This is a genomic window from Flavobacterium sp. GSP6 (genome assembly GCF_003984855.1).
Classification (GTDB): Bacteria; Bacteroidota; Bacteroidia; order Flavobacteriales; family Flavobacteriaceae; genus Flavobacterium.
The window spans coordinates 115,344-173,014 of the sequence record NZ_RYDO01000005.1 but is presented as its reverse complement, the minus strand read 5'-3'; the positions used below and the strand labels follow the sequence as shown (position 1 = coordinate 173,014).

Genomic DNA, 57,671 nt, shown 5'->3' with positions numbered 1-57,671 from the left:
ACCCAATTTTTTCATTATAATTGGGATGGATAAAATCAGCTACTTTTTCTACAGCCGTATTCAATCCCTCAATGCTAAGAATTAATCCTATTGCCAGAGTTTGAAACAGCCATTCTGTTTTAGTAATACTAAAATAAAATCCAGCAATAGTCAACAGTATGGCTATTGAAACCTGAACCATTATACTGTGTTCTGTGCGGATCAATTTTAAAGCGCCCTTAAATGCATAAGTGACGCTTTTTAATCTTCCCGTAATGAAAGTGGTATCTTTTTGAAACTCCATTAAGATGAAATTAAAGTACAGCTAAAGCCGCTTCATAATTTGGCTCGTCTGCAATTTCAGCCACTTGTTCCGTATGGGTAACTATTCCGTTTTGATCAACAACAATGATTACTCTGGAATGCAATCCGGCCAGAGGGCCATCAGTGATTTCTAAACCATTTACTTTGCCAAATTCACCACCTTGAAAATCAGATAAATTAATGACATTTTCAAGTCCTTCAGCACCACAAAAACGTTTTTGGGCAAAAGGCAAATCTCTAGAAACACATAATACAGTTGTATTTTCTAAAGTACTGGCACTTTCGTTAAATTTTCTCACGGAGGCTGCACACGTTCCTGTATCTATACTTGGAAAAATATTTAAAACTAGTTTTTTACCTTGAAAATCACTAAGCGAAGCTACAGAAAGATCTGTTTTAACTAATTTAAAATCAGCTAATTTAGTCCCTATTTTTGGTAATTCTCCTGAAGTGTGTATTGGATTTCCTCCTAATGTTATTAATGCCATAATTTTGTTTTTTTAATAAGGTTCAAAAGTATGAAAATTATTTAAGAATAAGACCTCAAACAGGTGTTTAAAGTTTCCATTTTTACCTCTTATGATAAACCCGCAGGTACTGCTGTATTCTCTTTTATTGAATAAAACACACACACATTGTTAAGTACGTTTTTAAAATATTGAATATGATTTATTTTATTTGTCGATAGAATCTAGTACTCGTTTCATGAAAGTATTTAAAGCTTCTTTTTTATCAGTTCCGGTTTTTACCAGTTTGCTCATCTCTAAAGCACCTTACATAGTAGAAATTAATTCGCCTATCACATCTAGTTCTTTGTATTTCAAGAATGAAATTTCAGTCATTGCCTCAAGAACTTCTATAGTTTCAATGATATAATCTTCATCATTTTCTGAAGCTAATTTTTTAAATTTTGGTAATTAAATCCTGTAATGTATCTTCGGTTAATTCGATTAAAATAAGTTTGTTTTTTAAGGTTGAAAGAGGCAAAGGTTCAAAGCGACAATGCATGAATTTGTGCAACAAAAAACCTTTGTTGCTCTGAATCTCTGAACCTTTATATCTTTATTTGAATTAATTTAGTACACAACAAAAACATATATTATTGAAATTCAACCAAATAAAGGTCCTGTAATTTGCTGAAAATACTGATATTTCGTACGTTATAGAATTATCACCACATAATTTTTATAGTGAAGAATACCAGTCTTGAGGGTAAAGACACAGAGCTTATTTCAGTTTTACAAGATCATTTCAAAGGAGAGCTCAATTTAGCAAGGGTCAAGCTCATTTGTTTATTTATTACGGCTTTATGCAAAATAAAGACAATCAATTATGATAAGTTAGCATCTGGATTTGCGACAATTGCTACTAAAAATAGCTCTTATAGAAGAGTGCAATGATTCCTGAAGGAATTTGTCTTTTCCATGAAAATAGTTTCTTCTTTGATATTCAATTTATTACCAGCTAAATCCGATTTGGTATTGGTGCTAGATAGAACCAATTGGAAGTTCGGATTTTTGATTAATGATTCTTGATTTCAGATGTGGTAGAACCCTTAAGATCAAATTTATCTCTTTTATTTACTTTATAAATAATACCATTTGCTAAACTGTTTTTATTTTCTCCTATTTGAATCATTCAGAGCGCTACCTACATAGAAAACAAGAAAAAAATTGCTCAAGAATAAAGACAGCTATGCTTTTATTTCGTCTGTAGCCTGTTGATACTCTCCCGTTCCGGAACTGTAAACAATCCATAAGAAATTGTCATTATAATTACCCTAAAGGAATTTGAATTTTAGAAAAAATTTTTTTATATGTGATAAATGTTACTGAATGCAAAAATTTAACAGACAATCTTTGCAATCATAAATTTTACAATTATGGAATATATTGGTTATTTTTCGTCAATACTCATTGGAGTTGCATTAGGGCTCATTGGCGGTGGAGGCAGCATTCTTACCGTACCTGTTTTAGTCTATTTATTTACAGTTGAACCCGTGATTGCAACTGCATATTCATTATTTATTGTTGGCTTGACAAGTGCGGTAGGAAGTGTTGGCTATTTCAAAAAAGGTTTGGTTAGCATAAAAACAGCTATTGTTTTTGGTATCCCATCAATTATCTCCGTTTTTACAACAAGAGCAATAATAGTTCCTGCAATTCCTAAAGAGCTGTTTTCTGTGGGAAATTTTATCTTGACTAAAGACCTTTTTTTAATGCTGTTTTTCGCTGTTATAATGATTATTGCTTCTTATAGCATGATTAAAAAAGACAAAAAACTCGCTTCTGAAGAACCACACGAACAAAAATTCAATTATCCACTTATACTTATAGAAGGAACACTTATAGGAATAATTACCGGACTTGTAGGAGCTGGCGGTGGTTTTTTAATTATACCGGCTTTGGTTATTTTGAGTAAACTTCCTATGAAAGAAGCGGTTGGGACTTCATTAGTAATCATTGCTGCAAAATCTTTAATCGGTTTTTTCGGAGAAGGTGGAGAAAACGTTATTGATTGGCAATTCTTATTTACCATTTCAGCATTTGCAATTGTTGGAATTTCTATTGGCACAGCATTATCCAAAAAAATTAATGGCAACAAACTGAAACCCGCTTTTGGCTGGTTTGTTTTAGTGATGGGGATTTATATTATTACTAAGGAGTTATTTCTAAAATAAAATTATTGTATAACAAAAGTCACGTTGATACAGAAGCAATTTAAATAAATTTATCTTCTTATTACTAAAACAAATCCAAAAACAAATGGCTAATCAATATCAAATATTAATAATCAAAGGTCGAGGTAATTCAGTACTTTTTGTTACTCCACAATTGCTTATTAAAAAAATTTAATCAACCAAAATCAAATTGTACAAGAGAAGCGGCAAAAATTGTATCTACGCGCCACGACATTCATATTAATAAAATACTACAATTACAGTTATAAAATACTTGTGTAACATATGTCACCATTTTTAATAAATGTAATCTGTAATTTTGGTTTCAAATGAATAATAAACTTAAAAATAAACGATATGTATTTTCAACACATTTACGACAAGAGTCTTGCTCAGGCAAGTTATTTTATTGGCTGTCAAAAAGCAGGTGTAGCCGCAGTTATCGATCCTAAAAGGGATGTTGACACCTACCTTGAAATTGCCAAGCAGAACAATATGAAAATTACTCATGTTTTAGAAACACACATTCATGCTGATTTCCTCGCTGGTACCAGAGAATTAGCCGCTTTGACGGGAGCAGAAATGTACCTTTCAGCGGAAGGCGGGCCCGATTGGAAATATGAATTCCCTCATGTTGACATTAAAAATGGTGATGTTCTGAAAGTAGGAAACTTAAAAATAGAAGTAGTTCATACACCAGGACATACTCCGGAAAGCATCAGTTTTCTGCTAACCGATACGCCTGCCAGCGATGAGCCTGTCATGTTGTTCACCGGTGACTTTGTATTTGTGGGAGATGTAGGAAGACCTGATTTGCTTGAAAAAGCAGCAGGAATGAAAGGAACACAGGACATTGGTGCTAAACAAATGTATCAATCCATTACTAAATTTGATGCATTACCTGATTATATTCAAGTATGGCCAGGTCATGGAGCAGGTTCTGCTTGTGGAAAAGCACTAGGAGCCGTTCCAAGCACCACTGTAGGATATGAAAAAATAAGAAACTGGGCTTTTCAGCATAAAAATGATGAAACTGGATTTGTAAAATATTTATTGGAAGACCAACCGGAACCGCCAAAATATTTCGCGATGATGAAAAAACTAAATAAAGTAGATCGTCCGCTTCTTACAACTGTTCCAAAATTAAAACAACTGGATTATAGCGAGTTAACAGCAGCTTTAGAAAAAGGAATCAAATTGATTGATGCAAGAGATAAAACGGAATTTTCTACAGGATTTATTCCGGGAAGCATCAACATTCAAGGGAATAATTCATTTGCCACTTGGGCAGGATGGTTTCTTACGTATGAAGAACCTTTTATGTTGCTTGCCGATGAATCACAATTAGATGATTTGACTAGAAAACTAATGCGAATTGGATTAGACAACATTCACGGGTACATTCCTTCTACGAAAATATGGGAAGAAAATGGCGGTTCTTTGGAGAAAGTAAATCAAATTACAATAGAAGAATTTAAAGCCTTACAACAAGAAAAAGATGTTCAAGTTGTTGACCTTCGTGGTGTTGCAGAATACAATGCAGGTCATATCAAAGAAGCTGATAATGTATTTGTAGGTACTTTAGTAAATAATCTGGACAAAATAAGTAAGGATAAAAAAGTATTAATCCATTGCCAAGGTGGTGACAGGGCAGCAATTGCCTATTCATTATTAGCGCGAAATGGGTATAAAAATGTGCTCAACTATTCTCCTGGAATGAATGAGTGGATGAGCCAAAATAATCCTATTGAATACTAAAAACCTCAATTATGTTCGGAATTTTTAAAAATCTGTTTTCAAAAAAAGACACCACACAAATGGAAAAATTAATAAACGAAGGTGCTTTCTTAGTAGATGTTCGCACACAGTCAGAATTCGCAGAAGGTCACGTAAAAGGTTCAACAAATATTCCTTTGGATCAAGTGGCGAGCCAATTAGAAAAATTCAAAGAAAGAGAGCATATTATTGTTTTCTGCCGAAGCGGTAATCGCAGCGGTCAAGCCAAAATGATTTTGGAACAAAATGGTTTCAAAAACGTTACAAATGGCGGTACTTGGCAAGATGTAAACGAAGCGATAAGCAAATAAACAGCTGTTGTTTTAAAAATAGTGTATGCAGTTTAAAACAAGAAAAGTAGTTGTTTTAAACTGCATATTTATTTATTCAGCAATGAAAATTAGAGGACAATAAAAACACTTTGATTTTATTCTACTTATAAAATACTGAAAAAACATTTGATTTTTCAAATTCATTTAAATAAAGAAGTAAATTTGATAGTGCTTTTAGAAAAAATTTTCATTTTTACTCTTCTACGAAACAAATACAACTAAACTACTTTTTGCACTTAATTATAAAATAATATGGAAACAAAAAAAGCAGCAAACAAAGACTTAATTTTAAGAGAAAAATTAGCATTGCAACGGACTGTATTGGCCAATCAATCTACTTTTCTTGCCTTTTTGAGAACGTCAATGTATTTTTTGATTGCAGGTTTAAGTTTGAGAAATCTGCTCAAAATTGAAAATAGTTTACTGATTGAAATCGCACTTTTTATCACTTCATTTATCATTTTTGTTTTTGGGACAATCAACTATTTCAAGCATAAAAAATCCATCCTAGAAAATAAAAAACACATAGGTGACTACCAATTAGAATATTACAAATTATAAGAACTTATACTTTTTTATTCCTAACTTCTTTTTCAAACGAAGATTTTAAATTCATAAATTACATCAATTGAAAACAAATACAACCAAACTTGGACTGAAAGAAAATTGGAAACAATTTACTATTTTGGTTATTGTCAATGCCTTTGTCGGCGGGATGATAGGAATGGAACGAACCATTATTCCAAAATTTGCTGAGATTGAATTTGGCATTGCTTCAAAAACGGCTATTCTCTCTTTCATCATTGCCTTTGGAATTACAAAAGCCATTACCAATTATTTTACGGGCAAACTGGCGAACCGTTTCGGAAGAAAAAATTTGCTTTTATTCGGTTGGATTCTAGCCATTCCAATTCCTTTTATTTTAATTTATGCAGAATCTTGGAACTGGGTGATTTTTGCCAATATTTTATTGGGAATTAGTCAAGGACTTACCTGGAGCAGTACAGTGGTGATGAAAATTGATTTGGTTGGAGAAAAAGATCGTGGACTTGCGATGGGACTCAACGAGTTTGCCGGTTATTTTGCCGTTGGATTAGTTGCTTTTCTGTCAGGCTATATTGCACAAAAATATGGCATTACGCCCTACCCTTTTTACTTGGGAATTGGGATTTCGATAATTGGTTTTTTATTGACTTTGTTTTTTGTGAAAGACACCAGAGTATTTGTTCAAAAAGAAAACACAACGAATAAAACTGAAAAATTAGATAATATTTTTCTCGAAACCACTTTCAAAAACAAAACATTAAGCACCATAACACAAGCAGGATTAGTCAATAACCTGAATGACGGCATGATTTGGGGACTTTTACCTATTGTGTTGCTTTCTTTGAATTATGATTCACAGAATATTGGAATTATAACCGCCATTTATCCTACTGTTTGGGGTTTTGGACAATTGGTAACCGGAAAAATGTCTGATGTTTATTCGAAAAAAAAGATGTTGTTTTGGGGAATGTTACTTCAGGGAATAGCGATACTTTTTATTCCTTTTGCTGCAGCATTCTATCAGTTGGCCGCAATTTCAGCATTTTTGGGTTTAGGAACGGCGTTAGTCTACCCCACCTTTTTATCTGCCATCGCACAAGCTACAACTCCACATCAAAGAGCAGAAAGTATTGGTACATTCAGGCTTTGGAGGGATTTAGGATATGCGATAGGCGCGATTATTTCAGGAATAACAGCTGATTTATTTGGTGTAAATTATGCCATTGTTCTAATCGGTGTCATCACCATTGTATCATCACTAATTATTGAAATCCGAATGCCGAAAGACTCTTTATAAAAAACAACCCGCTAATTTTAATCTAAAATCGTTTCTTTTTAGAGAATAATAATAATAATTTAAAAAAATGGAGCCAAAAAAATCAAAAAAATCGACTGTTCAAAATATTGTTTTTATCGTATTAATAGCACTGCTTCTGTTCAGTCCGTTGGGCACTTTTGTAAAAGTACAACTGAATCGATTAATTGCTTTTTCGCCTAAAACAATTGCCGTTATGGATCAAAAAGAACTGTCAACTTATCAATGGCAATTAAAAGACGCCACCGGAAAGACGGTGTCATTGGACGCATACAAAGGTAAAATAGTATTCATTAATTTCTGGGCCACCTGGTGTCCACCTTGTATTGCCGAAATGCCAAGCATTCAAAAATTATATGTTGATTATCAAGACAAAATAGTCTTTTTGTTTGTGACAACGGATTCCTTCGAAAAGGCAAATGCTTTTAAGATTAAAGAAAATCTGACGCTTCCTGTGTATCAATCGGTAACCAATCCTCCATTAGAAATGGAATCGGCGACAATTCCGGCAACCTATATTATTAATCAATCAGGAAATGTAATCGTAGCCAAAATTGGAACAGCAAATTGGAATAGTGATTCGTTCCGAGAAATGCTAGACGAGTTATTAAAAAAATAAAATTATTGTCATTTTTTACTTTTTTTTTCTTGTGTGACAAAAGTAACACAACTACTCATTTATAAATATAACCTTTGTTGTAATAAAAAAATAAATATGGAAATTTTAGAATTAATCAAAGAACCTTGGCCTTGGTACATTGCAGGTCCATTAGTTGGACTTACGGTTCCGGCTTTGTTAATCATTGGAAACAAATCATTTGGTATTAGCGCCTCTCTACGCCACACTTGCGCCATGTGCTTACCGGCAAATATTACGTTTTTCAAATATGACTGGAAAAAAGAAATTTGGAATATGTTTTTCGTTTTCGGTATTATATTAGGTGGTGTGATCGCGTACAGCTTTTTGTCAAATCCAAATCCAATTACTATTGATGGAAATCTAAAAACCGAATTGGCAGGCTACGGTATAACTGAAATTTATGGAATGTTGCCGGAACAATTGTTCTCGTGGGAAAGTTTATTTACACTCAAAGGCTTTTTTATGATGGTTATTGGTGGCTTTTTTATTGGTTTTGGTTCTCGCTATGCGGGAGGTTGCACCAGCGGTCACTCTATTTCCGGTTTGTCTAATTTACAAATGCCATCGCTTATAGCAACATGTTGTTTCTTCATTGGCGGATTGATTATGGCAAATGTTATTTTACCATTTATTCTTTCACTTTAAATTACAAATTATGAACATTAAAGATCAAAATACAGATTTCGAAACGCGTTCTTTAGATACGGTTTGTATCAACGAGAGCCAATTAGAACACAAATGGTATCACAATTTGAAATACTTAATCATAGGTGTTTTGTTTGGTATTGTATTTATAAAATCCGAGGTAATCAGCTGGTATCGCATCCAGGAAATGTTTCGTTTCCAATCTTTTCACATGTATGGCATCATAGGAAGTGCTGTAGTGGTGGGGATAATTTCCGTTTTCATGATAAAAAAATTCAATATTAAAACCATTCATGGCGAAAAAATTGAATTTCATGACAAAACTTTCAACAAGGGCCAAATTTATGGTGGCCTTATCTTTGGATTGGGTTGGGCAGTAACAGGAGCTTGTCCTGGACCATTATTTGCACAAATTGGAACGGGTGCCACAGTGATGATTGTTACTCTGTTTTTTGCAATAGTGGGAACTTGGGTATATGGTTATTTTAGAGACAAACTGCCTCATTAATACCCTATGAATCCAGAAAAACAAAATATCATTCCATTTAAATCGCTCGTAAAAAGGCTAATCTATCTGTTTATAACCATTATCTTCCTGGTAATGGTTTTCTTCGTCGGTTTGTTTTTCAATACCACAATTACCGCTTCGTTTCAAAATAATGATTCAAATCTCGATTCTCTTTATATCGATGCAAAGAAAAAAGTGATTTTGCAAAATGAAACGGCAAAATTCTGGAAACCGGCTGACATTGCTCTGATTAAAGATTCAACTTTAAAACAGGAAGTAGAATATGGCAAAGATCTAATTGCGCATACGGCAAAATATTTGGGTCCAAATGGCAGTGTCAAACCAATTACTAATGGAATGAATTGCAACAATTGCCATCTGGATGCCGGTACAAAGCCTTGGGGAAACAATTATGGTTCCGTATATTCGATGTATCCAAAAATGAGAGCCCGAAGCGGGCAAGTAGAAGATCTTTATAAAAGAGTCAACGATTGCATCGAGAGAAGTTTGAATGGTCAGCCTCTGGAAAGAGATGAAAAGGAAATGAAAGCCATGATCGCGTACATTGAATATATTGGCAGTAATGTACCTAAAGGGAAAGAATCGAATGCCTCGGGAATTTATGATCTGGAATATTTAAATCGTGCTGCCGATCCCCTAAAAGGAAGCGCATTGTATAATAAAAAATGTGCCAGTTGCCATCAAATGAATGGTCAGGGAATTTTGGCCGAAGATAAAAAGGAATACACCTATCCGCCACTTTGGGGCAAAAATTCATATAATAGCGGCGCAGGATTGTTTAGAATCAGTCGGTTTGCCGGCTATATAAAATACAATATGCCATTGGGTGCATCTTATGAAAGCCCTCAATTATCCGATGAAGAATCTTGGGATATTGCTGCTTATGTAGAAAATCTGGAAAGACCGTCGAAAGATTTAAGTCAAGACTGGCCCAATATTTCCAAAAAACCGGTGGATCATCCTTTTGGTCCATTTTCAGATTCATTTACGGAAACCCAACATAAATTTGGACCTTTCAAACCAATAAAAGCCGAAAAAACGAAAAACAAAAAAAACAATCTTAAAACTCTATTATGAAAAACCTAACGCTTTCATTTATCCTGGTATTTATCATGATTTCCATTGGCACATTGGCACAAAAAAAAGCGCAAAACCACAAAATCGTTTTTCAGTTTACCAATGCTACTGATACTTTGCAACAAAAAGCAATTGTAAACCAACTAAAAAATCTAACGACATATTGGCCAAATGCCAAATACGAAGTAGTAATTCACAGTATGGGTTTACCATTTGTAATGACTGCAAAATCAAAACAATTAGAATCCATAAAAGCGCTACGGGCAAAAGGAGTTCGTTTTTTAGTATGCGAAAACACCATGAAAAGTCAGAAAGTAACCAAAGACCAATTAATCTCCGAAGTAGAATATGTGCCGGTTGGAATTGCTGAAATTGTAGAAAAACAAGAGCAAGGCTGGAGCTATATAAAGGGAGGATTTTAAATACCAGTACCGATTATTTTTAGCAAAATAAAATGAACTACCGTATCAAAATCTGTTAAAAAACAAACCTAAAAACCTAAAAAAGATGAGCAATAACCGAAGAAATTTCCTGAAATCAGTAGGAACTTTAAGTCTAGGCACAGTGATTATTTCACCTATTTCCGTTATTGCAAATACAACTGAGCCCACAGAAAAAAACTTGAATATAGCAATCGATGGTACTAAACCACAAACAATTACTATTCTTCAAACCACTGATGTGCATTGTCAGATTCATCCGCATGATGAGTTATTTTGGAAAAATGGGAAAGCTGTTTTTAGAAAAACGGGCGGTTATGCCTACATGGCAACTTTACTGAAACAACTCAAAAAGAAAAACCCAAATACGTATACCATTGACACCGGCGACATGTTTCAAGGTAGCGAATTAAGCGTAGAAACTACCGGTGAAGCTTTTGTTCCCATTTTAAATGCATTGAATTACGACTTATATCTTCCCGGAAATTGGGAGGTGATTTATGGAAAAAGAAAGATGCAAACGTTATTAGGTTCCCTTGATGCACCAAAAATTTGTACCAATATGTATCATGACCTGGGCAATGGAAAACGTGGGGAACTTATTTTTCAACCGTATACTATTTGGCATGTTGCCGGAGCAAAAATTGGTTTTTTAGGATATACCGATCCATTAGTACCGCTAAGACAAAGTCCCAATTACAGCAAAGGTATTATCTATACTGATCCTGAAGAAAATCTGGCGCATTATGTGGATGTCCTTAGAAATCAGGAACAATGTAGCTATGTACTTATAATTGCACATTTAGGTTTATCGCAGCAAATAGCATTGGCAAACCGACCGGAATGTGAGGGTGTAAACTACATTTTGGGTGGCGACACACATGAAAGAGTGCGCAAACCAATTGTTTGTAAGTATTCAAAAGTGGTTGAACCGGGAGCTTTTGGTTCGTTTATTGGAAAATTAGATTTAACCATTCTCAACGGAAAAGTCATTGAGGACAATTATGAACTACTGGAAGTTGACTCTCCAAAAATAAAACCGGATGCAACAATAGAAAAATTATTAATAGAAAAAGAATTCGTTTATCAGGAACAAATTAATACCATTATTGGATACAGCACGATTCCTTTGTACCGCTATTTTGTAGTAGAAAATCCAATTGACACAATGATCCTGAATGCCTTACACTGGAAATTTCCAGATATTGATATTAATCTTTCGAATGGATTTCGCTTTTGTCCACCAAAAACAACACCGGATCAAACCGGAAACATTCCTATTACAAACGGATTTATCTTTGATATGTTACCAGTTGACAGCACAGTAAGAACAGCCAAAGTTACCGGAAAGCAATTGAAAAACTGGCTGGAAAAAGAATTAAACAATGTTTTTGCTGATGACGCTTCTAAACGCTTTGGTGGATGGGTAGTTAAGTTCAAAGGAATGGAAGTCCGCTTTAATGCTTTTGCCGAAATGGACAAAAGAGTTCAAAGTATTACGATGAAAAATACGCCATTAGATCCTGATAAATTGTATTCAATCATGGCCTGTGAGCGTGACGGAGATCCTGTGGACATGCTTTGCAGGATGAAAGGCGTCATGGATGCTAAAAACACTAATGAAACCTTGCATTCGGTGATGAGAGATTATTTAAAACAAAATTCTCCTGTTACACCTACACCGCAAAAAAACGCAATAATTCTTGATGCTCCTGAAACACTCTTAACTCAAGTTACCGGTGTTGATTATACTTTCAGATAATAATTAAGTCGTAAAGTCAAAAGTCATAAAGTCGAATGTTTAAACATTCGGCTTTATTTTTTGGGCCAATGTGATAAAAGTTACCTCCCATTTATAGGACTCCGATTATTTTTGTAAAAAAATTAAAGACTTACAAATGAAATCTTTTTTCGCTATATTAATCTCAACTTTTTTACTTTTAATTAGTTTCCATTCCTCGGCACAATATCAGGAAGTTTCGAATAAGCCAGCCGTTTGGAAAGAGAAAAATAATAAAAAAATTGATTCCACCTCGATTTTAAATGCTTTCAAAAACGGAAACTTCATCGGCCATTTTCGCTATTTTTTTATGAGTACCAACAATGAAAGTGGCTTATCTGATTATTATGCCAATGCTGTTGGTGGCGGTGTAAAGTTTGAAACGGCTAAATTTCATAATTTTCAATTTGGGGTCAGTGGCTATTACATTTATGATATCGGTTCTTCTGATTTTTCTAAAAAAGATCCGGTAACAAATTTATCCAATAGATATGAAGTAGCGCTTTTTGATTTTCAAAACGTATCAAGTAAAGGCAATTTAAGCCGGTTAGAAGAATTATTTTTAAAATACAACTACAAAAATTCTAATGTAACCCTTGGAAAACAACTACTGAATACGTCGTTCATAAATCTGCAGGACGGCAGAATGCGGCCTACTGAAGTCGATGGAATATGGATCGATTTTAATGAACTCAAAAAAACTAAAATAAATGTAGGGTACCTATACGGAATTTCGCCACGAAGTACCATGAAATATTTCAGAATTGCAGAATCCATAGGGATTTACCCAACTGGCGTGAATCCCGATGGAACAAAATCCGATTATGCAGGGAATTTATATTGTAGGCATACAAAATGAATCGATAAAGAATTTAAAAACACTTATATGGAACCAATATGCTGAGAATATATTCAATTCGACGCTATTGCAAATGGACTACAAATACAATTTAAATCCAAACTCGAAACTGCTTTTTGGTTTTCAGACGATTTACCAAAATGCCTTGAATTTCGGCGGAAATAAAAATCCACGCAAAACCTATTTTGAAAAAAATGGCAATTCACAAACTTTTGGTGGAAGATTAGGCTGGCAGAATAAAAAAATAGAAATTACTTTAAATTACAATCGAATAACTGCTAAAGGAAGGTATTTAATGCCACGAGAATGGGGACGAGACCCGTTTTACACCTTTATGGCCAGAGAACGGAATGAAGGTTTTGGAGATGTGCATGCGGTAATGACCAAAATACAATATACGAATCCTAAAAAAATATTCAAATCGCATTTGGCTGTAGGTTATTTTGATTTGCCAGACGTGAAAAACATTTCCTTAAATAAATACGAATTGCCTTCTTATGTGCAGACCAATGCTGATGTTCGCTACCAATTTCAGGGGATGTTAAAAGGGTTTGATGCGCAATTATTGTATGTACACAAGTTCAATGCGGGTGAAACCTATGCTAACAAAAATTATATTATAAATAAAACGAATATGAGCAATATTAGTTTTATACTCAATTTCAATTTTTAAAATATGGCTTTTTTTTTTAATCCAAATAATAAAATTTCATGATCAGATAGTGCAGCACTAAATACAGTAAAGTTCCCACTATGATTAATGTAACTAGACAACTGATCAAATTGAGTACAACATTAGGGATAAACTTCAGTCTGGGATGCGTGATTATGGGTTCCCTATGAAGTTTTTTGTGAATACTTTCCTTTGCTATTTTGATTTTCTTTTTGATGGTCAATAGTTTTTTTTAAAACAACAGTCGCGAATAATTCTTGTTGTTTTTGGTTCCGTAATTACAGTATTCTAAAGTACATAATAAATTCAACATAAATAACGCATCAAACCAAAAATGAGTATTGCAATTCAAAATACTCTTCTAATTGTTCAGTCTTACAAAATCAGTGTAGATCAAACCTCTTTTATATTATGACACGGTTTACATTGGCCTGTTTATATCTCTTTGTTGTTTCCTTTATTTTTCAAGAATATCACTTCAATTATTTTACTGGTCATTGATGCCTTTATTTGGAGTCGATTAGACAATACTTCAATTATGTTTTTTTCTTCCTTCTCCAATTTTCCATCCGCAAGTAGTACTTCTAATGCAAGTGCAAAAACGGTTTCTTTATCTTCTTTCTGGATCCATTCACAACAGGCAGAAAGATATTTTAATTGCCCCATTTCAATTCTTAAAGTATAGGATTTTGCATAAAGAGGCGCAATATCGATTCCTATAAATTGTTCTTTAGAATGCAATACTCTTGATAATGCTGCTGTTTCCGAATCAGTAATTTGATTGTCCGCAGAAATGCAAGAATATAAAATTCCAACCCAAGCTTCATGAGCTGATACTATCGGATTTTGATCCTTACTTTTTTTATCGTCAAATAAACTCATTTTTTTGTTTTTTGGATTAAAGTTACAGCTAACAGCACCAAGGATGGCTTAGTTTGGGATTAAATTATCATTTATTTTTTAGTTCGCACTAAATTTATCAGTATAAGAAGTATTATGTCAATGCTGAGATATTCCATAACCACTTTTGCTATTCCATTTCCTTTATTTAAACATAAATCAGAACTAAAAAAAAGTGGAGCCCAATTCTAGTAAACTAGTGCACTTAAAACCAAAAGAATACCAATACACAAATGCAGATGACTTTTTAATTGATTATTCTTAATAAATTGATAAATTCAGAATTAATGACAACCACTATAGTTTTTATCTATTAAAAATTAATTTAGGAAAAGTAATTTGTATGTAACTTTGCTTTAAAGAAAATAAAAAACAAATCATACTATGGAAAATAACACAAACCCGAGCTCCACATCTTACGATGTCAACGGAGAAAACAAATGTCCATTTAATCATGGTGCGAGTGCTGGTACTCCTGCAAAGCATGGTGCTGGTTCAGCTTCCTCAAATCGGGACTGGTGGCCAAATCAGTTAAAATTAAACATTTTACGCCAACACTCTGAACTGTCAAACCCAATGGGGGATTCGTTCAATTATGCGGAAGAGTTCAAGTCTTTAGATTATGCTGCCTTAAAGCAAGATATTATGGATTTATTGAATACTTCACAAGATTGGTGGCCGGCAGATTATGGTTTTTACGGAGGATTCTTTATTAGAATGGCATGGCATAGTGCAGGAACTTATCGTATTGCTGATGGACGCGGTGGTTCTGGAGCTGGTACACAACGATTTGCACCACTAAACAGTTGGCCTGATAATGCGAATCTAGACAAGGCTCGTTTGTTACTATGGCCCATCAAACAAAAATATGGCAGAAAAATTTCTTGGGCTGATTTATTAATTTTAAGTGGTAACTGTGCATTTGAATCCGCAGGATTTAAAACTTTCGGTTTTGCTGGAGGTCGTGAGGATGTTTGGGAACCAAATGAAGATATTTATTGGGGTTCAGAACGGGAATGGTTAGGTGACAATCGTTACAATGAAGAACGCGAATTAGAACAACCGCTAGCCGCAGTTCAAATGGGATTAATCTATGTAAATCCAGAAGGGCCTAATGGAAATCCAGATCCAGTATTGGCCGCTCATGATATTCGTGAAACGTTTGCTCGTATGGCAATGAATGATGAAGAAACCGTAGCGTTAAGTGCAGGTGGACATACATTAGGTAAAACCCACGGTGCTGCAGATCCAAATAAATATGTAGGACGAGAACCGGCTTCAGCCCCTATTGAGGAGCAAAGTAAAGGCTGGAAAAACAACTTCGGTACCGGAAATGCAGGAGATACAATAACCAGCGGTCTTGAAGGAGCATGGACAACAACACCTGCAAAATGGAGTAATAACTATTTTGAAAATCTCTTTGGATACGAATGGGAATTGACCAAAAGTCCAGCTGGTGCCCATCAGTGGAAACCAAAAGGGGATGCAGGCGCTGGCACGGTGCCAGATGCTCATGATCCTTCCAAAAGTCATCAACCGTTTATGCTGACTACAGATCTTTCATTACGTTTTGATCCTGCTTATGAAAAAATATCAAGACGCTTTCTAGAAAATCCGGCAGAATTTAATGATGTATTTGCCAGAGCATGGTTCAAGCTTACTCACAGAGATATGGGACCAAAAGTACGCTATCTGGGACCAGAAGTTCCTGCTGAAGAACTAATTTGGCAAGATCCAATTCCTGCGGTTACACATCCATTGGTTAATGATCAAGATATAGTTAACCTTAAAACTATTATTCTTGCTTCAGGATTGTCTGTTTCAGAATTAGTTTCAACTGCGTGGGCATCTGCCTCTACTTTCCGTGGTTCTGACAAACGTGGGGGAGCTAATGGGGGTCGCATTCGTCTTGCTCCACAAAAAGACTGGAAAGTGAACAACCCAGCACAACTGGAAAAAGTGCTTAACAAACTTGAGAATATCAAAAAAGAGTTCAATAGTGCTCAATCTGATAGTAAACAAGTTTCAATTGCTGATTTAATTGTTTTAGGTGGTAGTGCAGCGATAGAGAAAGCGACATCAATAGCAGGTCAAACTATCTCAGTACCATTTACACCTGGACGTACAGATGCATCACAAGAACAAACAGATATAGAATCATTTGACGTTCTTGAGCCTCAAGCAGATGGTTTCCGTAACTATGTTAAAACAAAATATACGATATCAGCAGAAGAAATGCTGATTGACAAAGCGCAATTATTGACCTTAACAGCTCCAGAAATGACTGTTCTTGTAGGCGGTATGCGTGCATTGAATTCAAACTTCGATCAGTCTCAAAATGGTGTTTTCACGAAACATCCAGAAACCCTTACAAACGATTTCTTTGTAAACCTACTTGATTTAAGTACCACCTGGAAAGCAGTTTCTGAGTCAGATGACGCATTCGTAGGAAGTGATCGTACAACAGGCGGATTGAAGTGGATAGGAACTCGTGTAGATCTTATTTTTGGTTCTAATACGGAACTAAGAGCCATAGCTGAAGTTTACGGGTATAAAAACGGTCAAGAAAAATTTGTAAAGGACTTTGTAGCAGCATGGACTAAGGTGATGAACCTAGACCGTTTTGACTTACTTTAATTTAGATTTTATAATTTGTTTAAAAAGGTGGTCTGGCAACAGACCATCTTTTTTTATTTGTAATTCGATTTACAAGTTCATTCATTCTTCATCAAAGCTTTATCCAAAGACCAAAATCCACTCCCTTTTATTAGTAAATAAAAACTACCTAAAAGCATTGCCCAATCAGTTCTGCTACCATGAAGCAGTTCCCAAAATCCGTTTTCTAAATAAACATCTGATTTTGTTGTTGCAAATGCTACTAGCATAACTATAAGTAAAGGAATACTTGCTAAGCGCGAACACAACCCAATTAAAAGTAAGACGCCACAAATAATTTCAAATGCACCAACAAAACTTCCTAATAAATCAGGTGAAGGCAAACCTATTTTTTCAAATCTCCCAGCTCCGCGAATTGCTGGAAACAAAAACTTTTGAATACCTTCCGATAAAAACACTGCTCCTACTATGAAACGAATGATTATTGTGGTTTTTGAATTGTCTGTATTAATGATTTTTTCTAACATATTATTTTCTTATTGGTGATTCTGTCTGTGGGTGTCTTGATCGTAAAAAAAGGTGCGTTTTCCATTGCATGACATCGGTTACAGTTGATTGTTATATTCTCAAATTCTTTATTAAAGATCAAGGTGTCTTTACTTTGAATACTTTTTTTCATTTCGGGTAAAATAACCGTCAAAAAATGGTCGGCTGATTCTGCTCTTTTGGGACTCCGCTCAAGTCCATTTTTTATGGTGGTGTACTGTCATCTGCTTTTATAACTCCGGAAGTATACGCACTCTTCCTAACTTCTCCTGCTGTTGTTCAATAAGCAATTTTTGGTGATTATAGCTTTTTTTCCATTCTGTAGTCTTCCATTTTATACCCGTGCTTTAGTTCAATATCCTCTTCGGAAACAATTTCAAACCCTATTTTTTTATAAAAAGACAATGCGTTGTTGAATTTATTTACGTTCAAAGAGACCGCAACCGAATTATTTTCTCTAGCCAAATTTTCAATTGTATCAATCAATAGCTTCCCTGCTCCTTTTCCTTGTGCTTCTGGAAGCAAATAAATCTTGTGCAGCCGCGTTAGGTTTTGCGCTAAATAATTATGTGAATAAGAGGCAAAACCAAGGCAAAATTCATCCTGATGTACCAAAAGAAAACGATGTCCTTTTTGGATCAAATTTTCAAGTAATGCGTGTTCTGAATAAAAGAGTTCAAGCATATAGTCAATTTGTTCTTTTGACAATATGGCTCCATAGGTTTGAGGCCAAGTTTTATAGGCAATCTCCTGAATGGTTTTTAAATCTTTCGTAGTAGCTTCTGATATTGTTACCATTCTATTTTTTTGTAATTTAATTAAATCACTTCCCCTTTTGGAATAAAAATATAAAATTTAGCCCCTACATTTGGCTTCCCTTTTACTTGTATAAAACCATTGTGGTTGTCTACAATTCTACTGCAAATAGCCAATCCCAACCCGGTTCCTGAATATTTAGAATCAGTTTCCAAACGCTTGAACAAAAGAAATATTTTTTCGGCATATTCCTGTTTGAAACCTATTCCGTTATCAGCAACAACAATCTTATAATACTCGTCTTTGTTGCTTATTTTATACTCACGGACTTCTTTATCCGTAATGTTTTTAGAGGTGATACTGATTTCAGGAGCAGTATCTTCCTTGCTGTATTTAAGTGAATTGGAAATCAAATTAATAAAGAGCTGTTTAATTTGAAAAGGTATTGCAGTAATGGTTGGTAATTTACCTATTTGAATTTCGGCTTTTTTCTCTTCAATATTTGATGATAAATCCTGGAGTATTTCGCCCAAAACTACATTCAAATCCGTTGTTAGAAAAACTTTATCGCCTTTTATAGTTCTGGAATAATTGACTAAATCAATTAATAACGTTTGCATTCTGTTAGCTGCCACGCGTACTTTAGAAAAATATTCCTTCCCTTGTCGTGAAATCAAGTCCAATTCTTTTTCTTCCAGTCTGGAAATGAACATTTGAATCTTACGAAGCGGTTCTTGCAAATCATGGCTTACAATGTCATTAAAAGCTTCCAGTTCTGTATTAATATATTTTAGTTCTTTGTTACTTTCTTCTAATTCAAGTGTTTTTTTATATTGATTAGTGATATCATAATTTACCCCAATTTTTATTAAATCTCCTTTTCCATTAGTAGTAAAACTTCCAACACCCATAATATATTTGATATCGCCGTTTGGTGTTAAAAACCGAAATATCATGGAAGTCGACTGGTGATTTATCAAAGAATCCAGGTGTACTTTAGTTACATATTCTAAATCATCGGGATGTATGTACGGAATCGAATTTTCAATATTAGGTTCAAAAGCTTTAGGCTCAACTCCCATTAAACGGAATAAATTATCTGAAAAAGTATACTTTTTTGTTTCTATATTAACCATCCAATGTCCAAAACCTGCTGTTTTTTCTGCAGCGTTGTAGGATTCGTTTAGTAAATTTAATGCGTCATTTGCTTTTTTGAGTTCGTCAATATCAACATTCATTTTTTGAAAGGAAAGCAATAAAATCAAAAGCGAGAGGATGACTAATAAAAAAGCCGTAATTAAGGAGTCCTGCAATTCAAATTGATGGTTGTCATTTTGAAATTTTGTTTTTCTACTTTCCGAAAATATAATTTCGGTCACAAAGGATTTCATTTCTTCAGTGACTTTACTACTTTCGAGTAACTTTGCATTTAAATCAATCGGGCCGGAATTTTTACTTTTAGCAATAATGTAGGTTTGTCTGAATAACTTAAAGCGGTAATCGATGATTTTTTCGAGCTGTTCAATATCTTTATTTCTCAAAGCGTTATTAGCGGTCAACTCTTTTAACTTTTTGATGCTTTCTTCTATTTTTCCTCTGCTCAAAAACCGATTTTCAATATAGCTATCTTCTTTTGTTATGATGAAACTCCGCAAACTCGTTTCGTAAATACTAATAATCGACAAAAGTTTCTCTAATTCGATTTGGGTTTCATTTGAATTTGCAATTAATTCAACTGTTGAATCCAGTTTTTCCATTTGAGAATAAAACATTGAAGCAATATAACAAACCACAACAATTGCAATGGCCAATGCTATTTTAAAGACTTGAGAATTTTTATATAGTCCTAAAATTTTCATTTATTCTTTTTTATATGCTAAAGAAAAAAGTTTCTATGTTTAGTCCTGAAGAATGAAATTGCCAATTCATGTGTACAACTTCCTTGATTACTTTTTTCAACATTATAAAGTCATTTGGCTTTTTAATATAAATATTGGCTCCTTTAATAAAAGTATCTTCAATATCTTTCTCTGAGGAAGAAGTAGAATATATTGCAATTGAAACCTCTTTAAATCGGCTGTTGGCTCTAATCTCATTCAAACAATCCAGTCCTGTTTTTCCGGGCATATTCAAATCCAAGAATAAAACATGAGGCAACTTACTTAATGGATTTTCTAAATAATCCATCAGATCTTTACCATCTTTAAACAGCGTTAAATCATTGTTCATTTTGAGTTCTTGCAAAGCTTCACTAAAAAAAGTGCGATCATCTTCGTCATCATCAGCCAGAAGAATATGCATTGAATCTTGGTGTGCAATCATAAAATAGGGAATTATTTTTTAAATTTTATTTATTCTTTGTTTGATAATTTCCTTCTTTTACCTACAATTCTTTTAAACAAGGAAGGAGTTAATCCGGTTACTTTTTTAAATTGCGTAGACAAATAGGCTACACTGCTATAGTTTAACTCATACGAAATCTCCGTTAAAGTCAGTTTCTCTTCAATTATTAATTTTTTTGCTCTTTCAATCTTTTGAATAATAATGAAATTCTCAATAGAGGTATGGGTATATTCTGAAAAAACATTAGTGATATACCCATATCTGAAGTTCAGTTTGTCTGCTAAATATTGAGATATCGTTACGTCCGGAAATTTATCTTTATCGTACACTATTTCTATAATAGCATCTTTAATTTTTTGGATTAATTGTGCTTTTGGATTATTGATAATTTGAATCCCATATTTTTTTAAAACATCCTGAAGTGCGTTCAAACTCTCTTCTGAAATAGCATCCACAATTTCAATTTGCCCTAAGTCTAAAAGTTGATAATTAATCTCTAATTTTTCTAATTGCTCTTGCAATATAGCCCTGCAAGCTATGTTTCCATCATAATTAAAATTGAGCTTCATAGCAATAGATAATTGTTAGAATTAAATTTAAAAACATAAATATAAATCAAAAAATATAAATTTACAGCAAAAAAAAATAGTTTAGAATTAAAACAGCATTCTTTAAAAAGAAATAAAACACAAATTACTGATTACTAGTATAATTACGCAAATATAAATTTATTTAAAATAAAAACACAAACACAGAAAATAGATTTTATCCATGAATTGTTTCTTTATTTCCATAATTTGTTATAACATTCTCCTCAAATTCCAGCCATTCTCTCCATCGTTTTTCAACATCGATTCCTACCCCATATTTACGTGCATAGGTTATAAAAGTGGTATAATGTCCTGCTTCGCTTTCCATTAAATTCCTATAAAAAATAGCTAATTCTTCATCGTTGATATTCTCTGAAAGCACCTTGAAACGCTCACAGCTTCTGGCCTCTATCATAGCTGAAAACAATAACCGTTCCACTAAAGCAGAAATCCTGTTTCCGGTAGCGTTTTTTTTCATGTACAGATACAGTTCATTGACATAATCATCCTTACGCTCGCGTCCCAGCTTTAGGCCGCGTTTAATGATAATATCATGTACTTGCTCAAAATGATCAAGTTCTTCTTTGGCCAAAGCCAATAAATCCTTCACTAGATCCTGATGCTCGGAGTTATTGGTGATTATTGTGATCGCATTTGTGGCTGCTTTCTGTTCGCACCAAGCGTGATCTGTGAGGATTTCCTCAATATTTTTTTCTACAATATTGACCCATCTGGGATCTGTTGGTAATTTTAATCGTAGTACGGACATTTTTTTAGTCTTAAAGTTAGAAAGTCATAAAGTCATAAAGTCGAAAGCCAAAAACTAAGACAGAATATTAAATTCTAATCAAAGACTTTCGACTTTCGACTTTAAAACCTTTAAGACGTATTTTTTAGTATACGAAGATAGCTCTTTCGCTCATCATTTCGTTTACTTTATTGGCTACTTCTTCGATAATATCTTCATCCGTATGGTTCATTAATACCCGGTCTATTAATGCCACAATGGTTTCCATATCTTCCTCAACCAGACCACGAGTGGTAATAGCTGGAGTTCCTACACGAATACCTGAGGTTACAAATGGTGATTTATCATCAAAAGGTACCATGTTTTTATTCACAGTAATTTCTGCTTTTACCAATGCATTTTCAGCATCTTTTCCAGAAATATTTTTATTTCTTAAATCAATTAGCATCATGTGATTGTCCGTGCCGCCAGAAATGATTTCGTACCCTCTTTTTACAAAAGCATCTGCCATTGCATTTGCGTTTTTTTGCAATTGTAACGCATAGGTAAAAAATTCATCTTTCAAAGCTTCGCCAAACGCGACTGCTTTTGCAGCAATAATATGCATTAACGGACCACCTTGATTTCCTGGGAAAACGGCCAAGTCTAATAAGGAAGACATCATTCTGATTTCTCCTTTTGGAGTGGTTAAACCAAATGGATTTTCGAAATCTTTACCCATCAAAATTAATCCTCCACGAGGGCCACGCAATGTTTTGTGAGTTGTAGTAGTTACAATATGGCAATGGGGCAATGGATCATTCATCAAGCCTTTGGCGATAAGCCCGGCAGGGTGAGAAATATCTGCTAATAAAATAGCGCCAACACTATCAGCAATTACTCTGAATCGCTCAAAATCCATATCACGAGAATAAGCCGAAGCGCCTGCGATGATTAGTTTTGGTTGCTCTTTAGTGGCTATTTCTTGAATTTTATCGTAATTTAACCGTCCAGTTTCTTTGTCAACACCATAAAAAGACGGAGTATACAAACGTCCCGAGAAATTTACAGGAGAACCATGCGTTAAGTGCCCACCATGAGACAAGTCAAAACCTAAAATTTTATCTCCTGGTTTGATACAAGCGTGGTAAACCGCTGTATTGGCTTGAGAACCAGAATGTGGCTGTACATTTGCATATGCAGCACCAAATAATTCTTTAGCTCGATCAATAGCAATTTGTTCCACAACATCAACTACTTCACAACCGCCGTAGTATCTTTTGCCAGGATACCCTTCAGCATATTTGTTAGTTAAAACAGACCCAGCTGCTTCCATTACTTCATCACTTACGAAGTTTTCCGAAGCGATAAGTTCTAATCCGTGAATTTGTCTTTCTTGTTCTTCCAGAATAAGGTCGAAAATTTGTTCGTCGCGTTGCATTTCTTTGATTTTCGTTAATTTTGATGCAAAAATACAAAAAAACGTTTGGTTAATAGTTAGATTATAATATATTTGATGAGTAATTTTTTAACAAAATAATTAACAAAATATGCCGATAACAGCTAACGATACCAATAGAAAGTCCTGGCTAGAAGTACCATTCAATAGTGATTTTCCCATTCAAAATATTCCTTTTGGTGTTTTTTTAACCAAAGAAAACATCGTAACAGTTGGAACTAGAATTGGAGATTTCGCAATCGATTTGGGTGCTTTACAACAATTAAATTATTTTGAAGGTATAGAACTGACCGATGATATGTTCATGCAGGACACTTTAAATGATTTTATTTCAGACGGCCAAAAAACCTGGCGTTTGGTTCGAAACCGAATTGCTGAAATTTTTGACGAAAAAAATCTGAAATTACAAGATAATACCAAAGACAGAGATATAATCATCTTTGAAATGGAAGATATAGAAATGCAGTTACCCGTATTAATTGGCGATTATACGGATTTTTATTCAAGCAAGGAACACGCTACAAATGTAGGAAAAATGTTTCGCGATCCTGAAAACGCATTATTGCCCAACTGGCTTCACATTCCTGTAGGATATCATGGGCGAAGTTCTACCATTATTCCTTCCGGAATTCCTGTACACAGACCTATGGGACAAACCTTACCTAATGGTGAAACCACACCTGTTTTTGGGCCTTCCCGTTCTGTTGATTTTGAACTGGAAACCGCTTTTATCACTACGGATGTCAATATCATGGGAGAAAATATTGCAGTATCCGAAGCCGAAGATTATATTTTCGGAATGGTTTTATTGAATGACTGGAGTGCTCGCGATATTCAAAAATGGGAATACGTGCCGCTAGGCCCCTTCTTAGCAAAAAACTTTGCCACTTCTATTTCACCCTGGATTGTTACTATGGATGCTTTGGATCCCTTTAGAACAAGAGGACCCAAACAAGAACCGACGCCACTTCCCTATTTGCAACAAAAAGGAAAACATTCTTTTGACATTAATTTAGAAGTAGCCATACAACCTGAAAAATCAGAAGCAACTGTGATTTCACGTTCGAATTTCAAATATATGTATTGGACCATGAGCCAGCAATTAGCACACCATACCTCTAATGGTTGCCGTGTAAATTCTGGCGATATGATGGGCTCTGGCACCATTTCAGGCCCTACACCGGACAGTTACGGTTCCATGTTAGAATTATCATGGGGCGGGAAAAATCCTATAAAACTAAAGGATGGAACTGAACGTAAATTCATCAATGATAATGATACTGTTATTATGAAAGGATATTGTCTAAACGGACAAGTACGCATTGGCTTTGGTGAAGTTTCCAGCAAACTGCTCCCTCCTTTTGTTCGCAAATAAAAAATAAAATACTCCTTCAAAAACCTAACAATTGTACTCTTTTTGTTGGGTTTTTTTATGGCTTTTTTTAAGCATTAAACTAAAAACAAAAAAAAATCCACTTAAAATAAACTGCCGGAACAACACCATTATTTAATACTAAACCACAGGGAAAAAATCACCTTTTTATTCTCCTTTTTTGTACTACTCTCCTCATGTGGCGTAAAGCAAACCCAAAACTTGTTAAGCTCCGGAAATTACGATCAGACAATTGATAATGCGATTTCGAATTTGAATATCAATAAAGACAAAAAAAGCAAGCAGGAATATGTTTATTTGCTGGATGAGGCTGAATTTAAAGGTTCTGATTATGTTTCGGTTTTCACTAAAAACGAAACGAACATGATTATTCCGGTTCGTCTTCAAAATGATTTGTTGGACTTCTGCACATTGGGATTAAACGATAAATGGACTGTTTACCTCAGCAACAAACAAAAAGGAATTGGGTATGATTATGGAATGGCAATCCATTTTAGATAAATTTATATTTCGCCAGAGCAAATTAAAGAAAGATAATTTGTAAAAGAACGCATCATCAAAGACAGTGTCAAAAAACTGATTGATACTAATGGGAAAGAAGTTTTAGACGAAAAAGGAAAGTTGTTATGGTGGATAACCTCAAAACTATAAATGCCACTTACAAAGGAGACCGACTCGCCACTGATGATAATTATTCTTATTTTGACAGAAGTCCAATTCCTTTTCCTAGTAGCGAACAAATGGTTTATGACACTGGAGAAGATTTAAAATCTAAAATTAAAGAAATTATCAACCAAAACAAGTTTAGAAACTGATGTTTTAAAGACTTTACTATTCGATAAACGCCTTGATACTTATGCCTGTAAATGCGTTTTTCTTGGATTAAAAAAAACAACAATCTATTAAAACTTTGTTACAAAAGATAAAAGTAGCGTTGTGTTATAAAAATATGTGTACTTTTGTATCAATGAATACAATAAGTGTACATATAACTTCTTTGTCACGGAAAAACAGACCTTCTACTTCTCCCGAAGTACGGATGCTATCGATATAGTACCCAAAAGCTGTTTCGTATCTTTATTCATTTTATTTTTTTGTTTTGAAATTACCGCTATTTTTCACTGGATCAATCTATCCACAAATTAAAACTAAGGCATCATTAGTGCACTTTAATTCATTTTATTGTACTGCCCTGACCCGTTTTGAAAAAACAATAGATTTTAGAAAAAATGCACTTCAAAAAAGACCCCTAAATCATTTTATAACTCAAAAATCCAGCTTTTGACATGAACATTTCTATCATAACAACTCAGGAAGAACATTATAAATATTCGCAGGAAATATGCGAAACCATAGAATTATCCGCACTATTGAGAGGTACGGGAATTGCTAAAAGAACTCCTGAATACATCCAGAAAAAAATGGAAAACAAAGACGCCATTATCGCATTAGACAACGGGAAATTTGCCGGTTTTTGCTATATCGAAAGTTGGCAACACGGAAAATTTGTAGCACATTCCGGGTTGATTGTACATCCGGATTACAGAAATCTAGGCTTAGCAAAAAAAATTAAATCATTTGTTTTTGACTATTCGTTAAAAAAATATCCAGAGGCTAAAGTTTTTGGAATCACCACTGGTTTAGCGGTAATGAAAATCAATTCCGATTTGGGGTATAAACCTGTTCCTTTTTCAGAATTGACGAGCGATCAAAGTTTTTGGAAAGGATGTCAAACCTGTACCAATTATGAAATTCTAAAAAGTAAAGACAACAAAATGTGTTTATGCACCGGAATGCTTTATGACCCAAAAGAAAAGCCTAAAGATCCGCCTAAGCACCCCTTTAATGTCAAAATATCAAACCGATTAAAATCAATTAAAGAAGCGCTTTTCTTAAAAAAATAACCCCCTCCCCAGCCCTCCCCGAAGGGGAGGGAGCCAAAGAGAAAAATAAAATAATCATAACAAAAAATTCCCCTTTGCCAGTTTCGGCTCCCCCTCCTTCGGAGGGGCTGGGGGGAAGAAAAAACAATAATTATGAAAAAAGTTGTATTAGCTTATAGCGGAGGATTAGATACCTCATATTGCCTAAAATATTTAAAAAACGAAAAAGGATATGAAGTTCATACCGTTCTTATAAATACAGGCGGATTTGATGATGCCGAACTAGCCGCTATTGAAGCAAGAGCTTACGAATTAGGAAGTGCGCAGCATACAAATCTTACCATCGTTGATAAATATTATGACAAATCCATTAAATATTTGATTTATGGAAATGTATTAAAAAATAATACCTATCCATTATCAGTAAGTGCCGAACGTGTTTTTCAAGCTATCGAAGCGATTAAATATGCAAAATCTGTTGGTGCCGAAGCGATTGCTCACGGAAGCACTGGCGCAGGAAATGACCAAATTCGTTTTGATTTAATTTTCCAAACCATCGCTCCCGAAATTGAAATAATCACTCCTATTCGTGATTTAAAATTATCAAGACAGGAAGAAGTGGATTATTTATCTAAAAATGGAGTTCATTATTCTTGGGAAAAAGCACAATATTCCATCAATAAAGGATTGTGGGGAACAAGCGTAGGCGGTAAAGAAACATTGACGTCAAATCAAACTTTACCAAGTGAAGCGTACCCTTCTCAATTGCAAAAAACGGGTGAAGAAAAAGTGACTCTACAATTTGAAAAAGGACAATTAGTAGGCATCAACGGAACATTGGATACCCCAACAAAAAACATCGTTACCTTAGAAAAACTAGCAAACGCTTACGCTATAGGTAGAGACACGCACGTAGGCGACACCATTATTGGAATTAAAGGAAGAGTTGGTTTTGAAGCCGCTGCACCTTTAATCATCATCAAAGCACACCATTTGTTAGAGAAACATACGCTAGGTAAATGGCAACAATACTGGAAAGAACAACTGGGAAACTGGTACGGAATGTTGTTTCATGAAGGACAATTCTTGGACCCTGTAATGAGAAACATCGAGGCTTTCCTAGAAGACACTCAAACGACTGTAAATGGAACGGTTATCGTTTCTCTAAAACCATATCACTTTACATTGGACGGAATTGAATCTGAAAATGATTTAATGAATACTACGTTTGGTCAATACGGTGAAATGAACAACGCTTGGACATCTGACGATGCCAAAGGATTTATCAAAATTCTGGGGAATGCCCAAAACATATTTTCATCTGTAAATAAACTGACCCATGATTAATTGAAATTCTGAATTAATCAACAAATATAAAATTTAACCACATAGAAACATAGAAAAAAGAACTTATACAGACCAATTCTTGGTTACACAAAGCTATATTTTACTCCAATAAGTGAAACGCTATATAAAATTAATAAAATCTATGTATCTATGTGGTTAAAAAATAATACAAATCGAATTACTCCAATAAGGATTAATTCTAGTACGTTTAAAAAATAAGATTATGATTAATATTGGAATAATTGGCGGTTCAGGTTATACTGCGGGTGAACTCATCAGAATATTGATGTTTCATCCCAATGCTACACTTGATTTTGTGTACAGCACGACAAACGCCGGAAAACCACTTCATGTCGCGCATCACGATTTGATGGGTGATATCGAAATGAACTTTACCGATACTGTAAATCCAAATGTGAATGTAGTTTTCTTGTGTTTAGGTCATGGTAAATCAAAATCGTTTTTAGAGCAAAATCAATTTGCGAGTCACACCAAAATCATCGATTTAGGAAATGATTTCAGATTAACAAAAGACAAAAATTTCAACGGAAAATCTTTCGTTTACGGTTTGCCAGAATTAAACAAAGCGAATATAAAAAACGCCCAATTTATAGCTAATCCAGGTTGTTTTGCGACAGCAATTCAACTAGCATTACTACCATTGGTTAAAAACGAAATGCTTACGACTGATGTTCACATCAATGCCACAACCGGAAGTACGGGAGCCGGAGTTTCACCTTCGGAAACAACACATTTCAGTTGGAGATCAAATAACATGTCGCATTATAAAGCTTTTGAACACCAACATTTAGGCGAAATAAACCAAAGTGTCAATCAATTGCAGGCGGATTATACCAGTGAATTGATTTTTGTTCCCAACAGAGGGGATTTTGCCAGAGGGATTTTCGCAACATTATACACAACAATCGAAGAAAACCTGGAAGATGTAGTGGCTAAATATGAGGCTTTTTACAAGGACCAGCCTTTCGTAACTATTACCACCACTGGAATCAACATGAAACAAGTGGTTCAAACGAATAAATGTATTATTAGTTTAATGAAAAAAGGAAACCGGTTATTGATAACATCAATAATTGATAACTTAACAAAAGGAGCCTCAGGACAAGCCATTCAAAACATGAATCTACTGTTTGGACTGGATGAAACCACAGGATTACATTTGAAACCAAGCGGATTTTAATCCCCTCCCCAACCCTCCCCGAAGGGGAGGGAGACGAAATGCAAAAAATAGTATAAATATAAAAACAACACCCCCCGTTGCAAGTTTTTATTCCCCCTCCTTCGGAGGGGGTTAGGGGGAGGATTATTATGAACTTATTTGACGTTTACCCATTATACAATATCACACCTGTTAAAGCACTAGATTGTACTATTACAGATGAAAAAGGTGTGGAATATTTAGATTTATATGGCGGTCATGGTGTAATTTCCATTGGACACACCCAACCGGATTATGTTTCCAAATTAAAAAATCAATTGAATAATATTGGTTTTTATTCCAATGCGATTCAGAATCCATTGCAAATAGAATTAGCAGAGAAATTAGGGAAACTTTCAGGATTGGAAGACTACACTTTATTCTTGTGCAGTTCTGGAGCTGAAGCCAATGAAAACGCCTTGAAATTAGCCTCTTTTCACAACAATAAATCTCGTGTGATTACTTTTGATAATTCCTTTCATGGAAGAACTTCGGCGGCAGTTGCGGTAACAGATAACAAAAAAATTATTGCTCCAATCAATGCACAACAAATCGTTACTTTTTTGCCCTTGAATAATATTGAGTTGGTAGAAAACGAACTAAAAAAAGGAGATGTTTCTTCTGTTATAATCGAAGGAATTCAAGGAGTGGGCGGTTTAGACCAAGGTACAACTGAATTTTTTCAGGCATTAGAAAAACTGTGCGAGACTTACGACTCCGTTTTGATTTTGGACGAAGTGCAATCAGGATACGGAAGAAGCGGAAAGTTTTTTGCACACCAACATCATGACATCAAAGCCGATATTATTTGTCTGGCGAAAGGAATGGGCAACGGATTTCCTATTGGCGGAATCTTGATTTCTCCAAAATTCACAGCGAGTTATGGATTATTAGGAACTACTTTTGGTGGAAACCATTTGGCTTGTGCTGCTGGAATAGCAGTTTTGGATGTGATTGAAAGCCAAAATTTAATGGATAACGTAAATGACGTTTACGCTTATTTTTTAGAGGCAATCAAACAAGTTCCTGAAGTTATTAAAGTAAAAGGAAAAGGATTAATGCTAGGTGTAGAATTTGATTTTGACGTAAGTACACTTCGTAAAAAAATGATTATGGACAAACATATTTTTACGGGAAATGCTAATAATAAAAACTTATTAAGAATCCTTCCTCCATTGACAATCAAGAAGGAAGCAATTGATACCTTTATTATAGCTTTAAAAGAAACATTGGCAGAATTGAAATGATTTTTTAAACATATAAGTCATCTAAGCTCCTAAACTTATGTGACTTATATGCTTAGATTTTTTTCTAAAATAGTAAACCAAAAACTAATGAACCACATATTACCAATAGAAAAACGAAATTCAGTTTTAAGCCTCATGGCCGAACTTCTTGAACAAGAAAGAGCCAATCTTAAGACTATAAATCAACAGGATATCAATAATTATTCTGGAGACGATTTGGCAATGGAAAAACGTTTATTGGTTGATGACGCCAAAATTGACGGTATGATTTTGTCCCTGCAACAATTAGCAAGTCAGGAAGATCCTATTGGCGTAGAACGTTTTAATTTCGACCATGAAAACGGAATGAAAATCATTAATAAAACAGCGGCTTTTGGAACCATAATGATTATTTATGAATCCAGACCCGATGTTACTGTTGAAGCTGGCGGAATCGCTTTTAAATCCGGAAATAAAATTCTATTGAAAGGCGGAAAAGAATCTTTGAAATCCAACTTGAAAATTGTGGAATTATGGCATCAGGCTTTAATAACAAACAATGTATCAAAGGAATGGGTGGAATACTTGAATTACAATCGGGAAGAAACACAAACGTTTTTAGAAAAACCCACACAAAAAGTGGACTTAATCGTTCCTCGTGGTGGCGAGAACTTAATCGCTTTTGTAAAAAAACACGCTACTTGTCCCGTAATAATTAGTGGTCGAGGTAATAATTTTGTGTATGTAAATAAAGAAGCCGATTTAAAAAAAGCGCTAGACATTATTATTAACGGAAAAATCTCTAACATATCTGTTTGCAATGCTTTAGATAAAGTTTTAATTGATACTAATCTTGAAAACTGGGAAGCTTTTGCAAAAAAAATAACTACCGAATTACAACAAAGAAACGTTACGATTTTGGGAGATGAAAGCATTTCCAGAGCAACAGCTGTTCCTCAGATTGAATCGGATTTAATTTGGTACGAAGAGTTTTTGGATTATAAAATTGTTATTGGAACAACCAATTCGGATCAGGAAGCAATTGACAAAATAAATAAATATTGTGGAGGTCATTCGGCTTCTATAATCACAAAAAATGATGCAATTGCCCAGAAATTCATGGAAAATGTAGATACTGCAGCCGTATATCAAAACGCCTCTACCCGATTCACGGATGGAGGACAGTTTGGTTTAGGTGGCGAATTGGCGATAAGCACGGACAAATTACACCAACGTGGGCCAATCGGCTTGCAACATCTAGTTACTAATAAGTGGTATATTTACGGAAATGGACAAATCAGGTAAAAATTAGTAGAGACAAGTTGCGACTTGTCTAAACAAAAAATAAAAATGGCCAAAAAAAGAATTTTATTAAAGTTAGGAAGCAATACATTAACCAAAGAAACCAATCACATTTCGAGAGGAAAGATTGAAGATATTGGAATGCAAATAGCGGCTTTACAAAACGAGTACGAGTTTATCATTGTGAGTTCGGGCGCGATTGCTGCGGCCAAACAATTTGTAAAACTGGACAACCACGACAAAGATGTTTTTGTAAAACAAGCACTAGCTTCGATTGGTCAGCCACATTTAATGCGGATTTATCATGAAAATTTCCGTGATTTAGGATTGCTGATTTCGCAATGTTTACTTTCTTATTCTGATTTTGAAAAAGAACAATCTAAAGTAAATATCGTAAACACCATCAATGTGTTAGTCAAAAATAATTATATCCCAATTATCAATGAAAATGATACCGTAGCAACGGATGAGATCCAGTTTGGTGATAATGATAAATTAGCTGCGCTGACAGCCGTTTTATTAAATGTTGACCTTCTGATTATCGCCACCAATACGAATGGGATTTATACCAAAGCATCCATCCATGATGCCGTTCCTGAAACCATTTCTTTGGTAACTGATTTAAAAGTATTGGAAAAAGAAATCGGCGATTCAAAATCCTCACATGGAACTGGCGGAATGCAGTCTAAAATTGAAGCATCGGCAATCGCCAAAGCCGCTACTATCGAAACCTGGATTGTAAATGGCTTGGAAGACAATTTTATTTTAAAAGCTTTAAAAAACGAAATACCATTTACTAAAATTGTATAAATGTTGATGCGGTTAATCGTTAATTCGGTTAATTGATTAAACACACGAGCAAAGCGAACTGACGAAGTAAATAACCGATTAAACAAATTAAGATAATGAACTACATATCCATACAAAACATAGATTCGCTCGACGAATGGGTGAAACAAGCATTAAAAATCAAGAAAAAACCACTTAAAAATAAAAAACTGGGTAAGAACAAAACCTTAGGAATGTTGTTTTTTAATTCCAGTTTAAGAACACGTTTGAGTACACAAAAAGCAGCTTTGAATTTGGGAATGAACGTCATGGTAATGAATTTCACCAGCGAAGGTTGGACATTAGAATTTGAAGATGGAGCCATCATGAACTCCGGTGCTTCGGAACATATTAAAGAAGCGGCTGCAGTAGTTTCTCAATATTGCGATATTATTGCCATCAGGGCTTTTGCCGGATTGGTAGACAAAGAAAAAGACAATGCCGAAACCGTTCTTATGGGTTTCTTAAAATACGCCACGGTACCGGTTGTCAATATGGAAAGTGCTACAGGACATCCATTACAATCACTAGCCGATGCAATTACAATGGCTGAACACAAAACGGAACACCGTCCAAAAGTAGTTTTGACTTGGGCACCACATCCTAAAGCTTTACCTCAAGCGGTACCCAATTCCTTTGTGGAAATGATGCAATTACAAGAGGCTGATTTTGTAATTACGCATCCTGAAGGCTACGAATTGAATCCTGAAATCACGAAAGACTCCAAGATTGAATACGACCAAGACAAAGCTTTCGAAAACGCCGATTTTATCTATGCCAAAAACTGGAGCAATTATAACGAGTATGGTCAGATTACAAATTCCGACCCAAACTGGACCGTAACTGCCGATAAAATGAAGCTGACCAATAATGCTAAATTCATGCACTGTTTGCCAGTAAGACGTAACGTAATTGTAACGGATGATGTGATTGACAGTGAAAATTCAATTGTTATCGAACAAGCCAATAATAGAACCTATGCCGCGCAATTAGTGTTGCAGAAGATTTTAGAAAGTGGAAAATAGAGAAAAGATTTTTAAAATATTAAAAATGAGTCCAAAACCCAAAACCCAGAACCTAAAATCCCTTTCAATCATAAAAATTGGTGGAAACATCATTGATAACCCAACGGAATTGTCACAATTTTTATCCGATTTTTCTAAGATTGAAGGCTACAAAATACTCGTTCATGGCGGAGGAAAATCAGCTACCAAAATGGCCGAAAGCATTGGTTTAATTCCACAAATGATTGATGGAAGACGCATCACCGATGCCGCTATGCTTGATGTAGTTGTGATGATTTATGCAGGTCAAATCAACAAAAATATTGTTACCCAATTACAATCAAAATCAACTAATGCGATGGGGTTCTCTGGTGCTGATGGAAATTTAATTCTATCGGATAAAAGAAACCATCCTACAATCAATTATGGTTTTGTGGGCGATGTAAAAAAAGTGAATACGGAATTGTTAGAAACATTACTTTCAACTGGAATAGTTCCTGTATTTTGCGCAATAACACACGATGGAAAAGGACAATTATTAAACACGAATGCCGATACCATTGCTAGCGAATTGGCAATTGCTTTATCAGAATTTTTTGATGTAACTTTGAATTATTGCTTCGAAAAACCCGGCGTTTTACATGATGCCGAAGATGATTCTTCCGTAATTGAGAACATAAATCAAGAATTATATTCTAAATTAAAAGTCGAAGGCGCCATACATTCTGGCATGATCCCTAAATTAGACAACTGTTTCAACAGTTTATCCAAGGGAGTTCAAAAAATAAAAATTGGTCATCACCGAATGTTGAAAGATTCAAAGGCAATTTGCACACGCATCAAATTATAAAAAAAGTTGAACACAAATTTCACAGATTTGCACAAAATTTTTTATTTCAATTAAAAAAAAATCTGTGAATCCGTGGCTAAAATAAGTATGAAAAATATAGAAATCCTTACACAAGAAGCCATTTCGCTATTAAAAGCACTGATTGAAACGCCTTCATTTTCAAGTGAAGAAGACCAAACTGCACTTTTAATCGAAAATTGGTTTACACAAAATAGTATTCCTTTCGAAAGAGAGAATAACAATATTTGGGCTTTCAATAAACATTTTGATACCACCAAACCTACGCTATTACTCAATTCGCACCACGATACTGTAAAACCAAACCAAGGTTATACTAATGATCCATTTGAAGCTATCGTAAAAGACGGCAAATTATTTGGACTGGGAAGCAATGATGCGGGAGGTTGTCTGGTTTCACTTTTAGCCACTTTTGTACATTTTTATTCGAATGAGAATCTGCCTTACAATATTGTGATGGTAGCTTCAGCCGAAGAAGAAAGCAGCGGGAAAAATGGATTAAACAGCGTATTGAAACATTTACCGAAACTTGAATGTGCGATTGTGGGAGAACCTACATTGATGCAATTGGCCGTAGCCGAAAAAGGATTATTGGTACTCGATGTCATCGTAAAAGGTACTGCAAGTCACGCTGCACACAACAATCCTGACAATCCTATTTACAATGCGATACCCGTTATCGAATGGTTTAACAGCTATCAATTCGAAAAAATATCGGAGGTTTTAGGTCCTGTAAAAATGACCGTAACACAAGTCACTGCAGGTAAACAACACAACGTAGTTCCCGCCGAATGTCATTTGGTTGTCGATATCAGAGTGAATGATCGTTATAATAATCAAGAAATATTAGATATTGTAAAAAAACATTTGACTGCCGAAGTCAATCCACGTTCGATGCATTTAAATGCGTCATCAATTCCTGTTGCACACGAATTAGTACAAGCAGGAATAACATTGGGAAGAACCACGTATGGATCGCCTACCCTTTCGGATCAATCGGTTTTGAGTTGTCAATCCTTGAAATTAGGACCTGGTGAAACCCTGCGGTCACACTCGGCAGACGAATTTATATTTATAAACGAAATAGAAGAAGGAATTCAATTGTATATCAAAATACTAACTGATTTTTTTAAATAATAATAATCTGTAGGGACAAGTCGCGACTTGTCCCTACGAAAAAAAAATAAAAATCATGAAACTTTGGGAAAAAGGAATACCAACAGATAAACAAATAGAACATTTCACCGTTGGTAACGACAGAGAACTGGATTTAGTGCTGGCAAAATACGATGCTTTAGGTTCTATAGCACATGCAAAAATGCTTGGACAAATTGGTCTTCTAACAGACTCCGAAACCGTTTCTCTGGTTTTGGCTTTGGAAGAAATTATAAGAGACGTTGAAAACGGTAAATTCGAAATCGAAGACAGTTTCGAGGACGTACATTCTAAAATCGAGTATCTATTAACGGTAAAATTAGGCGATGCCGGAAAAAAAATTCATACTGCTCGTTCTCGTAACGATCAAGTATTGGTAGACGTTAATTTGTATCTAAAAGACGTGGTTAAAGAACTAAAGCAACAAGTAAAAAGTCTTTTTGATTTGCTAATGGAGTCGGCCGAAAAACATCAAAATATTTTATTGCCAGGATATACTCACCTTCAAATTGCGATGCCTTCTTCTTTTGGAATGTGGTTTTCTGCCTATGCCGAAACCTTAATTGATGATGTAACGATGCTGAATGCCGCTTTGAAAATTGTAGACCAAAATCCATTAGGTTCGGCCGCAGGTTACGGAAGTTCTTTTCCTATCGATAGAACATTTACGACTAAAGAATTAGGGTTTGAAACCTTAAAATTCAATTCTGTAGCGGCACAAATGAGCCGTGGAAAATCAGAAAAAACGGTTGCTTTTGCCATGAGTAGTGTTGCTGCAACTTTGGCAAAATTTTCTATGGATGTTTGTTTGTATATGAGTCAGAATTTTGATTTCATCACTTTGCCTGCCCATCTTACAACAGGCTCGAGTATCATGCCGCATAAGAAAAATCCGGATGTTTTTGAATTGATTCGTGGAAAATGCAACAAGATTCAAGCATTGCCATACGAAATTACTTTAATTACCAACAACCTTCCTAGTGGTTATCACAGAGATTTACAATTATTGAAAGAAGGTTTATTTCCAGCAATTCAAAACCTGAAAGCATGTTTAGATATCGCTATTTTTGCGATTAAAGACATTAAAGTGAAAAAACACATTTTAGACGATAAAAAATACGATTATTTGTTTACGGTAGATTCCTTAAACGAAATGGTTGTTGCAGGAATGCCTTTTAGAGATGCGTATAAAGCCGTTGCTGAGCAATTAGAAAATGGTACTTTCCAATCTCCAAAAGAAACCAAACATACACACGAAGGAAGTATTAATAATTTGTGTTTAGATCAAATTAAGAAAAAAATGGACGATTCCTACTAATTATTTTTACCGGTTTGTCTAAAAAATAAAACCGCAAATTCGCTAATTTAATACAGTGATTAATTAGCGAATTTGCGGTAAACTATTTAAAACAATCCTATTTACTATACTTTTCTTCCTAACTCCTCCGCATCAATATCACTGTGCGAAACATTATAAATGGCTTTTCCGTCTTTAATTAAAATCAATTGTGGAGATTGATGGGTCACTACAAAACGATTTACAATTTCATTAGAAATATCGCGATGCGCTATTAAATCTAAAAAATAAGGTGTAACTTTATCTGAACTATTGAACTCATTTTCAAACTGTTTTAGCGCCATTCTACTTATACTGCATCGAGTACTGTGTTTGAAAATGGCTACCGGTTTTTCATTTGAAATAGCGATAATTTCATCCAGTTGTACCAAATCAGTTAATTCATTCCAGTTGATTTTGTTTTCTTTAAAATCCTTGTCGTCTGAACTACTAAAAATATTTTTGAAAAAACTCATAATTGTCTTTTTTTAAGACATTTTGACTTTAAAGTATGATACCAATCATAAATTTTCCGTCAATTTGTCTGTATTATTGTATTGGAATATATATTGAATATAATTCGTAAAGTTAAGTAAAAGCTACAAAACAATGTACCATCATGAACATAAATAAATTTACAATCAAATCCCAGGAAGCCATTCAGCTTTCGCAACAATTGGCACAAAGCTATGGGCAACAACAAATAGAAAATGAACATATTTTTAAAGCTATTTTTGAAGTCGACGAAAATGTGGCACCTTTTATTTTAAAAAAACTGAATGTAAATGTGCCCTTGTTTCTTCAAATATTAAACAGTACAATCCAGAGTTTTCCAAAAGTTTCTGGTGGCGAAATTATGCTTTCCAGAACTGCAAACACCACGCTGAACGAAGCTGAAATTATTGCAAAAAAAATGAATGATGAATTCGTTTCTGTGGAGCATTTAATTTTATCAATTTTTGATTCTAAAAGTAAAGTATCCCAAATATTAAAAGATCAGGGCGTTACCGGAAAAGGGCTAAAAGCTGCTATCGATGAATTGCGAAAAGGAGAACGGGTAACTTCGGCATCTGCTGAAGAAACCTATAATTCCTTAAATAAATATGCCAAAAATCTTAACGAATTAGCTCGAGCAGGGAAACTCGATCCAGTAATTGGTCGTGACGAGGAAATACGCAGGGTATTACAAATTCTAACCCGAAGAACTAAAAACAACCCAATGCTCGTGGGAGAACCAGGAGTGGGAAAAACCGCCATTGCTGAAGGATTGGCACACCGAATTGTAGATGGAGATGTTCCAGATAATTTGAAAGATAAAATCGTTTATTCGCTTGATATGGGAGCTTTGATTGCTGGCGCCAAATACAAAGGAGAATTTGAAGAACGATTAAAATCCGTGGTGAAAGAAGTGACTTCTGCCGAAGGCGATATAGTTTTATTCATTGACGAAATCCATACCCTTGTGGGAGCTGGTGGTGGCGAAGGCGCTATGGATGCGGCTAATATTCTGAAACCGGCTTTGGCTCGTGGAGAACTTCGCGCCATTGGAGCCACAACATTGGACGAATATCAAAAATATTTTGAAAAAGACAAAGCACTCGAAAGACGTTTCCAAAAAATTGTGGTCGAAGAACCGGATACCGAAAGTGCTATTTCTATTTTGCGCGGAATTAAAGAAAAATACGAAACGCATCATAAAGTCCAAATCAAAGACGATGCTATTATTGCCGCTGTCGAACTATCGCAACGGTATATTACCAACCGGTTTCTTCCAGATAAAGCTATTGATTTAATGGATGAAGCCGCTTCAAAACTGCGTATGGAAATCAATTCGAAACCCGAAGAACTGGATGTTTTGGATCGAAAAATCATGCAATTGGAAATTGAAATTGAAGCCATTAAACGAGAAAAAGACGAAAGCAAACTTAAAATTTTGGGAATGGATTTGGCCAATCTCAAAGAAGATCGCAACGAAATCTACGCCAAATGGAAATCAGAGAAAGACGTTGTCGATAATATTCAAGCCGTAAAAACGGAGATTGAAGACTTTAAATACGAAGCTGAACGTGCAGAACGTGAAGGCGATTATGGAAAAGTAGCTGAAATTCGGTATGGTAAAATCAAGGAAGCGCAAGAACGTTTAGCTATTTTACTCAAGGAATTACAAGAAAACCAATCCGGAACTTCGTTGATAAAAGAAGAAGTTACCCGCGAAGACATTGCCGAAGTAGTGGCTAAATGGACCGGAATTCCAGTAATGAAAATGCTTCAAGGCGAACGAGAAAAACTACTGAAACTGGAAGATGAATTGCATCACAGAGTCGTAGGACAGGAAGAAGCCATTGAAGCCGTAAGTGATGCCGTGCGCAGAAGCCGTGCGGGATTGCAGGACATGAAAAAACCGGTGGGAACCTTTCTTTTCCTTGGAACTACGGGAGTTGGTAAAACCGAATTGGCAAAAGCCTTGGCCGAATACCTGTTCGACGATGAAAATGCGATGACCCGTATTGACATGAGTGAATATCAAGAACGCCACAGCGTAAGTCGTTTGATGGGTGCGCCTCCGGGATATGTAGGTTATGATGAAGGCGGACAATTGACCGAAGCCGTACGTAGAAAACCGTATTCTGTGATTTTGTTGGATGAGATTGAAAAAGCCCATCCGGACACGTTTAATATCTTGCTACAAGTCTTGGATGAAGGACGTTTGACAGATAACAAAGGGCGTTTAGCCGATTTTAAAAACACGATTATCATCATGACTTCAAACATGGGAAGCCAGATTATTCAGGAGAAATTCGAAAATCTAAAAGGAAGTGTGGAAGCGGCAACAGAATTGGCCAAGATAGAAGTTCTAGGGTTGCTAAAACAAACGGTGCGTCCTGAATTTATCAATCGTATTGATGAAATCGTAATGTTCACGCCATTGACTACTAAAAATATAGCTCAAATTGTAGGTTTACAACTAAAAAGCGTAAGCAAAATGTTGGCACAACAAGGCATCACGATGGACGCGACTCCGGAAGCTATTGCCTACTTATCAGAGAAAGGATACGATCCACAATTTGGAGCCAGACCCGTGAAAAGAGTGATTCAAAGAGACGTGCTCAATGAATTATCCAAAGAAATTCTATCCGGAAAAATAACAACCGACAGCATTGTGTTGATAGATGCTTTTGATGGAAAACTGGTTTTTAGAAATCAAAGTGAGTGAGTTTCTCAAGTTTCTAGAAACATTTAAACTTATGAAAACACTGGTCGAAAGGCTAGTGTTTTTTTATACTTTACAGTTTTTTTGAAGTAAACCAGCTGATTTGCTTGCCATTTTATAATTAAAATCCACAAAAAAGTAAAAACGACATTCCAACTTTAATTTATACCTGCAACTTCACAAGTTGGAAAGTGTACAATTGGAAAATTACACGAATTGGCTATAAAACAGAGTTTGTTTGCTTTTTTATGCAAGCTAAGTGCCTCTTCTACTTTTTCTTTGTTAGTAATCCGAACTTTTGGATTCAGTTTAATCACAATAAAGCGCCCGCTACCGTCGTCCGAAATTTCCAGAGTTGCCTCTGCCTCGTCCGTATAGGTTATCACGTCGATACCATTTTGTTTACAAACATACAAGTAAGACATCATGTGACAGGATACCACGCTACTCAATAACAGGTCTTCAGGATTGTACAAAGCAGGATCTCCTTTGAAAGCTTTAGCAGCCGAAACATTTAAAACAGTCTTACCATCAATAGTTATGGTATGACTTTTAGTATACGTCGCCGCTTCCTTCTTGGAAAAAAGCCAATCTAATTTAGCTTTAAATACATGTTTAAATTGCATACTTATTTTTATTTCAAATGTAATTAAAAACAGTATCGCTACTACAGAAAGATTTTGGGTGAATATTAACTAAAAATTTACCTGTTTTATAAATAGAGTAAATCAAAAAGTAGTAGCTTCGCATCACTAAACAATCAATATGCGTAGATTAGATTTGGGTACAACAATACCAAAATCCGCGCTGTAAAAAACAATCAAAATGGCATCAGGTTTTTTCGCACTATTAGATGATATCGCAGCAATCATGGATGATGTTGCAGTAATGAGTAAAATTGCAGCCAAAAAAACGGCTGGTATTTTAGGTGATGATTTAGCCGTAAATGCCGAGAAAGCTTCCGGATTTATTTCGTCAAGAGAACTCCCCGTATTATGGGCAATTACAAAAGGTTCTTTCCTAAATAAAGTAATCATTTTACCCATCGCCTTTCTACTGAGTGCATTTTTACCGGTAGCTGTTATCATAATTTTAGTACTTGGCGGACTTTATTTAGCTTACGAAGGCGCCGAAAAAATATACGAATACTTCTTCCCCCACGAACATGCAAAACACGAAATTTTAATGGAACTGTTGACCGAGGAACAAATTTTAGCTTTCGAAAAAGAAAAAATCAAATCAGCTATAGTAACCGATTTTATTTTATCAGTAGAAATCGTAATTATTGCATTGGGAACTGTAATTGGCAAACCCATTTCATCACAAATAATGGTAGTTTCTATCATTGCAATCATAGCAACCGTTGGTGTTTACGGCATTGTGGCCCTAATTATCCGAATGGATGAAGCAGGTTTAAAACTGATGCAACTGAGTTCCAAAGAGAAAAGTTTTTCAAAAACGTTAGGAAATATTCTGGTACAAGCCTTGCCAAAAGTCATCAAAAGTTTATCCGTAATAGGTACAATCGCTTTATTATTAGTGGCTGGCGGCATATTTGTACATGAAATTCCGTTCCTGCACGACATACTACCACAAATACCGTCCATAATAACTGAATTTATAATCGGCCTTGTATTTGGTGCTATTGTCTTGGGAATTGTAACCCTGTTTAAAAAGATAATTGGCAAAAAGTAAAGACACTTTAGTCTCACTCATGAATATCAACAAAAACTGACTACTATAAATTTGTAACGGCAAGAGCAGAACACTTGCTTGCACAGAAAGTGATCTAAAAAACTGCACCAAAGAATTAAAGAATACCAATATACTAAAACAACTTATATATTCTGTGAATTGGAATCATCACACCTTGCTTTAATATCACATTTTTGTCTGTAACACCCCAAACCGTTGTATCAACTATTTTTTTTGATTCGTTATCCTCAAAGTAAATTTTAATTTTTGAATGTTCTAAATTACCCAATGCTAAAGCCCTGTTGATCTCACTTATTCTAGTTTTTATTTCGTCAACATCGTTAAGGACGTCTGTTTGTGGAAATTTAAGAAGAGTTATGTCTTCTTTATCGATGATTTTGAATTCTTCTTTCATAATTGTAAAAATTTAATAAATACTAAATTACAGTATTTTGGTAAAGTAAAAACTTGACCCCTTTTATTCGCTGTAATACTACCTACAAAAATAAAACCTCCTTGTTTTGTTAGTGCCAATTTTATATTAATTTTTTCTATGGCTCAAAATCTGGATGTTTAAAGTAAATGTTCTCTATATCCATGTACAAATTCTTTAAAAGTAAGTGTAAATCTAAAAAAACCAATAAATATGAACAACGACTAATTAAAATCCTAAAAAAAACACATTATCTCTATTTTCTACTCTTTATAAAATTCACTATTTTTGCAGTCTAAAATTTTAGTCATGCCAAACAAGAAATACAAAATAGCAGTCATCCAATTAAACCTTAATGATATTGCCGAAAACAATCTAAAAAAATGTTTAAGTTGGGTTCGTGATGCAGCAAATCAAGGTGCCGAAGTTATTTCGTTGCCGGAATTATACAGCAGTCATTATTTTTGTCAAAGTGAAGATGTAGATAACTTTGCTTTAGCAGAACCTTTGTATAGTACTTCTTTTATCGCTTTTAGTGCTTTGGCAAAAGAATTAGGAGTAGTAATTATTGTTCCTTTCTTCGAAAAAAGAATGGCAGGAATATACCACAATAGCGCCTACATTATTGATACTGATGGTTCCGAAGCAGGATTATACCGCAAAATGCACATTCCGGACGATCCTCATTTTTATGAAAAATTCTATTTCACCCCCGGTGATTTGGGCTTTAAAACGATTCCAACTAAAAAAGGAAAGGTTGGAACGCTGATTTGTTGGGATCAATGGTATCCGGAAGCAGCTCGTTTGACGGCTCTACAAGGTGCTGAAGTATTGTTTTACCCAACCGCAATTGGATGGCATCCACAAGAAAAAGAACAATACGGCGAAAACCAACATGGCGCTTGGATGAGTGTTATGAAGGGACATGCGGTTGCGAATGGCGTTTATGTTGCTGCTGCAAATAGAATTGGCTTAGAACAGTACTTGCCTGATACGGCGGGAATTCAGTTTTGGGGATCTTCATTTATTGCTGGACCACAAGGCGAAATTTTGGCGCAAGCCTCACACGACAAAGAAGAAATCCTGATTGCTGAAGTAGATTTAGACTTACAGGAAAATGTGCGTCAGAACTGGCCATTTTTCAGAGACAGAAGAATTGATGCTTTTGGTGATATTACAAAAAGAGCCATCGACTAAATCGTCATTATATAATTAAAAAATCCCTGCTAAGAAATTATTCTAAGCAGGGATTTTATTTAAAACTTCTACTTTTAATTTAAATCTGGTTGAAATATTTTAACGGTACCGTCACCTTCACTGCTCACCACTACTAAACTTCTTTTGGTTGGACTTTTCGAAGCTGGAATAAAAAGTAACCCTTCTGGTGCATCACCTGTTTTTAAAATCTGTAAAAATTTTGGAGTTGCTGGAATAGTGACATCATACACCATAAGAGCATCTGCTCTTTCCAATCCAACGAAAAGAATAGTTTTTTGTCCCATTTTAGCAACAACAACTGATTCTGGTTCTACTGATTTATCATCACTTCGATTGTCATCATAGACACCAAACTCTTGCGCTTTCTTGTCTAATTCATTTTTACTATCATAAACCATTTCTCCTGTGTTTCCATTCCAAATAGAGAACGAACGGGCTCCAAAAGAAACTAATTCATCAAAATCACCATCGCCGTCCGTATCACCCATTTTGGTATTGATATTCAATCTTCCCATACTTGCCTCAGCTTTTAAAGCCGCCGCATTAGGAAACGCTAATGGATCCAGAACAACCGAAGAGCTGCTAATTCTTTTTACATCAACAAAAGCACTATATTCTCTAGCATCTCCTTCATTTGCAGTAACAAAATAAGGAATATTATTTATTTCAAAATTACTAATTGCATCGGGTTGAAACATTCCTTTAACTTTCCATGTATTAGCCAAAACACCTCCATCTTTATCACTAATGTCAATAGCATTTTCGGCAAGATTGTAGTCTTTAAAACCTAAAGGAAAAATAGTAGTGATCGTTTTGGTTGCCAAATCAATTTTAGCTACTCCGTTATTTTCCTGTAAAGTCACCCAAGCCGTTTTTGAATCAGCAGAAATCGTGATGTATTCCGGTTCAATATCTGAGGCAAAATTATTAGTTGGACTTGCAATTCTGAATCCTTTGGTTTTCAATGTACTCAATTGATTGCTAAAACTTCCGAAATTTAAAGTCGTCACTGCATAATTATTATTGACTGCGATAATCGAAACAGAACCGTCGGGATCTATAGAATACGTATCATTTGGCTCACCTTCATTGGCAGTCATGATATAATTTCCGTCAGGAGAGAAAGTAATCATATCCGGTAAAGCACCAACCGTAATTTCTTTGATGACACTGTACTTAGCCGTATCAAGAACGACCACCTTTCCTGCATCTTGCTTATTTGGTTTTGCTTCTAATGCAACTGCTAATTTGCCATTAAAAGTTGCAACGCTATTTGAAGTTCCATTAAACGGCGTTAAATCGATACTTGCTACAAAAACCGGACTTGATGGATTAGATAAGTCGATAACATCAATTCTATTCGTATTACTGTTGTTTACGGTAAATAACTTTTTAGAAACCTCATCATACGCACTTATTTCAGCAGCTCCGGCACCACCAATCACAATTGAACCAATTTCTTTGAAAGTGGCAGCGTTTTCATTGATAACCAACTCAGGAGATCCCTCTTTATCAGAATCCTTTTCGCAACTTGACAATACCATAATTGCCGCTAATAGTGTAATACCATATTTCTTCATAAGTGTATTTTTAATTTTTATCAAAAATAACTAGCTGAAGACCAACAAGAATTAACTAAATATTATATAATCATTACCAAAACTATTCTTATAAATTTATGAAATATTGGAAATGAATGGTTGCAAACTATTTTAAAATCCTACTGAATGTTTATATTTGCAGACTTTAAAATTAGATATGCTGTATGACTACAAATAATAGAAGATTTCCAGCTGAATGGGAAAAGCAACAAGGCATTTTACTTTGTTTTCCGCATAACGGTAAAGACTGGCCGGGGAAATACGAGACTGTTCAATGGGCTTTTGTAGAATTCATTAAAAAAGCAGCTTCTTTTGAGCAAGTCTTTTTAGTAGTTGCTGATGAAAACCAAAAAGAGAAAGTCAATACGATGCTGGAAACAGCTCATGTTGTGCTAACAAATGTTTCCTACATCATTCATAAAACCAACAGAAGTTGGATGCGTGATTCAGGTCCGATAATTGTCAAAAACGGAGCCGAAAGAGAAGCTTTGAACTTTAATTTTAATGGTTGGGCAAAATATAAAAACATTCAATTAGATAAATTTGTTCCTGCCAAAGTAGGAGAATTTCTGAATATTCCTATTACTCAAGTTTTATACAAAGGAAAACCGGTAATTGTAGAAGGTGGCGCGATTGATACTAACGGAAGAGGAACTTTATTGACTTCAGAAGAATGCTTGATGCATCCGGATATTCAGGTTCGGAATCCCAATTTCACTAAAGCCGATTATGAAGCCGTTTTCAGGGAATATCTTGGGATAACCAATGTAATTTGGTTAGGCAATGGAATTGAAGGTGATGATACGCACGGCCATATTGATGATTTATGTCGATTTGTGAATGAAGATACTATTGTGACTATTGTAGAAACAGATCCAACGGATAATAATTACAAACCGTTGCAAGACAATTTAAAACGCTTACAAAATGCCAAACTAGAAAATGGAAAATCACCTATAATTGTGACTCTACCAATGCCAAAACAGCTGGAATTTGATGGCTTGCGATTGCCTGCCAGTTATGCCAATTTTCTAATTTTGAACAATTGTGTTTTGGTACCTACTTTTAACGACAGTAACGACCGAAAAGCATTGAACATCCTTGCAGAATGTTTTCCTGATCGAGAAATCATTGGGATCAGTGCTACTGATTTTATTTGGGGTTTTGGAACATTGCATTGCCTAAGCCAGCAAATTCCTGAGTAAATTTAGAATAGAAAAATATAACACATAAAAAAGACTTGTGGATCTAATTCCTACAAGTCTTTTCTTTTTTTAATATTTTATGACTATTTATGTAATAACCATGGTATAATGTCGTATTTTAAAATCAGGATAAAATTATGTAACAATCTGATTTAAAGCTATTTTACTTAAAGTTAATTCTTTTGACTTTACGACTTTTAAACTTTCGACTTACTTATCTCTTGTAAACGGTATTTTTTGCCCATCAGGAATCAACATATCAAATCCCATTAGACTGTCATTAAATTCAAATTTAAGTCCCGCAAGTTTCGATGCAAACGTATTTTTTCCAGTTGGCTCCACGGAAAAGCTTGGATAATTGGTAATCAAAACATTTAACAACCCATTTTTCTCTGAAAAAACAATTTTTATAGGCGCCATTGATGTAGAAAAAGTTCCTAAATACCCATCCAGAATCACATCTTTTTCAATCAATCCTTTGTCTGCTGTCCAGGTGTTATTTGCTGTGTTGCTGTCCGGTAAAACATGATCCGGATCTAGTGTGATACTTTCGATTTCTTCCGTCGAATTGTGTTTAAAAGACCACGCTTTATTTTTTTGCCAAACTTCTACCGGCAATTGAACGCGCGTTATTTTTCCGCTTTTCGTTTTTACGTCTAAACTTACCGGCATAGTCATTTTTTCGAAGTTTTCAATCGAAATTACAACTCCTTGTTTTGGGTCGTTTTTCACGTATTTGATTGAATTAATCCCTTGGTCTAAACGCCAATTGTATTGAAACCAACCACGCCAGAACCAACTCAAATCTTCTCCAGCAACATTTTCTATTGTTCGAAAGAAATCGTCCGGTTGCGGATGTTTGTATGCCCAACGCTCAATATAAGTTTTCAAAGCCCGATCAAATCGTTCCGGCCCAAGAACTTGCTCTCTTAAAATCACTAATCCTGAACTTGGTTTCGAATACGCCAAAAGACCTATATTAGACTCTTTCATGTTATCCGGAGAACTCATTATGGTTTCCAGATTTGGACTCGTGTACACTTCTGCCCTTTGATGCATATCCGCACGCGGCTCTTTATATTCCCCATTATTAAAATCTACTGAACTCAATGAATTAATAAAAGTATTGAAACCCTCATCCATCCAGGCAAACAGTCTTTCATTGGATCCTACAATCATAGGAAACCAAATATGACCAAATTCATGATCTGTAACACCCCATAAATCTGCTCCTTTTGACTCCCAGCTACAAAAAACAATTCCTGGATATTCCATTCCGCCTTCATTTCCGGCAACATTTGTAGCCGCTGGATACGGATATTCTAACCATCTTTTTGAATAATTTTCTATAGTAGCCTTTGTATATTCTGTGGAACGTCCCCATGCGGCATCTCCGGCACTTTCTATCGGATAAACGGAAATTGCCAATGATTTTTTACCGCTAGGTAAATTGATTTTTGCTGCGTCTAAAATAAATACTGCTGAAGAGGACCAAGAGAAATCACGGGCATTTGTGATTTTGTAATTCCACGTTTTAGTAGTTGCAGTAATCATTTTTGATGAATTTTCAACTTCGGCAGCAGTACGGATAAAAACTGTTTTATCACTTTGTTTTGCTTGCGCTAAACGCTTTTGCTCTTCGGCAGAATAGACTGTGGTAGGATTCAGTAATTCGCCGGAAGCCACCACAATATGATTGGATGGTGCTGTAATACTGACATCAAAATCACCATATTCTAAATAAAATTCCGACGCTCCAAGATACGGATTCGTATTCCAGCCTCGTACATCATCATAGACACACATACGTGGATACCACTGTGCTATGGTGAAAATTTTTCCGTTTTTAGTTTCCAAAATCCCCATTCTGTCTGATCCTTCAAAAGGAGCTATAAACGAAAAGTCGATTTTTATTTTAACAGAACCGCCTTTAGCATTTAATACTTGCGGGAGAAATACCTGCATTCTAGTATCCGTAATAATGTACTTAACTTCTGCTTCAGTTGATTTTCCTTTTACAGTAGTAATTACTTTGACTGATTTTATTTTATGTCCGCCATCAAAAATTTGGCCTTGAGCCCCATTTCTACTTCCTGTAATTAGAACAACTGCATTTCCACGGGAATCCGCTTTGAATAAATTCTGGTCTACATTCATCCAAACAAAAGCCATTTTATCCGGACTGTTGTTCGTATAGGTGATGATTCCTGTACCCGAAATTTCGTTACTTTTTTCATCCAGTTTTGCCGTTAATTTATAATCAGCGCTATTTTGCCAATATTCAGCTCCAGGCTGACCACTCGCAGATCGTGTACTTGTTCCGTTTTTGGAATAAAAAAACGGAGCAAAAGCATCATGATAATCGTAGTTAGAAACTGCATTACCGGATGCATTTGCTGGGGTTTGCTGTGCCCAAATAGATGTAAATCCCAATAATAAAGCCAAATGCAGCATGACTCCGCGACGAATTTTTTTCATTTTCTAATTGTTTATATCACAAATTAATGAAAAAAAAGAGGATTTTGAACTATTGAGATCGAATTGATTCCATTATAAATCAATAAAATCATGTTTAAAGCGTATCAGAATTAAAAATTATAAAATATATTTACGCCAGAAAACCATTTTTAAAGTAACCCGAAAAAATAATTTTGACAACTCTAATTAAAAACTCGAATCTCACTGCAGAAATTAAACATTTTGGAGCTGAATTAATTTCTTTAAAAACAAACCACGATAGAGAATACATCTGGGAAGGAAATCCGGTATTTTGGGGCAAGCACGCTCCTGTTTTATTCCCAATTGTTGGGACTTTAAAAAATAATTCCTTTCACTATAATGCAATGGAATATCATTTATCGCGACACGGCTTTGCCAGAGATATGGAGTTTGAATTGATCAATGCAACAGAAAACAGTGCTGTTTTCTCCCTACACTCTTCTGAAGAAACTTTAAAAGCATATCCGTTTGACTTTGAATTGCAAATCATTTACACATTACACGGGCATAATTTATCGATTGCATATAAAGTAATCAACAACGGAAAAACTGCAATGCCGTTTGCTATTGGCGCACATCCTGCTTTTGCTTTGCCAAATCAATTCGAGAGTTATGCTATTGCTTTTGAAAAAGAAGAACCATTGAAATATTATCTTTTGGAGGATGATTTAATTTCAAATAAAACGAAGAAATTAGACGTTCTTAATAAATATATTCCGCTGACGTATGAGTTGTTTGAAAACGATGCTTTGATTTTCAAAACATTAAAATCCAACTCGTTGACTATTTTAGAAAATAAAAATCCAATTCTAAAAATACATTTTGATGATTTTCCAAGCTTAGGGATTTGGACCAAAATAAATGCGGCATTTATTTGTATTGAACCTTGGTTTGGTTATTCGGATACCAATGAAAGTTCCGAAAATCTATTTGAAAAAGAAGGCATTCAAATTCTAGAAACCAAGGAAACGTTCCAATCAAAATACAGTATCGAAATCCTTTAATTACTAAGATATGTTAGCTATAAATTTTAGTCCATTTCCTGATTTAGAAACCGAACGCTTGCTTTTGAGAAGAGTAAACACTAATGACATTAAAGAAATTTTCGAATTGCGATCCAATCCAGAAACTATGAAATATATTCCAAGACCTTTAGTAAAAACGAACGAAGATGCCTTGGAACACATTGCAATGATCGATACAAAAATTGAAGCTAATGAAGGTATCAATTGGGCTATTACGTTGAAAGACAACCCAAAACTTATTGGAGTTATTGGTCATTACAGAATAAAACCCGAACATTATCGTGCCGAAATTGGCTATATGTTATTACCTGAATATCATGGAAAAGGAATTGTATCTGAAGCAGTGAAAGAAGCTGTTAATTATGGTTTTCAAATCATGAAATTGCATTCCATTGAAGCGATGATTGATCCTGATAACGATGCATCTGCAAAAGTTTTAGAAAAAAATGGGTTTGTCAGAGAAGGACATTTAAAAGAAAATGAATTTTTTGATGGTCGTTTTTTTGATACTCTAATTTATTCTCTTTTGAACAAATACTAATTTTATGTCCTTTTTATTTAAAATTTAGTTGCGTGACTAATATAAATTAAAAACATAAAAACCTTACAGATAAATATTTTACATTTGTCTTTGATTTTCTCCAATAAGCTATTGGTCTAAATAATAGAAAACACTTTTTATGAAAAAATTATTTATTGTTTCTTTTTTTCTCTTCTGTATTGTATCCCAAAGTCAAACGTATATAAAAGCAAATGCTATGACTACTTTATTGACCATTCCTAATGTAGGTATTGAAACCAGCATTGGAAAAAAATCTACTTTTCAATTTGATATTACAGCCTCTTTATGGAAATCAATAAATGGTAAACCTAGAGAGTTTTATACTTTCACACCTGAATATCGTTATCATTTCAAAGAAAAATACAATGGTTTTTATGCAGGAGCACATATTGGGGCAAGTATATTTAATTTCCAAAAATGGAATTATATAAATACTACTTTGTATGAAAAAGGCGTTGGATATTTTATAGGTGCAACAATTGGATATCAAATAAAAATAAATGATAAATTTATGTTAGATTGTTTCTTAGGCGGTGGTTCGCATCAAGGTTTTTATAAAGGATATGACTTAGCTACGGGAGAACGATATGAATCGGCGAAAGGGTACAATAAAAGTGGCGAATGGTTGCCCTACAGAGGCGGTTTTATGGTTTCCTATAAATTAAACTAGATTTATTTGGGCAATTTAGCTTCTGATTTTATATACAAATCTTCCACTTGTTTTCGTGCCCAATCTGTTTTTCGTAAAAAAGTCAAACTGGATTTTACACTTGGTTTATCTGTAAAGCATTTTACTTTAATGAGTTCCCCCAAAGTATCAAATCCGTAATGATCCACTAGTTGCTCTACTATTTTTTGGAGTGTAATTCCGTGAAGCGGATCTTTCGATTTTAAGTGTTCCATTTTGCAAAGATATTAAAATCCCAAATACTTTTTTTTTAAAATTGATTCAAATGAAAAAATTTCTCGCACTGTTTACACTGTTATTTTTAAATATCAGTTTTGGACAAAGCACCACCACCTATTACTTTATTCGTCATGCCGAGAAAGTAGATAATTCTCAAAATCCAGATTTATCTGAAAAAGGGTTGAAAAGAGCTGAAAAATGGAATACAATATTCTCAGAAATTAGTTTTGATGAAATCTATTCAACGGATTACAAAAGAACTTTACAAACTGCAAGTCCAACCGCGACAACAAAGAAGATGAAGGTTAAGCTGTATGATCCTAAAAATATACCTATTGAAGTTTTCAAAAAAGAAACGATAGGAAAAAAAATTTTAATTGTGGGACATAGTAACACAATACCAAAATTTGTCAATCAAATGATAAATCAAAACTCATTTACTGACATTCAAGATAAAACTTTTGGTAATCTTTATATCGTAACTATGGTTGATGAAGCAATCACATTCCAATTGCTGAAATTGGACTAAATAATTGCTAAACCTTTAATTTTTGTTACCTTTGCACGCTATGTTAAAAACAATAAATATATTCAATAAGAGAGCCCGATTTGACTATGAAATAATCGAAACCTTCAATGCAGGAATTGTTTTGGCTGGAACGGAAATCAAATCCATTAGATTAGGAAAAGCAAACATCACAGAAAGTTTTTGTGAATTTAGCAATAACGAACTTTTTGCGATAAACACCTATATTGAAGAATATACTTTTGGTAATCAGTTCAACCACAAGGCAAGAAGCGAGCGCAAATTACTTTTAAAAAAAAAGGAATTAAAAGGTTTGCTGAAAAGTGTTCAAGCAAAAGGATTGACAATAGTTCCTTTGAAATTGTTTACTAATGAAAAAGGATTGGCCAAACTCCAAATTGGTCTTTGCAAAGGAAAGAAAACCTATGACAAACGTGAATCTCTCAAAGAACAAGATACGAAACGGGATCTAGACCGAATCAAAAAATCATTTTAAATTAAGAAAGTAATGTATTAATTATTATTTTATTTATAAAAAATGACTAAATTTGTCAAGACAATTTAAAGCATTTTTTTAAATGAAAACACTACTCAAAAACGCAAGAGAACAAAAAGGACTCAAAACTAGAGAAGTCGCACAACTTTTAGCAATTGATCAAGCCTTAATCAGTAAGTTTGAAAGTGGAACTAGAAAACCTACAAGAGACCAAGTCGTAAAATTAGCATCTTTACTAGAAATAGATTTAGAAACAATCATGGTCGCTTGGCTTAAAGAAAAAATTCTTTATGAAATTGGTCAGGATGAATTTGCTCTAAAAGCATTATTGGTTGCAGAGCAAGAAATTAGATATCAAAGCAAACCAATAAAGAAAAAATTATCGGTAACTCTTCAGAAAATTTTAGATGAAATAGATACTTTGAAGATACAACTGGATGGGTTTCGCCAATTTGACAGCTATCGGATTGCACAAGCATTAGAGCTAGAATATACGTTTGAAAGTAATCGCATCGAGGGAAACACAATGACTTTACGCGAAACGGATTTAGTTATCAATGAAGGTTTGACGATTTCTGGAAAAAGTATGCGGGAACATCTGGAAGTCATTAATCATCAGGAAGCCATTGCTTATATCAAAGATTTAATGCAAAAAAATACTGCTATAAAGGAACGAGAAGTTCTTTCTATCCACAATCTTATTTTGAGAGGAATTCAACCCGAAGATGCAGGTAGCTATAGAAAAGTCCAGGTGATGATTCAAGGAAGCAGTTACGTGCCTCCACAACCTTTTTTAGTCGCCAAAGCAATGGAAGATTTTTTTATTTGGTATGAAACTAATAAATCAACCTTACATCCGATAATTTTAGCTGCCGAAATGCATGAACGCTTGGTTACTATTCATCCCTTTATTGATGGAAATGGCAGGACTTCGCGCTTAGTCATGAACTTGGTTTTATTGCAGCATGGTTACATAATTGCCAATATAAAAGGGGATTATGAAAGTAGAATGCGCTATTATCAAACACTGGAAACTGCACAAACTAAAAACAACAAAGAAGATTTTTTGTTATTCATTGCTCAAATAGAAAAAGAAAGTTTAGAGCGGTATTTAACCATTATTGGTCAATAAAATTCATCTTCTGCTCCCTTCCCCTTGGGAAGGGTTGGGGATGGGATTTTAATTTTTATCTTCTAATAAAGGAACAAATCGAAACTCTCCAAACTCATGTTTCTCAAATTGAGTTTCATTTTTTCTGATTAATAAGGTCATAATCTGCACCTCTGTACCTAGTGGAATAACTAGCCTTCCTCCTATTTTGAGTTGCGCCATCAACGGTTGCGGAATAAACGGAGCGCCTGCAGTTACTATAATACTATCAAAAGGAGCGTAATTTGGTAATCCTTTGTATCCATCTCCAAAAGAGAGATATTTGGGCCTAATATTCAGTTTTGGAAATAAAATTGAGGTTTGCTTAAACAATTCTTTCTGTCTTTCTACACTAAATACTTTGGCACCTAAAAGGCATAGAACAGCTGTTTGATACCCTGAACCTGTTCCTATTTCTAAAATTTTGTGTTCTTTTTTGACTTCTAATAATTGGGATTGAAAAGCAACAGTGTACGGTTGCGATATCGTTTGGCCTGCAGCAATAGGAAATGCTTTGTCTTGATAGGCATAATCTTCAAAACTGGAATTTAAAAATAAATGTCTTGGAATCTTTTTTATCGCCTCCAAAACACTTTTGTCAGTAATTCCTTTTTGCTCTAAAACGCTTACTAATTGATTCCGAAGTCCTTGATGTTTGCCTGTGTCTTTCAAAGTTTATTGTTTTATTTTGGTAAAAATAGAAAACAATTTCTGAATTCAAATGTTGGATTTTAAATTTTAAATTAACTGAAGAATTGTCCGGTATCAATAATAGATTAATCATTTTATTGTTATTTTTGTAAAAATTACATCATTATGCTGAAAATTGGAGTATTAGGTGCTGGCCATCTAGGAAAAATACATTTGCGTTTATTACAACAATCTAAAAAATATGAATTAGTGGGATTTTATGATCCAAATCAAGAGAACGCCGAAAAGGTTTCTAAAGAATTTGGATACAAACATTTTAGCACAATTGCCACCCTTATTCATGCCGTTGATGTAATCGATATTGTTACCCCAACCCTTTCTCACTACAAATGTGCCAAAGTAGCCATCAAATCCGGCAAGCATGTTTTTATTGAAAAACCTATTTCAAATACGGTCGAAGAGGCCGAAGAAATTATCGCTTTATCAAAAGAATATAATGTTAAAGGTCAGGTGGGGCATGTGGAACGTTTCAATCCAGCATTCATCGCTACCAAAAACATGATCGAAAACCCTATGTTTATTGAATCGCATCGTCTGGCTGAATTCAATCCTCGCGGAACTGATGTTCCTGTAGTCTTAGATTTGATGATTCATGATATTGATGCCATTTTGAGTGTTGTACAATCAAAAGTAAAAAATATTAGTGCTAGCGGTGTTTCAGTTATCAGTGATACACCGGATATTGCCAATGCAAGAATAGAGTTTGAAAACGGTTGTGTTGCTAATTTAACAGCGAGCCGAATTTCGATGAAAAACATGCGTAAATCTCGTTTTTTCCAGAAAGACGCATACATCTCCGTAGATTTCTTAGAAAAGAAATGTGAGGTTGTAAAAATGAAAGATGCTCCGGAAGTTCCAGGCGATTTTGATATGATTTTACAAAATGCGGAAGGTGTAAAAAAACAAATCTACTTTTCCAATCCAGATGTAGAACAAAACAATGCTATTCTGGATGAACTGGAATCATTTGCAGATGCCATAAATACTGATTCAACACCAATTGTGACATTGGAACAAGCCTCTGAAGCGCTTCGTGTTGCGTATCAAATTATTGATTGTTTTAAAAAATAATTTTTACATAAATATTAAACTATTTTAATCCAAAATAAGAATGAAAACAATTGCCGTAATCGGAGCAGGAACAATGGGGAATGGAATTGCTCACACCTTTGCACAAAGTGGTTTTACCGTAAAATTAATAGATGTTTCAGAACAATCATTGGATAAAGGAATGGCCACTATCGCCGCTAATTTAGACCGAATGATTGCAAAAGGAAGTATCACCCAAGAAGACAAGGCTAAGACGATTACTAACATAATCACCTATACGGATATCAAAGATGGCGTTGTAGGGGTTGATTTAGTGATTGAAGCGGCCACTGAAAATGTAGCATTAAAACTGAATATCTTCAAGCAATTGAACGAAGCTTGTTCTCATAATACAATTTTGGCAACTAATACTTCTTCTATCTCAATTACTCAAATTGGAGCCGTTGTGGCACATCCGGAACGCGTTATCGGTATGCACTTTATGAATCCGGTGCCAATAATGAAACTGGTGGAAATTATTCGTGGTTATAATACTTCTGATGAAGTGACAAAAATCATCATGAATCTTTCCGAGAAGTTAGGAAAAACGCCTGTTGAAGTCAACGATTATCCTGGTTTTGTTGCCAATAGAATCTTGATGCCCATGATTAACGAAGCGGTCGAAACTTTATACAACAAAGTGGCTGGTGTTTATGAAATTGACACGGTGATGAAACTTGGAATGGGACACCCGATGGGACCTTTGCAACTAGCAGATTTTATTGGTCTTGATGTATGTTTAGCCATTTTGAACGTGATGTACGACGGTTTTAAAAACCCAAAATATGCACCTTGTCCGTTATTGGTAAATATGGTTCGTGCCGGAAAAATGGGTGTGAAATCAGGGGAAGGTTTTTACGATTATTCTGGAAGCAAAAAAGCCGAGAAGATTTCTAAACAATTTATATAATTGTAATGTTTAAAAATTGAGGGCCTAAAGTTAATACCTTTAAATTCTCAGATTTTCACTTTTCACTTTTTATATTATTATGGCTAAAATTGTCCCTTTCAAAGCTGTTCGTCCCACTCGTGATAAGGTTTGCCTTGTTACTTGCCGTTCGTATGAAGAATATGTAAATGCGGAATTAGCGGCGCAATTGGATTTCAATCCGTTGTCTTTTTTGCACATACTAAAACCTGCTTACACCAATCAGGAAACTGTTTCTTTTGAAAAAAGATACCGCCAAGTACATCAAAAATATGAGGATTTCAAAAATGAAATAATTTTAGTAAAAGACAAAAAACCCGCGATTTATATTCATAAAATTGTAACTAAAAAGCACTCTTTTACCGGAATTATCGTAGGTACTAGTGTAGCTGATTATTGCAACAATATCATCAAAAAACACGAAGATATTATCGCTTTCAGAGTCCGATTATTAAAAGACTACATGAAATATTCTGAGTTCAATACGGAACCGGTTTTGATGACCTATCCGGATAATAAAACGATTGAAAACTGGATTTTTAATTGTACCCAAAAATTAGCCGATTTTGAGTTTTCAACCACCAAAAAAGAAATTCACTACTTATGGAAAATTGAAGATGCGTTAGAAATCAATTGGCTTCAGAACATTTTTGAAAAAACAGATAGTCTTTATATTGCAGATGGCCATCACCGTACCGAAGCCTTAAAATTATTATCCGAGGAAAATGATGATCCAGACAACGCAGCCAAAAATCATATTCTGAGCTATTTAATTTCTGAAAACAATGTCAAAATATATGAATTCAATCGCTTGGTAAAAGATTTAAACGGTTTCTCGAAAGAAAATTTGATAAAGGAATTAGAAAAGAATTTCATTGTTACAAACAAATTTCAGCAGCCTTTTCAGCCTTCTCAAAAGCATCAATTCGGAATGTATCTGGACAATGAATTTTATAGCTTAATTTTACGAAAAGAAAATGAAGTTTTCTTAACGGCTTTGGATAGTTTAGACACACAAATTTTATACAAAAAAGTGTTATTGCCTATTCTTGCCATCGAAGATTTACGCAATGATGAGCGAATAGAATACCTTTCAGGAAAACAATCCGTATTGGAAGTAAAAAACAAAATTGATCAAGGAGAATTTGAAATCGGTTTCATATTATTTCCATCCAATATTGGAGAAATAAAAGCCTTGGCCGATGCCAATTTAATAATGCCTCCAAAAAGTACGTATATTGAACCAAAGTTTAGAAGCGGATTAGTCGTGTATGAACTTTAACACATTAAAATTTAAACATTAAAATGCCAATAAAAAATAA

The 57,671-nt window shown here is 34.7% G+C and carries 58 protein-coding genes and 1 pseudogene (2 of these 59 cut by a window edge); 41 read left to right on the top strand and 18 right to left on the bottom strand.

Going from position 1 to position 57,671, the window contains the following annotated elements; all coding sequences use genetic code 11:
• From EKM03_RS07625 to EKM03_RS07615, 3 genes and pseudogenes are all read right to left on the bottom strand, one after another.
• Positions 1-283, bottom strand: partial view of a diacylglycerol kinase family protein gene (locus EKM03_RS07625; RefSeq protein ID WP_126462760.1) — the 5' portion only. It extends 92 nt beyond the left edge of the window; only the first 283 of its 375 coding nucleotides appear in the window; it begins with the start codon at positions 281-283; its stop codon lies off the left edge, out of view.
• Positions 284-293: 10 nt separating this feature from the next.
• Positions 294-791, bottom strand: a complete 498-nt coding sequence (gene tpx / locus EKM03_RS07620; protein ID WP_126462763.1) for a thiol peroxidase — start codon at positions 789-791, stop codon at positions 294-296.
• A gap of 186 nt (positions 792-977) precedes the next feature.
• Positions 978-1,175 (bottom strand): annotated as a pseudogene (locus EKM03_RS07615) (hypothetical protein).
• 1,010 nt (positions 1,176-2,185) lie between these two features.
• Between EKM03_RS07615 and EKM03_RS07605 the strand changes: the two are divergent.
• The 13 genes from EKM03_RS07605 (at position 2,186) to EKM03_RS07545 (ending at position 13,595) form a co-directional block, all read left to right on the top strand.
• Positions 2,186-2,983, top strand: a complete 798-nt coding sequence (locus tag EKM03_RS07605) for a sulfite exporter TauE/SafE family protein (RefSeq protein ID WP_126564248.1) — start codon at positions 2,186-2,188, stop codon at positions 2,981-2,983.
• Positions 2,984-3,340: 357 nt separating this feature from the next.
• Complete coding sequence (locus EKM03_RS07600) at positions 3,341-4,741, top strand: rhodanese-like domain-containing protein (protein ID WP_126740117.1); 1,401 nt, start codon at positions 3,341-3,343, stop codon at positions 4,739-4,741.
• Between the two features lie 11 nt (positions 4,742-4,752).
• Positions 4,753-5,070, top strand: coding sequence for a rhodanese-like domain-containing protein (locus EKM03_RS07595; RefSeq protein ID WP_126740116.1), 318 nt, complete (start codon positions 4,753-4,755; stop codon positions 5,068-5,070).
• A 273-nt stretch (positions 5,071-5,343) separates the two neighbouring features.
• Positions 5,344-5,652, top strand: a complete 309-nt coding sequence (locus tag EKM03_RS07590; protein WP_126462775.1) for a DUF202 domain-containing protein — start codon at positions 5,344-5,346, stop codon at positions 5,650-5,652.
• Between the two features lie 67 nt (positions 5,653-5,719).
• Positions 5,720-6,934, top strand: a complete 1,215-nt coding sequence (locus EKM03_RS07585; protein WP_126462778.1) for an MFS transporter — start codon at positions 5,720-5,722, stop codon at positions 6,932-6,934.
• Positions 6,935-7,001: 67 nt separating this feature from the next.
• Entirely contained in the window at positions 7,002-7,571 is a 570-nt protein-coding gene (locus tag EKM03_RS07580; protein WP_126740115.1) for a TlpA family protein disulfide reductase, read from the top strand.
• Positions 7,572-7,673: 102 nt separating this feature from the next.
• The gene (locus tag EKM03_RS07575) at positions 7,674-8,237 is read left to right on the top strand and encodes a YeeE/YedE family protein (protein ID WP_126463080.1); all 564 of its coding nucleotides are present in this window, start codon (positions 7,674-7,676) and stop codon (positions 8,235-8,237) included.
• Between the two features lie 10 nt (positions 8,238-8,247).
• Positions 8,248-8,745 carry a DUF6691 family protein gene (locus EKM03_RS07570; RefSeq protein ID WP_126740114.1) on the top strand — a complete coding sequence of 166 codons (498 nt, stop codon included), beginning with the start codon at positions 8,248-8,250 and terminating at the stop codon, positions 8,743-8,745.
• A gap of 6 nt (positions 8,746-8,751) precedes the next feature.
• On the top strand, positions 8,752-9,843 hold the full coding sequence (locus tag EKM03_RS07565; protein ID WP_199740696.1) for a c-type cytochrome: 1,092 nt from the start codon (positions 8,752-8,754) through the stop codon (positions 9,841-9,843).
• Positions 9,840-10,265, top strand: coding sequence for a DsrE family protein (locus EKM03_RS07560; RefSeq protein WP_126462786.1), 426 nt, complete (start codon positions 9,840-9,842; stop codon positions 10,263-10,265). The genes EKM03_RS07565 and EKM03_RS07560 overlap by 4 nt, the downstream gene beginning before the upstream one ends.
• A gap of 85 nt (positions 10,266-10,350) precedes the next feature.
• The gene (locus EKM03_RS07555; RefSeq protein ID WP_126740113.1) at positions 10,351-12,045 is read left to right on the top strand and encodes a bifunctional UDP-sugar hydrolase/5'-nucleotidase; all 1,695 of its coding nucleotides are present in this window, start codon (positions 10,351-10,353) and stop codon (positions 12,043-12,045) included.
• A gap of 136 nt (positions 12,046-12,181) precedes the next feature.
• Positions 12,182-12,922 carry a hypothetical protein gene (locus tag EKM03_RS07550; protein ID WP_126740112.1) on the top strand — a complete coding sequence of 247 codons (741 nt, stop codon included), beginning with the start codon at positions 12,182-12,184 and terminating at the stop codon, positions 12,920-12,922.
• A complete protein-coding gene (locus EKM03_RS07545) occupies positions 12,888-13,595 on the top strand; it encodes a hypothetical protein (RefSeq protein WP_126740111.1) in 708 nt (235 codons plus the stop codon). Before EKM03_RS07550 ends, EKM03_RS07545 begins: the two co-directional genes overlap by 35 nt.
• Before the next feature lie 435 nt (positions 13,596-14,030).
• Here EKM03_RS07545 and EKM03_RS07540 read toward each other — a convergent pair whose 3' ends face one another.
• Positions 14,031-14,477, bottom strand: a complete 447-nt coding sequence (locus EKM03_RS07540; protein WP_126553691.1) for a tellurite resistance TerB family protein — start codon at positions 14,475-14,477, stop codon at positions 14,031-14,033.
• Positions 14,478-14,879: 402 nt separating this feature from the next.
• Between EKM03_RS07540 and katG the strand changes: the two genes are divergently transcribed.
• The gene (gene katG / locus EKM03_RS07535; RefSeq protein ID WP_126740110.1) at positions 14,880-17,132 is read left to right on the top strand and encodes a catalase/peroxidase HPI; all 2,253 of its coding nucleotides are present in this window, start codon (positions 14,880-14,882) and stop codon (positions 17,130-17,132) included.
• A gap of 77 nt (positions 17,133-17,209) precedes the next feature.
• On the opposite strand, the gene EKM03_RS07530 is transcribed toward katG, so the two are convergent.
• The 7 genes from EKM03_RS07530 to glyA form a co-directional block, all read right to left on the bottom strand.
• Positions 17,210-17,638, bottom strand: a complete 429-nt coding sequence (locus tag EKM03_RS07530) for a DoxX family protein (RefSeq protein ID WP_126564243.1) — start codon at positions 17,636-17,638, stop codon at positions 17,210-17,212.
• Between the two features lie 319 nt (positions 17,639-17,957).
• Positions 17,958-18,455: a GNAT family N-acetyltransferase gene (locus tag EKM03_RS07525; protein WP_126462807.1), complete on the bottom strand. Its 498-nt coding sequence runs from the start codon at positions 18,453-18,455 to the stop codon at positions 17,958-17,960.
• A 20-nt stretch (positions 18,456-18,475) separates the two neighbouring features.
• Positions 18,476-20,272 carry an ATP-binding protein gene (locus tag EKM03_RS07520; RefSeq protein ID WP_126740109.1) on the bottom strand — a complete coding sequence of 599 codons (1,797 nt, stop codon included), beginning with the start codon at positions 20,270-20,272 and terminating at the stop codon, positions 18,476-18,478.
• Between the two features lie 10 nt (positions 20,273-20,282).
• The gene (locus tag EKM03_RS07515; protein WP_231507360.1) at positions 20,283-20,735 is read right to left on the bottom strand and encodes a response regulator; all 453 of its coding nucleotides are present in this window, start codon (positions 20,733-20,735) and stop codon (positions 20,283-20,285) included.
• Between the two features lie 29 nt (positions 20,736-20,764).
• Positions 20,765-21,325: an AraC family transcriptional regulator gene (locus tag EKM03_RS07510; RefSeq protein WP_126462812.1), complete on the bottom strand. Its 561-nt coding sequence runs from the start codon at positions 21,323-21,325 to the stop codon at positions 20,765-20,767.
• Positions 21,326-21,521: 196 nt separating this feature from the next.
• Positions 21,522-22,115, bottom strand: a complete 594-nt coding sequence (locus EKM03_RS07505; protein WP_126462815.1) for a tRNA-(ms[2]io[6]A)-hydroxylase — start codon at positions 22,113-22,115, stop codon at positions 21,522-21,524.
• 124 nt (positions 22,116-22,239) lie between these two features.
• On the bottom strand, positions 22,240-23,514 hold the full coding sequence (glyA, locus tag EKM03_RS07500) for a serine hydroxymethyltransferase (protein WP_126553685.1): 1,275 nt from the start codon (positions 23,512-23,514) through the stop codon (positions 22,240-22,242).
• A gap of 109 nt (positions 23,515-23,623) precedes the next feature.
• Between glyA and fahA the strand changes: the two genes are divergently transcribed.
• The 13 genes from fahA to argH all read left to right on the top strand — a co-directional run bounded on the left by fahA (position 23,624) and on the right by argH (position 37,075).
• Entirely contained in the window at positions 23,624-24,907 is a 1,284-nt protein-coding gene (gene fahA / locus EKM03_RS07495; protein WP_126562355.1) for a fumarylacetoacetase, read from the top strand.
• A gap of 219 nt (positions 24,908-25,126) precedes the next feature.
• Positions 25,127-25,426 (top strand): hypothetical protein, encoded by a 300-nt coding sequence (locus tag EKM03_RS15475; protein ID WP_317125232.1) that lies wholly within the window; start codon positions 25,127-25,129, stop codon positions 25,424-25,426.
• Positions 25,427-25,551: 125 nt separating this feature from the next.
• Positions 25,552-25,740: a hypothetical protein gene (locus tag EKM03_RS15470; RefSeq protein ID WP_143392182.1), complete on the top strand. Its 189-nt coding sequence runs from the start codon at positions 25,552-25,554 to the stop codon at positions 25,738-25,740.
• A 471-nt stretch (positions 25,741-26,211) separates the two neighbouring features.
• Positions 26,212-26,829 (top strand): GNAT family N-acetyltransferase, encoded by a 618-nt coding sequence (locus tag EKM03_RS07485; RefSeq protein ID WP_126462824.1) that lies wholly within the window; start codon positions 26,212-26,214, stop codon positions 26,827-26,829.
• Positions 26,830-26,961: 132 nt separating this feature from the next.
• Positions 26,962-28,155 (top strand): argininosuccinate synthase, encoded by a 1,194-nt coding sequence (locus EKM03_RS07480; RefSeq protein WP_126740108.1) that lies wholly within the window; start codon positions 26,962-26,964, stop codon positions 28,153-28,155.
• A 223-nt stretch (positions 28,156-28,378) separates the two neighbouring features.
• Positions 28,379-29,356 (top strand): N-acetyl-gamma-glutamyl-phosphate reductase, encoded by a 978-nt coding sequence (gene argC, locus EKM03_RS07475; protein ID WP_126740107.1) that lies wholly within the window; start codon positions 28,379-28,381, stop codon positions 29,354-29,356.
• A gap of 128 nt (positions 29,357-29,484) precedes the next feature.
• Positions 29,485-30,621: an aspartate aminotransferase family protein gene (locus tag EKM03_RS07470; protein WP_126740106.1), complete on the top strand. Its 1,137-nt coding sequence runs from the start codon at positions 29,485-29,487 to the stop codon at positions 30,619-30,621.
• Between the two features lie 87 nt (positions 30,622-30,708).
• Positions 30,709-31,905: a glutamate-5-semialdehyde dehydrogenase gene (locus tag EKM03_RS07465; protein ID WP_126740105.1), complete on the top strand. Its 1,197-nt coding sequence runs from the start codon at positions 30,709-30,711 to the stop codon at positions 31,903-31,905.
• Positions 31,906-31,950: 45 nt separating this feature from the next.
• Positions 31,951-32,712, top strand: coding sequence for a glutamate 5-kinase (proB, locus tag EKM03_RS07460; RefSeq protein ID WP_126568479.1), 762 nt, complete (start codon positions 31,951-31,953; stop codon positions 32,710-32,712).
• 95 nt (positions 32,713-32,807) lie between these two features.
• A complete protein-coding gene (locus EKM03_RS07455) occupies positions 32,808-33,755 on the top strand; it encodes an N-acetylornithine carbamoyltransferase (protein WP_126740104.1) in 948 nt (315 codons plus the stop codon).
• A gap of 25 nt (positions 33,756-33,780) precedes the next feature.
• Positions 33,781-34,584 (top strand): acetylglutamate kinase, encoded by an 804-nt coding sequence (gene argB / locus EKM03_RS07450; protein ID WP_126564236.1) that lies wholly within the window; start codon positions 33,781-33,783, stop codon positions 34,582-34,584.
• A gap of 87 nt (positions 34,585-34,671) precedes the next feature.
• Positions 34,672-35,739, top strand: coding sequence for a M20 family metallo-hydrolase (locus EKM03_RS07445; RefSeq protein WP_126553672.1), 1,068 nt, complete (start codon positions 34,672-34,674; stop codon positions 35,737-35,739).
• 55 nt (positions 35,740-35,794) lie between these two features.
• Positions 35,795-37,075: an argininosuccinate lyase gene (gene argH / locus EKM03_RS07440; RefSeq protein WP_126576342.1), complete on the top strand. Its 1,281-nt coding sequence runs from the start codon at positions 35,795-35,797 to the stop codon at positions 37,073-37,075.
• A gap of 104 nt (positions 37,076-37,179) precedes the next feature.
• Here argH and ytxJ read toward each other — a convergent pair whose 3' ends face one another.
• The gene (gene ytxJ, locus EKM03_RS07435) at positions 37,180-37,569 is read right to left on the bottom strand and encodes a bacillithiol system redox-active protein YtxJ (protein WP_126740103.1); all 390 of its coding nucleotides are present in this window, start codon (positions 37,567-37,569) and stop codon (positions 37,180-37,182) included.
• Positions 37,570-37,712: 143 nt separating this feature from the next.
• Here ytxJ and clpB point away from each other — a divergent pair, with 143 nt between their 5' ends.
• Positions 37,713-40,307: an ATP-dependent chaperone ClpB gene (gene clpB, locus EKM03_RS07430; RefSeq protein ID WP_126576343.1), complete on the top strand. Its 2,595-nt coding sequence runs from the start codon at positions 37,713-37,715 to the stop codon at positions 40,305-40,307.
• A gap of 155 nt (positions 40,308-40,462) precedes the next feature.
• Here the strand turns inward: clpB and EKM03_RS07425 are convergent, their stop codons facing one another.
• The gene (locus tag EKM03_RS07425; protein ID WP_126462860.1) at positions 40,463-40,930 is read right to left on the bottom strand and encodes an OsmC family protein; all 468 of its coding nucleotides are present in this window, start codon (positions 40,928-40,930) and stop codon (positions 40,463-40,465) included.
• Positions 40,931-41,129: 199 nt separating this feature from the next.
• On the opposite strand from EKM03_RS07425, the gene EKM03_RS07420 reads away from it, so the two are divergent.
• Positions 41,130-41,999, top strand: a complete 870-nt coding sequence (locus EKM03_RS07420) for a DUF808 domain-containing protein (RefSeq protein ID WP_126462863.1) — start codon at positions 41,130-41,132, stop codon at positions 41,997-41,999.
• 133 nt (positions 42,000-42,132) lie between these two features.
• Here the strand turns inward: EKM03_RS07420 and EKM03_RS07415 are convergent, their stop codons facing one another.
• Positions 42,133-42,414 (bottom strand): hypothetical protein, encoded by a 282-nt coding sequence (locus EKM03_RS07415; protein ID WP_126452385.1) that lies wholly within the window; start codon positions 42,412-42,414, stop codon positions 42,133-42,135.
• 327 nt (positions 42,415-42,741) lie between these two features.
• Between EKM03_RS07415 and EKM03_RS07410 the strand changes: the two genes are divergently transcribed.
• Positions 42,742-43,629, top strand: a complete 888-nt coding sequence (locus EKM03_RS07410; RefSeq protein ID WP_126462866.1) for a carbon-nitrogen hydrolase — start codon at positions 42,742-42,744, stop codon at positions 43,627-43,629.
• A gap of 74 nt (positions 43,630-43,703) precedes the next feature.
• Here EKM03_RS07410 and EKM03_RS07405 read toward each other — a convergent pair whose 3' ends face one another.
• On the bottom strand, positions 43,704-45,230 hold the full coding sequence (locus EKM03_RS07405) for a choice-of-anchor I family protein (protein ID WP_126562383.1): 1,527 nt from the start codon (positions 45,228-45,230) through the stop codon (positions 43,704-43,706).
• A gap of 185 nt (positions 45,231-45,415) precedes the next feature.
• Here EKM03_RS07405 and EKM03_RS07400 point away from each other — a divergent pair, with 185 nt between their 5' ends.
• Positions 45,416-46,456, top strand: coding sequence for an agmatine/peptidylarginine deiminase (locus EKM03_RS07400; RefSeq protein WP_126562384.1), 1,041 nt, complete (start codon positions 45,416-45,418; stop codon positions 46,454-46,456).
• 210 nt (positions 46,457-46,666) lie between these two features.
• Here the strand turns inward: EKM03_RS07400 and EKM03_RS07395 are convergent, their stop codons facing one another.
• Positions 46,667-48,934, bottom strand: coding sequence for a M1 family metallopeptidase (locus EKM03_RS07395; protein ID WP_126740102.1), 2,268 nt, complete (start codon positions 48,932-48,934; stop codon positions 46,667-46,669).
• 173 nt (positions 48,935-49,107) lie between these two features.
• Here EKM03_RS07395 and EKM03_RS07390 point away from each other — a divergent pair, with 173 nt between their 5' ends.
• The 3 genes from EKM03_RS07390 to EKM03_RS07380 all read left to right on the top strand — a co-directional run bounded on the left by EKM03_RS07390 (position 49,108) and on the right by EKM03_RS07380 (position 51,212).
• Positions 49,108-49,959: an aldose 1-epimerase family protein gene (locus EKM03_RS07390; RefSeq protein WP_126553656.1), complete on the top strand. Its 852-nt coding sequence runs from the start codon at positions 49,108-49,110 to the stop codon at positions 49,957-49,959.
• A 10-nt stretch (positions 49,960-49,969) separates the two neighbouring features.
• The gene (locus tag EKM03_RS07385; protein WP_126564227.1) at positions 49,970-50,521 is read left to right on the top strand and encodes a GNAT family N-acetyltransferase; all 552 of its coding nucleotides are present in this window, start codon (positions 49,970-49,972) and stop codon (positions 50,519-50,521) included.
• Positions 50,522-50,660: 139 nt separating this feature from the next.
• Positions 50,661-51,212 carry a DUF3575 domain-containing protein gene (locus tag EKM03_RS07380; protein WP_126462884.1) on the top strand — a complete coding sequence of 184 codons (552 nt, stop codon included), beginning with the start codon at positions 50,661-50,663 and terminating at the stop codon, positions 51,210-51,212.
• Between the two features lie 2 nt (positions 51,213-51,214).
• On the opposite strand, the gene EKM03_RS07375 is transcribed toward EKM03_RS07380, so the two are convergent.
• Positions 51,215-51,445: a VF530 family DNA-binding protein gene (locus EKM03_RS07375; protein WP_126553652.1), complete on the bottom strand. Its 231-nt coding sequence runs from the start codon at positions 51,443-51,445 to the stop codon at positions 51,215-51,217.
• Between the two features lie 50 nt (positions 51,446-51,495).
• Between EKM03_RS07375 and EKM03_RS07370 the strand changes: the two genes are divergently transcribed.
• The 3 genes from EKM03_RS07370 to EKM03_RS07360 all read left to right on the top strand — a co-directional run bounded on the left by EKM03_RS07370 (position 51,496) and on the right by EKM03_RS07360 (position 53,603).
• Entirely contained in the window at positions 51,496-51,978 is a 483-nt protein-coding gene (locus EKM03_RS07370; RefSeq protein WP_126462890.1) for a histidine phosphatase family protein, read from the top strand.
• A 40-nt stretch (positions 51,979-52,018) separates the two neighbouring features.
• A complete protein-coding gene (smpB, locus tag EKM03_RS07365; RefSeq protein ID WP_091204586.1) occupies positions 52,019-52,471 on the top strand; it encodes an SsrA-binding protein SmpB in 453 nt (150 codons plus the stop codon).
• Positions 52,472-52,553: 82 nt separating this feature from the next.
• Positions 52,554-53,603: a Fic family protein gene (locus tag EKM03_RS07360; RefSeq protein ID WP_126462893.1), complete on the top strand. Its 1,050-nt coding sequence runs from the start codon at positions 52,554-52,556 to the stop codon at positions 53,601-53,603.
• 48 nt (positions 53,604-53,651) lie between these two features.
• On the opposite strand, the gene EKM03_RS07355 is transcribed toward EKM03_RS07360, so the two are convergent.
• The gene (locus EKM03_RS07355) at positions 53,652-54,293 is read right to left on the bottom strand and encodes a protein-L-isoaspartate(D-aspartate) O-methyltransferase (RefSeq protein WP_126462896.1); all 642 of its coding nucleotides are present in this window, start codon (positions 54,291-54,293) and stop codon (positions 53,652-53,654) included.
• A 144-nt stretch (positions 54,294-54,437) separates the two neighbouring features.
• Between EKM03_RS07355 and EKM03_RS07350 the strand changes: the two genes are divergently transcribed.
• The 4 genes from EKM03_RS07350 to EKM03_RS07335 form a co-directional block, all read left to right on the top strand.
• A complete protein-coding gene (locus EKM03_RS07350) occupies positions 54,438-55,403 on the top strand; it encodes a Gfo/Idh/MocA family protein (protein ID WP_126462899.1) in 966 nt (321 codons plus the stop codon).
• Between the two features lie 40 nt (positions 55,404-55,443).
• A complete protein-coding gene (locus EKM03_RS07345; RefSeq protein ID WP_126553648.1) occupies positions 55,444-56,331 on the top strand; it encodes a 3-hydroxyacyl-CoA dehydrogenase family protein in 888 nt (295 codons plus the stop codon).
• A 79-nt stretch (positions 56,332-56,410) separates the two neighbouring features.
• A complete protein-coding gene (locus EKM03_RS07340) occupies positions 56,411-57,631 on the top strand; it encodes a DUF1015 domain-containing protein (protein ID WP_126462905.1) in 1,221 nt (406 codons plus the stop codon).
• A gap of 23 nt (positions 57,632-57,654) precedes the next feature.
• Positions 57,655-57,671, top strand: the 5' portion of a protein-coding gene (locus EKM03_RS07335; RefSeq protein WP_126553643.1) for a YggS family pyridoxal phosphate-dependent enzyme. 637 nt of this gene lie beyond the right edge of the window; only the first 17 of its 654 coding nucleotides appear in the window; the start codon lies at positions 57,655-57,657; the stop codon falls past the right edge of the window.

Excerpts from the sequence above, each read along its gene's own strand:
- tpx (WP_126462763.1), bottom strand. The coding sequence starts at position 791 with ATGGCATTAATAACATTAGGAGGAAATCCAATACACACTTCAGGAGAA.
- EKM03_RS07605 (WP_126564248.1), top strand. The coding sequence starts at position 2,186 with ATGGAATATATTGGTTATTTTTCGTCAATACTCATTGGAGTTGCATTA.
- EKM03_RS07600 (WP_126740117.1), top strand. The coding sequence starts at position 3,341 with ATGTATTTTCAACACATTTACGACAAGAGTCTTGCTCAGGCAAGTTAT.
- EKM03_RS07595 (WP_126740116.1), top strand. The coding sequence starts at position 4,753 with ATGTTCGGAATTTTTAAAAATCTGTTTTCAAAAAAAGACACCACACAA.
- EKM03_RS07590 (WP_126462775.1), top strand. The coding sequence starts at position 5,344 with ATGGAAACAAAAAAAGCAGCAAACAAAGACTTAATTTTAAGAGAAAAA.
- EKM03_RS07580 (WP_126740115.1), top strand. The coding sequence starts at position 7,002 with ATGGAGCCAAAAAAATCAAAAAAATCGACTGTTCAAAATATTGTTTTT.
- EKM03_RS07570 (WP_126740114.1), top strand. The coding sequence starts at position 8,248 with ATGAACATTAAAGATCAAAATACAGATTTCGAAACGCGTTCTTTAGAT.
- EKM03_RS07565 (WP_199740696.1), top strand. The coding sequence starts at position 8,752 with ATGAATCCAGAAAAACAAAATATCATTCCATTTAAATCGCTCGTAAAA.
- EKM03_RS07560 (WP_126462786.1), top strand. The coding sequence starts at position 9,840 with ATGAAAAACCTAACGCTTTCATTTATCCTGGTATTTATCATGATTTCC.
- EKM03_RS07555 (WP_126740113.1), top strand. The coding sequence starts at position 10,351 with ATGAGCAATAACCGAAGAAATTTCCTGAAATCAGTAGGAACTTTAAGT.
- EKM03_RS07550 (WP_126740112.1), top strand. The coding sequence starts at position 12,182 with ATGAAATCTTTTTTCGCTATATTAATCTCAACTTTTTTACTTTTAATT.
- EKM03_RS07545 (WP_126740111.1), top strand. The coding sequence starts at position 12,888 with ATGCAGGGAATTTATATTGTAGGCATACAAAATGAATCGATAAAGAAT.
- EKM03_RS07540 (WP_126553691.1), bottom strand. The coding sequence starts at position 14,477 with ATGAGTTTATTTGACGATAAAAAAAGTAAGGATCAAAATCCGATAGTA.
- katG (WP_126740110.1), top strand. The coding sequence starts at position 14,880 with ATGGAAAATAACACAAACCCGAGCTCCACATCTTACGATGTCAACGGA.
- EKM03_RS07530 (WP_126564243.1), bottom strand. The coding sequence starts at position 17,638 with ATGTTAGAAAAAATCATTAATACAGACAATTCAAAAACCACAATAATC.
- EKM03_RS07525 (WP_126462807.1), bottom strand. The coding sequence starts at position 18,455 with ATGGTAACAATATCAGAAGCTACTACGAAAGATTTAAAAACCATTCAG.
- EKM03_RS07520 (WP_126740109.1), bottom strand. The coding sequence starts at position 20,272 with ATGAAAATTTTAGGACTATATAAAAATTCTCAAGTCTTTAAAATAGCA.
- EKM03_RS07515 (WP_231507360.1), bottom strand. The coding sequence starts at position 20,735 with ATGATTGCACACCAAGATTCAATGCATATTCTTCTGGCTGATGATGAC.
- EKM03_RS07510 (WP_126462812.1), bottom strand. The coding sequence starts at position 21,325 with ATGAAGCTCAATTTTAATTATGATGGAAACATAGCTTGCAGGGCTATA.
- EKM03_RS07505 (WP_126462815.1), bottom strand. The coding sequence starts at position 22,115 with ATGTCCGTACTACGATTAAAATTACCAACAGATCCCAGATGGGTCAAT.
- glyA (WP_126553685.1), bottom strand. The coding sequence starts at position 23,514 with ATGCAACGCGACGAACAAATTTTCGACCTTATTCTGGAAGAACAAGAA.
- fahA (WP_126562355.1), top strand. The coding sequence starts at position 23,624 with ATGCCGATAACAGCTAACGATACCAATAGAAAGTCCTGGCTAGAAGTA.
- EKM03_RS15470 (WP_143392182.1), top strand. The coding sequence starts at position 25,552 with ATGGTGGATAACCTCAAAACTATAAATGCCACTTACAAAGGAGACCGA.
- EKM03_RS07485 (WP_126462824.1), top strand. The coding sequence starts at position 26,212 with ATGAACATTTCTATCATAACAACTCAGGAAGAACATTATAAATATTCG.
- EKM03_RS07480 (WP_126740108.1), top strand. The coding sequence starts at position 26,962 with ATGAAAAAAGTTGTATTAGCTTATAGCGGAGGATTAGATACCTCATAT.
- argC (WP_126740107.1), top strand. The coding sequence starts at position 28,379 with ATGATTAATATTGGAATAATTGGCGGTTCAGGTTATACTGCGGGTGAA.
- EKM03_RS07470 (WP_126740106.1), top strand. The coding sequence starts at position 29,485 with ATGAACTTATTTGACGTTTACCCATTATACAATATCACACCTGTTAAA.
- EKM03_RS07465 (WP_126740105.1), top strand. The coding sequence starts at position 30,709 with ATGAACCACATATTACCAATAGAAAAACGAAATTCAGTTTTAAGCCTC.
- proB (WP_126568479.1), top strand. The coding sequence starts at position 31,951 with ATGGCCAAAAAAAGAATTTTATTAAAGTTAGGAAGCAATACATTAACC.
- EKM03_RS07455 (WP_126740104.1), top strand. The coding sequence starts at position 32,808 with ATGAACTACATATCCATACAAAACATAGATTCGCTCGACGAATGGGTG.
- argB (WP_126564236.1), top strand. The coding sequence starts at position 33,781 with ATGAGTCCAAAACCCAAAACCCAGAACCTAAAATCCCTTTCAATCATA.
- EKM03_RS07445 (WP_126553672.1), top strand. The coding sequence starts at position 34,672 with ATGAAAAATATAGAAATCCTTACACAAGAAGCCATTTCGCTATTAAAA.
- argH (WP_126576342.1), top strand. The coding sequence starts at position 35,795 with ATGAAACTTTGGGAAAAAGGAATACCAACAGATAAACAAATAGAACAT.
- ytxJ (WP_126740103.1), bottom strand. The coding sequence starts at position 37,569 with ATGAGTTTTTTCAAAAATATTTTTAGTAGTTCAGACGACAAGGATTTT.
- clpB (WP_126576343.1), top strand. The coding sequence starts at position 37,713 with ATGAACATAAATAAATTTACAATCAAATCCCAGGAAGCCATTCAGCTT.
- EKM03_RS07425 (WP_126462860.1), bottom strand. The coding sequence starts at position 40,930 with ATGCAATTTAAACATGTATTTAAAGCTAAATTAGATTGGCTTTTTTCC.
- EKM03_RS07420 (WP_126462863.1), top strand. The coding sequence starts at position 41,130 with ATGGCATCAGGTTTTTTCGCACTATTAGATGATATCGCAGCAATCATG.
- EKM03_RS07415 (WP_126452385.1), bottom strand. The coding sequence starts at position 42,414 with ATGAAAGAAGAATTCAAAATCATCGATAAAGAAGACATAACTCTTCTT.
- EKM03_RS07410 (WP_126462866.1), top strand. The coding sequence starts at position 42,742 with ATGCCAAACAAGAAATACAAAATAGCAGTCATCCAATTAAACCTTAAT.
- EKM03_RS07405 (WP_126562383.1), bottom strand. The coding sequence starts at position 45,230 with ATGAAGAAATATGGTATTACACTATTAGCGGCAATTATGGTATTGTCA.
- EKM03_RS07400 (WP_126562384.1), top strand. The coding sequence starts at position 45,416 with ATGACTACAAATAATAGAAGATTTCCAGCTGAATGGGAAAAGCAACAA.
- EKM03_RS07395 (WP_126740102.1), bottom strand. The coding sequence starts at position 48,934 with ATGAAAAAAATTCGTCGCGGAGTCATGCTGCATTTGGCTTTATTATTG.
- EKM03_RS07385 (WP_126564227.1), top strand. The coding sequence starts at position 49,970 with ATGTTAGCTATAAATTTTAGTCCATTTCCTGATTTAGAAACCGAACGC.
- EKM03_RS07380 (WP_126462884.1), top strand. The coding sequence starts at position 50,661 with ATGAAAAAATTATTTATTGTTTCTTTTTTTCTCTTCTGTATTGTATCC.
- EKM03_RS07375 (WP_126553652.1), bottom strand. The coding sequence starts at position 51,445 with ATGGAACACTTAAAATCGAAAGATCCGCTTCACGGAATTACACTCCAA.
- EKM03_RS07370 (WP_126462890.1), top strand. The coding sequence starts at position 51,496 with ATGAAAAAATTTCTCGCACTGTTTACACTGTTATTTTTAAATATCAGT.
- smpB (WP_091204586.1), top strand. The coding sequence starts at position 52,019 with ATGTTAAAAACAATAAATATATTCAATAAGAGAGCCCGATTTGACTAT.
- EKM03_RS07360 (WP_126462893.1), top strand. The coding sequence starts at position 52,554 with ATGAAAACACTACTCAAAAACGCAAGAGAACAAAAAGGACTCAAAACT.
- EKM03_RS07350 (WP_126462899.1), top strand. The coding sequence starts at position 54,438 with ATGCTGAAAATTGGAGTATTAGGTGCTGGCCATCTAGGAAAAATACAT.
- EKM03_RS07345 (WP_126553648.1), top strand. The coding sequence starts at position 55,444 with ATGAAAACAATTGCCGTAATCGGAGCAGGAACAATGGGGAATGGAATT.
- EKM03_RS07340 (WP_126462905.1), top strand. The coding sequence starts at position 56,411 with ATGGCTAAAATTGTCCCTTTCAAAGCTGTTCGTCCCACTCGTGATAAG.